Origin of the sequence: Thermotoga sp. RQ7 (assembly GCF_000832145.1) — a bacterium.
GTDB lineage: Bacteria > Thermotogota > Thermotogae > Thermotogales > Thermotogaceae > Thermotoga > Thermotoga neapolitana.
In genome coordinates, this window is sequence record NZ_CP007633.1 from 1,148,680 (window position 1) to 1,206,350 (window position 57,671).

General features: G+C 46.4%; 61 protein-coding genes (2 of these 61 only partly in view). 41 read left to right on the plus strand and 20 right to left on the minus strand.

Annotated features, from left to right (window positions below; translation table 11 throughout):
* The 3 genes in view from TRQ7_RS05740 to thiI are tightly spaced (at most 5 nt apart) and all read right to left on the minus strand, a layout consistent with a single transcriptional unit that may run on beyond the window.
* Window positions 1–63, minus strand: partial view of a cysteine desulfurase family protein gene (locus tag TRQ7_RS05740; RefSeq protein WP_038067258.1) — the start only. The gene continues 1,092 nt to the left of window position 1, outside the view; the window shows 63 of its 1,155 coding nt (coding positions 1–63); the start codon lies at window positions 61–63; its stop codon lies beyond the left edge, outside the window.
* A 5-nt stretch (window positions 64–68) separates the two neighbouring features.
* Window positions 69–803: a lysophospholipid acyltransferase family protein gene (locus TRQ7_RS05745; protein ID WP_015919373.1), complete on the minus strand. Its 735-nt coding sequence runs from the start codon at window positions 801–803 to the stop codon at window positions 69–71.
* A complete protein-coding gene (gene thiI, locus TRQ7_RS05750) occupies window positions 800–1,957 on the minus strand; it encodes a tRNA uracil 4-sulfurtransferase ThiI (RefSeq protein ID WP_038067261.1) in 1,158 nt (385 codons plus the stop codon). The genes TRQ7_RS05745 and thiI overlap by 4 nt, the downstream gene beginning before the upstream one ends.
* 107 nt (window positions 1,958–2,064) lie before the next feature.
* On the opposite strand from thiI, the gene TRQ7_RS05755 reads away from it, so the two are divergent.
* From TRQ7_RS05755 to TRQ7_RS05775, 5 genes are read left to right on the plus strand one after another with little or no spacing between them, the layout of a single operon-like run.
* A complete protein-coding gene (locus tag TRQ7_RS05755) occupies window positions 2,065–3,138 on the plus strand; it encodes a tetratricopeptide repeat protein (protein ID WP_038067262.1) in 1,074 nt (357 codons plus the stop codon).
* A complete protein-coding gene (locus tag TRQ7_RS05760; protein WP_015919376.1) occupies window positions 3,123–3,845 on the plus strand; it encodes an A24 family peptidase in 723 nt (240 codons plus the stop codon). The genes TRQ7_RS05755 and TRQ7_RS05760 overlap by 16 nt, the downstream gene beginning before the upstream one ends.
* The gene (locus TRQ7_RS05765; protein ID WP_015919377.1) at window positions 3,846–5,015 is read left to right on the plus strand and encodes a class I SAM-dependent rRNA methyltransferase; all 1,170 of its coding nucleotides are present in this window, start codon (window positions 3,846–3,848) and stop codon (window positions 5,013–5,015) included.
* Window position 5,016: 1 nt separating this feature from the next.
* Entirely contained in the window at window positions 5,017–6,219 is a 1,203-nt protein-coding gene (locus TRQ7_RS05770) for a pyridoxal phosphate-dependent aminotransferase (protein ID WP_015919378.1), read from the plus strand.
* Complete coding sequence (locus TRQ7_RS05775) at window positions 6,177–8,099, plus strand: HD-GYP domain-containing protein (protein ID WP_236681684.1); 1,923 nt, start codon at window positions 6,177–6,179, stop codon at window positions 8,097–8,099. Before TRQ7_RS05770 ends, TRQ7_RS05775 begins: the two co-directional genes overlap by 43 nt.
* On the opposite strand, the gene TRQ7_RS05780 is transcribed toward TRQ7_RS05775, so the two are convergent.
* Window positions 8,086–8,688: an HAD family hydrolase gene (locus TRQ7_RS05780; RefSeq protein ID WP_015919380.1), complete on the minus strand. Its 603-nt coding sequence runs from the start codon at window positions 8,686–8,688 to the stop codon at window positions 8,086–8,088. The two genes, TRQ7_RS05775 and TRQ7_RS05780, sit on opposite strands and share 14 nt — an antisense overlap.
* A 147-nt stretch (window positions 8,689–8,835) precedes the next feature.
* Between TRQ7_RS05780 and TRQ7_RS05785 the strand changes: the two genes are divergently transcribed.
* Together TRQ7_RS05785 and TRQ7_RS05790 are read left to right on the plus strand one after the other, a co-directional pair.
* Window positions 8,836–10,125 carry an MATE family efflux transporter gene (locus TRQ7_RS05785; RefSeq protein ID WP_015919381.1) on the plus strand — a complete coding sequence of 430 codons (1,290 nt, stop codon included), beginning with the start codon at window positions 8,836–8,838 and terminating at the stop codon, window positions 10,123–10,125.
* Window positions 10,126–10,146: 21 nt separating this feature from the next.
* Entirely contained in the window at window positions 10,147–10,530 is a 384-nt protein-coding gene (locus tag TRQ7_RS05790) for a hypothetical protein (protein ID WP_015919382.1), read from the plus strand.
* A 2-nt stretch (window positions 10,531–10,532) separates the two neighbouring features.
* Here the strand turns inward: TRQ7_RS05790 and TRQ7_RS05795 are convergent, their stop codons facing one another.
* Genes TRQ7_RS05795 through murB form a run of 12 tightly spaced genes read right to left on the minus strand, consistent with a single transcriptional unit; the run spans window position 10,533 to window position 21,148 of the window.
* Entirely contained in the window at window positions 10,533–12,290 is a 1,758-nt protein-coding gene (locus TRQ7_RS05795; RefSeq protein ID WP_038067270.1) for an LTA synthase family protein, read from the minus strand.
* 3 nt (window positions 12,291–12,293) lie between these two features.
* On the minus strand, window positions 12,294–14,036 hold the full coding sequence (locus TRQ7_RS05800; RefSeq protein ID WP_015919385.1) for a peptidyl-prolyl cis-trans isomerase: 1,743 nt from the start codon (window positions 14,034–14,036) through the stop codon (window positions 12,294–12,296).
* Window positions 14,033–15,541: a lysine--tRNA ligase gene (gene lysS, locus TRQ7_RS05805; protein WP_015919386.1), complete on the minus strand. Its 1,509-nt coding sequence runs from the start codon at window positions 15,539–15,541 to the stop codon at window positions 14,033–14,035. Before lysS ends, TRQ7_RS05800 begins: the two co-directional genes overlap by 4 nt.
* 13 nt (window positions 15,542–15,554) lie before the next feature.
* Entirely contained in the window at window positions 15,555–16,025 is a 471-nt protein-coding gene (greA, locus tag TRQ7_RS05810) for a transcription elongation factor GreA (RefSeq protein ID WP_015919387.1), read from the minus strand.
* Window positions 16,022–16,492 (minus strand): transcriptional regulator NrdR, encoded by a 471-nt coding sequence (gene nrdR / locus TRQ7_RS05815; protein WP_015919388.1) that lies wholly within the window; start codon window positions 16,490–16,492, stop codon window positions 16,022–16,024. The genes greA and nrdR overlap by 4 nt, the downstream gene beginning before the upstream one ends.
* A complete protein-coding gene (whiA, locus tag TRQ7_RS05820) occupies window positions 16,489–17,376 on the minus strand; it encodes a DNA-binding protein WhiA (RefSeq protein WP_144399099.1) in 888 nt (295 codons plus the stop codon). Before whiA ends, nrdR begins: the two co-directional genes overlap by 4 nt.
* A complete protein-coding gene (locus tag TRQ7_RS05825; RefSeq protein ID WP_041437609.1) occupies window positions 17,370–18,314 on the minus strand; it encodes a YvcK family protein in 945 nt (314 codons plus the stop codon). The genes whiA and TRQ7_RS05825 overlap by 7 nt, the downstream gene beginning before the upstream one ends.
* 2 nt (window positions 18,315–18,316) lie before the next feature.
* The gene (gene rapZ / locus TRQ7_RS05830) at window positions 18,317–19,162 is read right to left on the minus strand and encodes an RNase adapter RapZ (RefSeq protein ID WP_015919391.1); all 846 of its coding nucleotides are present in this window, start codon (window positions 19,160–19,162) and stop codon (window positions 18,317–18,319) included.
* Window positions 19,159–19,425 carry a cell division protein ZapA gene (gene zapA / locus TRQ7_RS05835; protein WP_015919392.1) on the minus strand — a complete coding sequence of 89 codons (267 nt, stop codon included), beginning with the start codon at window positions 19,423–19,425 and terminating at the stop codon, window positions 19,159–19,161. The genes rapZ and zapA overlap by 4 nt, the downstream gene beginning before the upstream one ends.
* Window positions 19,403–19,669, minus strand: coding sequence for a hypothetical protein (locus TRQ7_RS05840; RefSeq protein WP_038067275.1), 267 nt, complete (start codon window positions 19,667–19,669; stop codon window positions 19,403–19,405). The genes zapA and TRQ7_RS05840 overlap by 23 nt, the downstream gene beginning before the upstream one ends.
* Window positions 19,670–19,688: 19 nt before the next feature.
* Entirely contained in the window at window positions 19,689–20,264 is a 576-nt protein-coding gene (locus TRQ7_RS05845; protein WP_015919394.1) for a YigZ family protein, read from the minus strand.
* Window positions 20,243–21,148 carry a UDP-N-acetylmuramate dehydrogenase gene (murB, locus tag TRQ7_RS05850; RefSeq protein ID WP_015919395.1) on the minus strand — a complete coding sequence of 302 codons (906 nt, stop codon included), beginning with the start codon at window positions 21,146–21,148 and terminating at the stop codon, window positions 20,243–20,245. Before murB ends, TRQ7_RS05845 begins: the two co-directional genes overlap by 22 nt.
* Window positions 21,149–21,195: 47 nt before the next feature.
* On the opposite strand from murB, the gene rlmN reads away from it, so the two are divergent.
* The 4 genes from rlmN to rpe are packed head-to-tail and all read left to right on the plus strand — an operon-like array spanning window position 21,196 to window position 24,384.
* Entirely contained in the window at window positions 21,196–22,227 is a 1,032-nt protein-coding gene (rlmN, locus tag TRQ7_RS05855) for a 23S rRNA (adenine(2503)-C(2))-methyltransferase RlmN (protein WP_015919396.1), read from the plus strand.
* Complete coding sequence (locus TRQ7_RS05860; RefSeq protein ID WP_041844210.1) at window positions 22,224–22,838, plus strand: PASTA domain-containing protein; 615 nt, start codon at window positions 22,224–22,226, stop codon at window positions 22,836–22,838. The genes rlmN and TRQ7_RS05860 overlap by 4 nt, the downstream gene beginning before the upstream one ends.
* Window positions 22,835–23,722 (plus strand): ribosome small subunit-dependent GTPase A, encoded by an 888-nt coding sequence (rsgA, locus tag TRQ7_RS05865; RefSeq protein ID WP_144399100.1) that lies wholly within the window; start codon window positions 22,835–22,837, stop codon window positions 23,720–23,722. The genes TRQ7_RS05860 and rsgA overlap by 4 nt, the downstream gene beginning before the upstream one ends.
* Complete coding sequence (rpe, locus tag TRQ7_RS05870) at window positions 23,722–24,384, plus strand: ribulose-phosphate 3-epimerase (RefSeq protein WP_041844212.1); 663 nt, start codon at window positions 23,722–23,724, stop codon at window positions 24,382–24,384. Before rsgA ends, rpe begins: the two co-directional genes overlap by 1 nt.
* Here the strand turns inward: rpe and mutS are convergent.
* Entirely contained in the window at window positions 24,353–26,737 is a 2,385-nt protein-coding gene (mutS, locus tag TRQ7_RS05875; protein ID WP_041844213.1) for a DNA mismatch repair protein MutS, read from the minus strand. The two genes, rpe and mutS, sit on opposite strands and share 32 nt — an antisense overlap.
* Entirely contained in the window at window positions 26,734–27,174 is a 441-nt protein-coding gene (locus TRQ7_RS05880; protein ID WP_144399101.1) for a GNAT family N-acetyltransferase, read from the minus strand. Before TRQ7_RS05880 ends, mutS begins: the two co-directional genes overlap by 4 nt.
* A gap of 58 nt (window positions 27,175–27,232) precedes the next feature.
* Between TRQ7_RS05880 and TRQ7_RS05885 the strand changes: the two genes are divergently transcribed.
* Genes TRQ7_RS05885 through TRQ7_RS05895 form a run of 3 tightly spaced genes read left to right on the plus strand, consistent with a single transcriptional unit; the run spans window position 27,233 to window position 30,413 of the window.
* Window positions 27,233–28,405 (plus strand): hypothetical protein, encoded by a 1,173-nt coding sequence (locus tag TRQ7_RS05885; RefSeq protein ID WP_041844215.1) that lies wholly within the window; start codon window positions 27,233–27,235, stop codon window positions 28,403–28,405.
* Window positions 28,406–28,408: 3 nt separating this feature from the next.
* Window positions 28,409–29,275 carry a DMT family transporter gene (locus tag TRQ7_RS05890; RefSeq protein ID WP_015919403.1) on the plus strand — a complete coding sequence of 289 codons (867 nt, stop codon included), beginning with the start codon at window positions 28,409–28,411 and terminating at the stop codon, window positions 29,273–29,275.
* A complete protein-coding gene (locus TRQ7_RS05895) occupies window positions 29,259–30,413 on the plus strand; it encodes an amidohydrolase (protein WP_041844216.1) in 1,155 nt (384 codons plus the stop codon). The genes TRQ7_RS05890 and TRQ7_RS05895 overlap by 17 nt, the downstream gene beginning before the upstream one ends.
* Before the next feature lie 6 nt (window positions 30,414–30,419).
* Here the strand turns inward: TRQ7_RS05895 and fabG are convergent, their stop codons facing one another.
* Window positions 30,420–31,160: a 3-oxoacyl-[acyl-carrier-protein] reductase gene (fabG, locus tag TRQ7_RS05900; protein ID WP_041844217.1), complete on the minus strand. Its 741-nt coding sequence runs from the start codon at window positions 31,158–31,160 to the stop codon at window positions 30,420–30,422.
* A gap of 139 nt (window positions 31,161–31,299) precedes the next feature.
* On the opposite strand from fabG, the gene TRQ7_RS05905 reads away from it, so the two are divergent.
* The 27 genes from TRQ7_RS05905 to TRQ7_RS06035 all read left to right on the plus strand — a co-directional run bounded on the left by TRQ7_RS05905 (window position 31,300) and on the right by TRQ7_RS06035 (window position 57,123).
* Window positions 31,300–32,367, plus strand: coding sequence for a metallophosphoesterase (locus tag TRQ7_RS05905; protein WP_015919406.1), 1,068 nt, complete (start codon window positions 31,300–31,302; stop codon window positions 32,365–32,367).
* A complete protein-coding gene (locus TRQ7_RS05910; protein ID WP_015919407.1) occupies window positions 32,368–32,691 on the plus strand; it encodes a hypothetical protein in 324 nt (107 codons plus the stop codon).
* A gap of 4 nt (window positions 32,692–32,695) precedes the next feature.
* Entirely contained in the window at window positions 32,696–33,739 is a 1,044-nt protein-coding gene (locus tag TRQ7_RS05915; protein WP_015919408.1) for a V-type ATPase subunit, read from the plus strand.
* A gap of 2 nt (window positions 33,740–33,741) precedes the next feature.
* The gene (locus tag TRQ7_RS05920; protein WP_038067297.1) at window positions 33,742–35,595 is read left to right on the plus strand and encodes a V-type ATPase 116kDa subunit family protein; all 1,854 of its coding nucleotides are present in this window, start codon (window positions 33,742–33,744) and stop codon (window positions 35,593–35,595) included.
* 14 nt (window positions 35,596–35,609) lie between these two features.
* A complete protein-coding gene (locus TRQ7_RS05925) occupies window positions 35,610–36,041 on the plus strand; it encodes an ATP synthase subunit C (protein ID WP_038067300.1) in 432 nt (143 codons plus the stop codon).
* Window positions 36,042–36,043: 2 nt separating this feature from the next.
* The gene (locus TRQ7_RS05930; protein WP_038067304.1) at window positions 36,044–36,358 is read left to right on the plus strand and encodes a V-type ATP synthase subunit F; all 315 of its coding nucleotides are present in this window, start codon (window positions 36,044–36,046) and stop codon (window positions 36,356–36,358) included.
* Entirely contained in the window at window positions 36,351–36,935 is a 585-nt protein-coding gene (locus tag TRQ7_RS05935; RefSeq protein ID WP_041844218.1) for a V-type ATP synthase subunit E, read from the plus strand. The genes TRQ7_RS05930 and TRQ7_RS05935 overlap by 8 nt, the downstream gene beginning before the upstream one ends.
* The gene (locus TRQ7_RS05940; protein ID WP_144399163.1) at window positions 36,935–38,695 is read left to right on the plus strand and encodes a V-type ATP synthase subunit A; all 1,761 of its coding nucleotides are present in this window, start codon (window positions 36,935–36,937) and stop codon (window positions 38,693–38,695) included. Before TRQ7_RS05935 ends, TRQ7_RS05940 begins: the two co-directional genes overlap by 1 nt.
* A 4-nt stretch (window positions 38,696–38,699) precedes the next feature.
* Window positions 38,700–40,082: a V-type ATP synthase subunit B gene (locus tag TRQ7_RS05945; RefSeq protein WP_015919414.1), complete on the plus strand. Its 1,383-nt coding sequence runs from the start codon at window positions 38,700–38,702 to the stop codon at window positions 40,080–40,082.
* Window positions 40,079–40,690 (plus strand): V-type ATP synthase subunit D, encoded by a 612-nt coding sequence (locus TRQ7_RS05950; protein ID WP_015919415.1) that lies wholly within the window; start codon window positions 40,079–40,081, stop codon window positions 40,688–40,690. Before TRQ7_RS05945 ends, TRQ7_RS05950 begins: the two co-directional genes overlap by 4 nt.
* A 13-nt stretch (window positions 40,691–40,703) precedes the next feature.
* The gene (locus tag TRQ7_RS05955) at window positions 40,704–41,816 is read left to right on the plus strand and encodes an alanyl-tRNA editing protein (RefSeq protein WP_041844219.1); all 1,113 of its coding nucleotides are present in this window, start codon (window positions 40,704–40,706) and stop codon (window positions 41,814–41,816) included.
* Complete coding sequence (locus TRQ7_RS05960; protein ID WP_041844220.1) at window positions 41,807–42,601, plus strand: DUF2520 domain-containing protein; 795 nt, start codon at window positions 41,807–41,809, stop codon at window positions 42,599–42,601. The genes TRQ7_RS05955 and TRQ7_RS05960 overlap by 10 nt, the downstream gene beginning before the upstream one ends.
* Window positions 42,567–43,379 carry a 3-methyl-2-oxobutanoate hydroxymethyltransferase gene (gene panB, locus TRQ7_RS05965; RefSeq protein ID WP_041844221.1) on the plus strand — a complete coding sequence of 271 codons (813 nt, stop codon included), beginning with the start codon at window positions 42,567–42,569 and terminating at the stop codon, window positions 43,377–43,379. The genes TRQ7_RS05960 and panB overlap by 35 nt, the downstream gene beginning before the upstream one ends.
* Window positions 43,376–44,587: an S-layer homology domain-containing protein gene (locus TRQ7_RS05970; RefSeq protein WP_041844222.1), complete on the plus strand. Its 1,212-nt coding sequence runs from the start codon at window positions 43,376–43,378 to the stop codon at window positions 44,585–44,587. The genes panB and TRQ7_RS05970 overlap by 4 nt, the downstream gene beginning before the upstream one ends.
* Before the next feature lie 111 nt (window positions 44,588–44,698).
* Window positions 44,699–45,703: a Holliday junction branch migration DNA helicase RuvB gene (ruvB, locus tag TRQ7_RS05975; RefSeq protein WP_038067307.1), complete on the plus strand. Its 1,005-nt coding sequence runs from the start codon at window positions 44,699–44,701 to the stop codon at window positions 45,701–45,703.
* A gap of 11 nt (window positions 45,704–45,714) precedes the next feature.
* Entirely contained in the window at window positions 45,715–46,404 is a 690-nt protein-coding gene (locus TRQ7_RS05980) for a YggS family pyridoxal phosphate-dependent enzyme (protein WP_041844223.1), read from the plus strand.
* Window positions 46,405–46,701 carry a YggT family protein gene (locus tag TRQ7_RS05985; RefSeq protein ID WP_041844224.1) on the plus strand — a complete coding sequence of 99 codons (297 nt, stop codon included), beginning with the start codon at window positions 46,405–46,407 and terminating at the stop codon, window positions 46,699–46,701.
* The gene (locus TRQ7_RS05990) at window positions 46,698–47,474 is read left to right on the plus strand and encodes an NAD(+) kinase (protein WP_015919424.1); all 777 of its coding nucleotides are present in this window, start codon (window positions 46,698–46,700) and stop codon (window positions 47,472–47,474) included. Before TRQ7_RS05985 ends, TRQ7_RS05990 begins: the two co-directional genes overlap by 4 nt.
* Window positions 47,471–48,178 carry a phosphate signaling complex protein PhoU gene (phoU, locus tag TRQ7_RS05995; RefSeq protein ID WP_041844225.1) on the plus strand — a complete coding sequence of 236 codons (708 nt, stop codon included), beginning with the start codon at window positions 47,471–47,473 and terminating at the stop codon, window positions 48,176–48,178. Before TRQ7_RS05990 ends, phoU begins: the two co-directional genes overlap by 4 nt.
* Entirely contained in the window at window positions 48,162–51,347 is a 3,186-nt protein-coding gene (locus tag TRQ7_RS06000; RefSeq protein ID WP_041844226.1) for an LptF/LptG family permease, read from the plus strand. Before phoU ends, TRQ7_RS06000 begins: the two co-directional genes overlap by 17 nt.
* Window positions 51,348–51,358: 11 nt before the next feature.
* Window positions 51,359–52,714: a replicative DNA helicase gene (gene dnaB, locus TRQ7_RS06005; protein ID WP_038067313.1), complete on the plus strand. Its 1,356-nt coding sequence runs from the start codon at window positions 51,359–51,361 to the stop codon at window positions 52,712–52,714.
* Window positions 52,698–53,588 (plus strand): purine-nucleoside phosphorylase, encoded by an 891-nt coding sequence (locus TRQ7_RS06010; protein WP_015919428.1) that lies wholly within the window; start codon window positions 52,698–52,700, stop codon window positions 53,586–53,588. The genes dnaB and TRQ7_RS06010 overlap by 17 nt, the downstream gene beginning before the upstream one ends.
* A 9-nt stretch (window positions 53,589–53,597) precedes the next feature.
* Complete coding sequence (locus tag TRQ7_RS06015) at window positions 53,598–54,335, plus strand: ZIP family metal transporter (protein ID WP_041844227.1); 738 nt, start codon at window positions 53,598–53,600, stop codon at window positions 54,333–54,335.
* Window positions 54,336–54,339: 4 nt separating this feature from the next.
* Window positions 54,340–55,248 (plus strand): DNA double-strand break repair nuclease NurA, encoded by a 909-nt coding sequence (locus TRQ7_RS06020; protein WP_041844228.1) that lies wholly within the window; start codon window positions 54,340–54,342, stop codon window positions 55,246–55,248.
* A 4-nt stretch (window positions 55,249–55,252) separates the two neighbouring features.
* Complete coding sequence (locus tag TRQ7_RS06025) at window positions 55,253–55,720, plus strand: ribonuclease III domain-containing protein (RefSeq protein ID WP_015919431.1); 468 nt, start codon at window positions 55,253–55,255, stop codon at window positions 55,718–55,720.
* A complete protein-coding gene (gene rlmB / locus TRQ7_RS06030) occupies window positions 55,626–56,354 on the plus strand; it encodes a 23S rRNA (guanosine(2251)-2'-O)-methyltransferase RlmB (protein WP_041844229.1) in 729 nt (242 codons plus the stop codon). The genes TRQ7_RS06025 and rlmB overlap by 95 nt, the downstream gene beginning before the upstream one ends.
* Window positions 56,344–57,123, plus strand: coding sequence for an HAD-IIA family hydrolase (locus TRQ7_RS06035; protein WP_041844230.1), 780 nt, complete (start codon window positions 56,344–56,346; stop codon window positions 57,121–57,123). Before rlmB ends, TRQ7_RS06035 begins: the two co-directional genes overlap by 11 nt.
* Here TRQ7_RS06035 and TRQ7_RS06040 read toward each other — a convergent pair.
* Window positions 57,103–57,671, minus strand: partial view of an aldo/keto reductase gene (locus TRQ7_RS06040; RefSeq protein ID WP_041844231.1) — the 3' portion only. Its footprint extends 256 nt past the window's final position; only the last 569 of its 825 coding nucleotides appear in the window; its start codon lies off the right edge, out of view; it ends in the stop codon at window positions 57,103–57,105. The two genes, TRQ7_RS06035 and TRQ7_RS06040, sit on opposite strands and share 21 nt — an antisense overlap.

Consider the following 57,671-nt stretch of genomic DNA (forward strand, 5'->3'; position numbering starts at 1 on the left):
CATCTCTTCCAGTGCGCGATCGTCCAGTCTCGTCGTCGCGTTGTTGTCGAAATAAACTCTCATAATGTTCACCTCTCTTTCAGTTCCTCTACACCTTTTCTGATGATGTTTTCTACGTACTCTCTCAATTCCTTTTCACTGGAAAATCTCTGAGGATCGACGGGACTGTGTATCTTGAGAAACACTCTGCCGGGTGTGAAGATCCAGTGGTTCTTCGGGATCAGGTGGTAAGTTCCCCAGATGGACACGGGAAGAACAGGTACACCTGTCTTCATGGCAATCATGAGACTGTCCTTTTTAAACGGAAGCATTTCGCCATCTGGAGACCTTGTGCCCTCCGGGAAAACGACGAAGGTGACTCCGTTTTTCAACTTCTCGATCGCTTCTCTCAGTGCCTTCACAGCCTTTCTTGGATTCTTTCTGTCGAGGAAGACACCGTTCAGATACTTTATGTACCAGTTCACGCCCGGTATCTTCTTCAGTTCTTTCTTGGCAATGAAAGCACCCGTTGCAACAAACCCGAGTATCAAGGGAATGTCCATGATGCTCTGGTGGTTTGCCACTACGATGAAATTCCTGTCCTTCGGTATGTTCTCTTTCCCCTCGACAACCACTTCAGAGAAGAGCCACTTGAACGCTCTCCTTCCGAACTTTTCTATCTCCCCTAGAACGTACTCTCTTGCCCTTTCTCTGTCCTTCATCAAAAAGGACCTGAGGAGCACGAACCCTCCGTAGAAGACGATGTAGACAACCGCTATGAAATAAAAGTACAGGGTCACCAGTAGGTTTTTGAACTTTTTCACTCTATCACCTCGATCTTTCTTGTTCTGAACGCCTCCTCTTCAAGTGCTGAAAGATCGGGTATGCTCCGTTCCAGCTCCTCCAGAGCAGAAGGGTGGGATCTTGTGGCGGGGTTTTTCGGTGCGAAGAAAACACAACTGTCCTGGTAAGGTTTGATGGATATTTCGTACGTTCCTATTTCCCTGGCTTTTTCCACGATCTCCGTCTTGTCGAACCCCGCAAGAGGCCTGATCACCGGCCTTGTTGTGACGCTTTCAATCGACCACAGGTTTTCCAGAGTCTGGCTTGCAACCTGTCCAACGTTCTCACCGGTGTAGAAGGCGATCGCGTTGACTTCCTCTGCTATTTTCTCTGCGATTCTGAACATGGACCTTCTGTACATGAGCAGGGAATATTTATCTGGAACGCTCTTTTTTATCCTGAGCTGAACCTGCGTGAGATTCACCACATGCAATCTCAGCGGATGTCCTCCACTGAATTCTCTGAGCACCCTGAGGATGTCTTTTACCTTCTCAACAGCGCCTTCCGATGTGAACGGAGGTGACACGAAGGTGACGGACTCTATCAAAACACCCCTCTTCAGGGCGTACCATCCGGCAACCGGGCTATCTATTCCACCGGAGAGAAGTAGTATCGCCCTTCCGCCTGTGCCAACAGGAAGTCCACCGTAGCACTCCACCTTGTCTGTGAACACAAGGATTCCCTCCGGTCTCACCTCAACTCCCAGAACAAAGTCCGGATTGTGCACGTCCACACTGAGTTCTTTGAAGTTTTTGAGAACGAGAGCACCGAGTTCGCTGTTCATTTCGTAGACGCCCTTTTTGTACTCCTTGTATGCCTTCTTCGCCTGAACTTTGAAGGTCTTGAACTCTCCCTGCTCCAGTTTCTCCTTCACCGCAACAAGGACTGTTTTTTTCACTTCCTCGAAGTCGTGGCTCACAAGAAATCCTTTGCTGAAATTCTGGATTCCAAAAATCTTCTTCAATTTGTCATCGAGATCGATACCTTCATCAACCGGTATGAGGAACCTTCCCCATTGTTTTTTTACCTTCATGCCCGTTACCCTTTCGATGTTCCTCTTCAGAGCGTCCTCGAAGTTTTTTCTGTTTTTTCCCTTGAGACCTATCTCGGCGTACCTTATTATGTAAACTCTCAATCCGTTCACCTCCGGATAGAATTTTAGCAGATGAAGGAAAAAGGTTGCCTGTCTCAGGTGTATAATGTAAAATAAAGATGAACCGAAAGTTTCAGGAGGGATGCTACATGGCAGAGTATATAATAACACTCGTTTTATCCGACGGCAAGGTGGATATCACCACCTCCACTCCGTTCGTTGTGGCTCTCAGAGATCTCCTCTACGAGGGCGACTGGGAAACATTGAAAGAGGATATGAAGACGAAGGAAAACATAATGAAAGAGGTTCAAACGTGTGAAAAACTCGAAAAGGTCGTTCATCTGGACGAGACCATCTACGAACCTCTCATCTTCCCGGAGTTTCAGGAGTGGCTCGAGGAAGAAGATATCAGTGTGAAGGACTTCAAAAACGTTTCGCTGAAAGGTCTCTACGATCTTGCCCTCGAATACGCCGATCGAAACCTTTACGATGTGGCACACGACATAATCAAGTTCATGCTCGATATCGACAGCAACTACGCTCCTGCGTACGAACTGAAAGGATCTCTCCTTGTTGAGCAGGGAAAGATAGAGGAAGGCATCAAATATCTTGACAAAGCGGTGGAGATAGATCCGTGGCTTGTACAGGCCTACGCTTCTCTGGGAGAGGCTTACTACAACCTCGGTGACTACGAAAAAGCGGTTCATTACTGGGAAAGAGAGCTGGAATATGCTCCCGATGATAAACTCACCTATTTTGTTCTGGCTGAAGCGTATCAGGAGATGAACAGAAAAGATCTTGCCGCAAGAACACTGGAAAGGTTACTGGAAAGAGATCCAAGCAACATTCCTGCTCTGTATCAGCTCTCAGAACTTTACAGGGCACTCGGCAAAGAAGAGAAAGCAAAAGAGATGGAAGAGCGCATCATGAAGATCAGGCCGGCGTATCCCACCGAGATAGAACCGTGGGCGAAAGTGATGCTCAAACATGGAAAGTACAGGGAAGTGGCGGAGGAACTGGAAAGGATAGTTGAAACGTCTCCTCTGAACACGCTTGCAAAACTCCTTCTTGTGGTTCCTTACGTGAAGATGGGAAAGATCGACAAAGCGAAAGAATTGCTTGAGGATCTCGAACAGACGAACATCTGGTATTATTATGGAAAGAAAGAGATTTTCGACGAACTTCTCACAGAGGAGGAAAAGGCAGCTTGTGGCATATCCTGATGTTCGGTCTTGGGCTGATAATCGGAAGTTTCCTCAATGTGGTGATCTACAGATCAACGAAGGAGGGTCTCAAACTGTGGGATCCTCCTTATTCATTTTGCCCTAATTGCAAAAAAAGGATACGATGGTACGACAACGTACCCCTTTTGAGTTATGTTCTGTTGAAGGGAAGATGCAGATACTGTGGCTGGAAAATTCCTCTGAGATATCCGATCGTGGAATTTCTGACAGGGCTAGTGTTTCTTTTGAATTCTCTTTTCATGAAAAACGGGCTGGACCTTCTTTTGGCGAGCGTGATATCTTCGTCCTTGATCGCCATTTCTTTCATAGATCTTGAGACCTTTTTGATACCGGATTATCTGAACTTTACGGTCGTTTCCGTCTCTTTCATAATGGCGCTGAGAGGACACTTCCTGGATCACCTGCTGGCCTTTTTCCTTGTGACGGCCATGTTTCTGATGCTGAAGTTTCTCTACAGGGAAGGTCTGGGGACAGGAGATGTGATCCTTGCAATGGGAATAGGCATTCTTCTTACTCCCTTTTCAGCCATAATCGCTGTTCTTGCCGCTTCGGTTGCTGGCATTCTGTTTGCACTGATAAAGGGAAAGGGTAAAATGGATACAAAAATGCGTATTCCGTTCGGGCCCTTCCTCGCTTTGGGAGGATACACACTGTTTCTCATATCGTACACGATGGGGTGGTTGTAGTTGGCCAGAGTATTCCTTGGAAAACTCAGCAGAAGACTATTGGGTGGTCATCTCTGGGTTTACGAAAACGAGATTTCGAGGGTAGAGGGCGACTACGAAAACGGAGAAGTTGTGGATCTTTTCCGCCCCGACGGCTCTTTCTTTGGAAAGGGGTACATAAACGACAACTCGAAAATCAGGGTGAGAATTCTCTCTCGAAAAAACGAAAGAATAGACGGTGAATTCATAAAGAGAAGAATAGAAGATGCCCTCAGAAAGAGAAAAACTCTCAAAGACACGAATGCCTTCAGAGTGGTGCACGGTGAGGGAGATTTTCTGCCTGGGCTCATCGTGGACCTTTTCGGTGATTATGCTGTCGTTCAGATCACAACGCTGGGAATGGAAAGGATGAAGAGCTGGGTTCTTGATGCTTTGATAGAACTTTTACAACCGAAGGGAATATACGAAAAGTCGTCCGGAACATTCCGCGAGAAAGAGGGACTAGAAGATCGGGAAGGGTGGATCTACGGCGCGGGCCCTGAGTTAATCGAGTTTGAGATGAACGGGCTGAGGTTTCTCGCTGACACGAAAGGACAGAAGACCGGATTCTTCCTTGATCAGAGGGAAAACGCGAAGATGGTGCTCGATTTTGCGAAAGACAAAGTTTGCCTTGATGTCTTCTCCTATACGGGAAACTTTGCGGCACATCTCCTGAAAGGCAGTGCCAGACATGTCACCCTTGTTGATTATTCCGAAAGGTCTCTGGAGATCGCAAGGGAAATACTGAAGATGAACGGTTTTGAAAACTTCGACACGATCACCGGTAACGCCTTCGACATTCTGAAGGACTTCGACAAAAGCGGAAAAAAGTACGATCTTGTGGTGCTGGATCCTCCATCCTTTGCGAAAAGTTCCAGAAGTCTTGAGAGTGCAAAAAGAGGGTACAAGGAAATAAACCTGAGAGCGATGAGGATTTTGAGAAAACCGGGAATCCTTGTGACGTCTTCCTGCACCCAGATTGTTTCTGAAGAGACGTTCAGAGAGATCCTCATGGACGCTTCCTTCGACACCGGGACGTACTTGACTGTGTTGAAAAGGGGCGGCCAGCCCTCCGATCATCCTGTCCTTCTGAACGTTCCGGAAACGCAGTACCTGAAGTTCTACATTTTCCAGGTCGAGAAGAGGTGGTAACGTGTTTTCAAAACGGGTGTTGAACTTCGAAGAAAGCCCTATAAGAAAACTCGTCCCGTACGCCGAGGCAGCGAAAAAGCGCGGCATAAAGATCTACCATCTCAACATCGGACAGCCCGATCTGAAAACCCCCGAAGTGTTCTTTGAAAGTATACGAAAAAGAACACCGGATGTTGTCTACTACTCCCACTCTGCTGGTATACCAGAGCTTCGAGAAGCGTTTGCTTCTTACTATCAGAGAAGGCAAAACGCCCATGTGAAACCTGAGAACGTTCTGATCACAAACGGAGGAAGCGAAGCGATCCTTTTCTCCTTCACTGTCGTGGCAGATCCCGGTGATGAGATACTCGTTCTGGAGCCTTTTTATGCAAATTACAAGGCTTTTGCGAAAATAGCCGGTGTGAAGCTCGTGCCTGTGGTCAGGCAGATGGAGGATGATTTTTCGATTCCTGACAACCTGGACAGATTTGTGAACGATAGAACGAGAGCGATCGTGCTGTCCAACCCCTGCAATCCAACGGGGGTGGTTTACGGCGAAAGGGATCTACGTTATCTTTTGGATTTCGTTGAAAGAAACGACCTTTTCATGATAGTCGATGAGGTCTACAGTGAGATAGTCTTTCGTGGAAACTTCGTGAGCGCAATGACATTTGAAAGCGACAGGGTGATAGTGGTCGACAGTGTTTCCAAGAAGTTCAGTGCGTGCGGTGCGAGGGTAGGATGTCTCATCACGAAAAACGAGCAAGTGCTGAACCATGCCATGAAACTGGCTCAGGGAAGGCTAGCACCACCTCTTCTTGAGCAGATAGGCTCTGTTGCCCTTTTGAACCTCGATGAAGATTTCTTCAGAACTGTCAGAGAAACTTACAGAGAACGCGTTGAGATCGTCATAAAAAAACTCGAAGAGTACGGGCTGAAGAGATTCACCAGACCTTCGGGAGCCTTTTATGTCACCGTGGAACTTCCTGTGAACGACTCGGAAGAGTTCGCCAGATGGATGCTCACAGATTTCGATCTCGACGGTGAAACGACGATGGTCGCACCACTGAAGGGGTTCTACATCACACCAGAACGTGGGAAAAGGGAGATCAGAATTGCGTGTGTACTTGACAAAGAGGTTCTCTCAAGGGCCATGGATGTTCTCATGGAGGGATTGAGAACGTGGTTGAAAAAGTTCTCTTCGGTTCAGCAATATCTTTCCTAGCCGCTCTCTATTTTTCTATCCCGAAAGTTTTCAGTTTGAAGAAGCTCCTGAAAGCTGCTCTTTTCTCCCTGCCGTTCGGTTTTGTGGATTGGAAAATCCTTCTTGTAGCTTTTCCAGTCGCTTATGCTCTGGAGGTTCTTGGGTCGAGCAGTCTTCTGGTCCTTCTAACGCTTCCTGTTTCTTTGTTCAACGTTTTGCTCTTTCACGTATCCATCATGGTGCTTGGCTTTGTTGTGTTCTTGAGGAAAAACCCTCTTGAGAAAAACCTTTCTTTTCTGGAAGTTCTCTTTATCTTCCTTCTTGCCTTCTTTTCCATACTGGGTATCATCAGAAAAGAGTATACCTTCCTGTTTTTCACAGGTTTTGCTTTTCTAATTTTCCTACTTGAGAAGAGGTGGCGGGCAAAGAGTGAAAGAAGTCTTCAGGAGAAAACAGAGGAACTTTCCGCTGTTAACCAGGAACTCACCGCACTGAACCAGCAACTTACTGCTGTGAACCAGGAACTGGAAGCATCCTACGAGAGCCTTCAGGTGTTGTCCAATCAGCTGAATAGAACTATGGAGATCCTTGGAGAAATAGACCTTGAAACCGATCCGTTTCCTGTTCTGGAGAAGATTTATTTCGACTCAAAAAACCTGCTGGAGCCTTTCTTGGGGCTTGAAGTGAAAAATTCAAAACAAAAGTTCATGGTTGGAGAAAAAACTGAGGAGTTCCTTTACAAACAATCGAAAGATTCGAGTGTGAAACTGTTCGTGTCGAGAGATCTGGAGAAAGACGAGGAAGCGTTTTTAAAATCCATAATGAACTTTTCACTTTTCCTTTTGAGAGCACACGACTCCTATTGTGAAGTGGTTGAAAATCGGAACGCACTGTCTCACATGCTCGCTTCCCTGGAAGGGGTTCTGACGGTTTCGAGCAGAACAGAGCTTCTGGAAAAGATGCTTCACTACCTGAGGAGCATGTTTCCGGGAGTGGTTGTTTCTTCTGTCACCATGTCAGAAGATGGTGAACTGTCCACCTTCTTCTTGAGAGACGGGAAAATGGAAAAGGTGAAACTGAATCGAGGAATCGTTGTGAAAGCCTTCAGAGAAAGAAAGGACATTCTTGTTGAAGATGTCAGAGACTTTCCGGAGTTCTTCGACGTGACAGGTGGAAAGGTAAGATCTGCCGCCGCTGTTTTCTTTGAGTACGAAGGTGTGCCTTTTGTGATAGAGATAGAGAAAGAATCGGCGTTTTCTGAATTTGAGTTTTCCACATTGAAGATAATGGCCCGTGTTCTGGGTATTTTCCTTTCAAGACTGGTTCTCTACAGAAAGTTGAGGAGAACGTTCTTTCAGACCATCGAGGCGTTTTCCTACGCGGTCGAGTTGAAAGATCCCTACACCAGTGGTCACAGTGTGAGGGTTTCAGAGTATGCCCAGGAGATCGCCAAAAGGATGGGACTATCAAAGCACAGAATTGAGAGGATAAGAATAGCAGCCCTTCTGCACGACATAGGAAAAATAGGGGTGAGAGGGGCTATCCTCAACAAGGCTTCAAAACTCACAAAAGAGGAATACGAAGAGGTGAAGAAACATCCAGAACTGGGAGAAAGACTGATCAGCAAGGTAGAAACCTTCTCCGACATCGCAAAGATCGTGAGACATCACCACGAGTGGTACGGTGGTGGAGGATATCCGGATGATCTTCGGGGAGAGGAGATCCCCCTGGAGTCCAGAATAATCGCAGTGGCGGATGCCTTCGATGCCATGACCAGTGACAGACCGTACAGAAAAGCCATGAACAAAAGCACAGCCCTCGAGATTCTTCGAAAGAATGAAGGACTTCAGTGGGATCCCTCTGTTTTGAGAGTTGCCCTGGAATATTTCAGCGAACTTTGATGAACTTCATACCCGTTTTTTCACACGCTCCGTCGTTCACTTCATCGTCACCGTACATGACACAATCCTCTGGCAGAACTCCGATTTTTTCGCATATTTCAAGGTAATACCTCGGATCGGGTTTGCAGAAGTGAAAACTCTCCATGTCCGTTATCAGATGGAAATCCTTTTCTGAGAGACCTATCCAGTTCAACCTTTTCGTTATGGCTATCCTTGGAAAAACAGGATTTGTTGCAAGAACGATCTTTCCTTCTTTCTTTTTCTCACTGAGAAGATCCAGCGTTTCTCTGAAAGGCCTAACTGTGTTCCTGAGAGTGTCAAAAAGATCACTTCTGTAGAAATCCATGAAAAGGTCTTTCCATTCTTCGGCCTTTCGCTTTGTTTTGCTTTCAAGGCATTTCATGTATCTTTCGAGATTTGTGGTGCCATCCGGTTTTTTTGTTATTTCCTCCACACAATCGAGAATCAGGTTTGGCGAGATCAAAACGTCCTTTTCTTTGAAAAACGAAGTCAGATGTTTGAAATATTCCTCCGCAAACCCATTATCTTTTGCCAGCGTTCCATCATAATCGAAAAGAAAGACCTTCATTTTCTTGACCCTCCTTTTTAACTATTCTAACACTAGTTCGGTGATAGAATTTTTAACGGGAGGTGGTGCGCTCTGGAAAGAGAAACAAGAGGAATCAGACTTCTGAGGGGAGATCCCAAAAAGGCGATTGTCAAACTCTCCGTTCCCATGATGCTTGCAATGCTCGTTCAGACGATCTACAATCTGGCGGATGGAATCTGGGTGGCAGGACTTGGACCTCAGGCTCTTGCGGCAATAGGATTGTTCTTTCCAATCTTCATGATCATCATCTCGCTTGCAGCAGGTATTGGTGTTGGTGCGAGTTCTGTTGTGTCTCAGAAGATAGGTGAAAGGGACAAAACGGGTGCTGATGTTGCCGCTTCTGTTTCAATGCTACTTTCGGTGATCATCGGTTTGATGGGGATCGCTGTTTTTCTGCCCGCTGTTCCATCCATTCTCGGTTTTGCCGGTGCGCGTGGAGAAACTCTAAATCTGACTTTGGAGTATTCTGTTGTTCTCATATATTCCATGCCTCTTCTCATGTTCAACAACGTGGCCAACGGTGTTCTCAGGGGAGAAGGAGATGCAAAAAGGGCGATGATCGCAATAGCTGCAGGTTCTCTTCTCAACATAGCCCTGGATCCTCTGTTCATATACGTTTTTGGATTTGGGATCAAAGGAGCCGCTTATGCCACGGTACTTTCGATCGCTGTTTCCTCTTTTCTGATCTCCTTTTGGCTTTTCTTCAAAAAGGATACGTACGTATCCTTCCATCTCGGATGGAATTGGGAGATATTGAAGAGAATTCTAAAGATAGGAATTCCAGCGTCTCTGGCGCAGGCCATGATGTCCATAGCGATCTACATCCTCAACGTTTTTGCAGTGAAGGCTGGGGGAGATTATGGAGTTGCTGTCTTCACGAGTGCGTGGCGTGTGGTGAACTTTGGAACGGTTCCGCTCATCGGAATGGCCATGGCGGTGACTTCTGTCACGGGGGCAGCGTTTGGCGAAAGAAACGCTGAAAAACTCGAAACGGCGCATCTTTATGCCGTGAAACTTGGTTTTTTCATCGGACTGGTGGTGATGCTGGCAATACTTGTCTTTGCACCCTTCATAGCAAAGGCGTTTACCTATTCTCAGGAAGGAGAGAGGATTTACAGCGAACTCGTGAGGGCTCTTAGAGTGTTGAGCCTTTTCCTTCCCGGTGTTCCCTTTGGAATGTTCACCTCTTCCATGTTTCAGGGTGTGGGTCAGGGTTTGAAAAGTCTTGCTGTGACCATAATGAGAACTGTGATCATGCAGGTGCTCTTTTCGTGGTTGTTCGTGTTCGTTCTGAAGGCAGGGCTGATGGGTGTCTGGTGGGGAATAGTCCTTGGAAATGCCACATCCGCATTCATCACCTTCACCTGGGGAAGGTTCACGGTGAATCGGTTGAAGAAGGAGTTTCAGGCATTATAATGTCATCGAGGAGGGAGATGCATGGTCAAGATAGAGGCCTCTTATTCCACCATTGAAAAGGTCGTTTTAAAAACTGCGGAGGGTATATCTCACTTTTCGATCTCGAAAGACGAGGAAAACCTTCTGGTGAAGATGAAGCACGGGTCTTTTCCCTTTGCCATATCGGTGAAGATTAAAGTACTGTCAACCCAGCGAACACCGGACGATCCCATCGTGCTGAAGGTGGGTGTTCCTTCCTTTCTGATGGAAATGCTAAAGAGCAGAATAGAACGGGAAGGGGTGGAACTTCACGGAAACGAAATACACCTTTACCCAAGAAAGATCTCCAGGGTGTTCGAGGATCTCATAATCTCAAATGTAGAACTCAATGAAGACAGAATCATACTCCATGTGGAGGAGGCATGAATTCACTTTTTTGCGAAGTCTGAAATGGCCTTGCAATTTCTGAGGATGAAATATCTGGAAGCCTCTATCTGCTGTATGGCTTTCACGTATCCGTCCAGAAATTCCACGTAGTTTCTGTCCTCACCATTTTCAATGGCAAGACTCTTGTCCAGCCTACCGTCCCAGGAAACTATGAAGGTTCGGTCGTCGTCTATGAACGAGCCGTCCGGAACGTGATATCTCAGTGCAACAAAACCGTGGGATGTGTTCAAAAGATCGCGTCCCATGAAAAAGCCCTCCCTGTACTCTATACCCATAACGTTGAGGATCGTCGGCAGAAAATCGATCTGTCCACCTGTTGTCTTCACGATGCGGTGCACGCCGCTTCCTGGTATATGAATTGCGAAGGGAACGTTGAGAGCCTTCTCGAAGGTGTACTCTTCTCCCAGGATCTTTGGCATGTTGACTCTGACTTCTCTGTTGAACGGATACAGACCCGCATGATCACCGTAGAGAACGATCACCGAGTTGTCGTAGAGTCCTGTGCGTTTGAGTTCCTCAAGGAAAACTCCAAAGGCCTCATCCGCATAATGTATGGCCTGAAGATAGTGCCCAACTATGGTATCACTTATCTCTTCCGGAAGGTTCAGTTTCCTGTGCTCTTCAGGAATGACGAAGGGAGTGTGGCTCGATATGGTGATCAGAAAAGCGTAGAATGGTTTTGGTGAACTCTTTAGTTTTTGAACGGCCTGTTTGAAGAAAGAAACGTCTGCAAGCCCCATTCCAAAGATTTCGTCCTGTTTGAAATCTTCAAGGCTCACAAACTCATCAAATCCTATGTGCTTGTAAACCTCTTCTCTGTTCCAGAACCAGGCAACGTTTCCATGGAACACGATCGTGTGGTAGCCGTTCGACTTCATTATTTTTGGAAGTGTTGGAAGACCGATCACAGGGTACTCTTCGTAGACCACGGCATCGCCCAGGGTGTGAAGAGAGGTGTTCACGACAAACTCGGCGTCCGCCGTGTTTCCACTTCCCACCTGTTGATAACACCTTGAAAAGTAGATCGTGTCTCTATCTTTCAGAAAGGCGTTTATGTTCGGCGTGATCTCCTGTCCGTTCACCGTGAGTCCAACAACGAAGTTCTGGAGTGACTCCATCTGAACAACTATCACGTTCTTTCCTTTTCCAATCCCGAAGAATTTCTTCTGCAAGTTGTTTTCTCTTTCCTCCACTACGGGAACTTTTTCGGCTTTGTTTTCTCTCTTTTCTTGAGGAGAAAAGAGGTCAATTATATCCTGAAGGTGATAGGAAAACATACCGTATCTGTTGAAAACAAACTTCGGTTCCAGACGCTGAGATGTATGAATGGCTGCTATGAAAGTGAAGGAAATCAGTATCAGGCTCAGCGTGAGGAAACTGCCAGATTTTTCTCTCTCCTTAAAGAGAAACCACACAAAAGGAAGATCCGCCACAAAGAAAAGGGAATAAACGTCGATGAAGTATTTTATGTCCCCTCCAAGATCGCCCACCTGGGGAATCAGGGTTATTTCCCTTATGGAAGGAAGGTTTCCAAAATTCTGGAAATACAGATAATCAACGAAAAGCAAAAGGGAGAGCACAATGTAGAGGAATCTGTGCCCTCCCCTGAAGATCAGAAACAGTATCAAAAGCCAGCCAGCCGTACTGAAAACAATCGAAACGCTGAAAGAGTTCAAAGTGACCGCATAGAACAGAACCAGTTTAACGGCAAAAAGAACCATCAAAAAGTAACTGTTCATCGTTTATTCACCCGTTGCTGTAGAGGGTGTTGATTCTTCCGTTTCCAGTTCCTTCAAAAGCGATTCCACCTGGTTGTAGGCAGACTCATAATCCATGAAGCTTGGATCCAGGTTCTTCATCTCATCGAGGTAGAACTTTGCGGATGTTGGGTCCTTCAGTGCAAGACTCATATCGTAGAGCATGTAGTAAGAGTCGAGTCTCATATCCGTAGAAGCGTCCGTAGCGTTGGCCACGGTATAGAGTCCGAGCATGGTTCTGAGAACCTGATTTGGATCGTAGCTTCCCATCGACAAATAGGGCTTGATTTGATTGTACAGGTTGGAATAGTAGTTATATCTTATGTTGATGTCGTCTGGATTCATCTGGTACGCGTACTCAAGAACGTACGTGGAGGACGGGTAGTTGGAATAGAGGTAGTTTACAACGGTTCTTTTTCGGCTCTCCACTGTATTTTTCTCGTTTTCTAGTTCCTGCTTCTTTTTGGCGACTTCCTCGAGCGAAAGTTCCCCGTACTTTTTCACAAGGTCCTCATCGGGCTCTTGAGCGTTCTTGAGGGCTTCTTCGTACTGCGTCATTTCGGCTATCTGTTGAGTGAGATCCTGTATCTTCGTGTCGGAGAGAAGAACAAAGAGTGATTTCAACTCATCGGATACTTCCTCAACCAGCCTGTCTTCCTGGAAGAGAAGATTCGATAGTTTTTCGTAAAGTCCCTCTTCGTTTTTCAGGTATCTCCACCAGTACTCGAGCACCTGGTCGTTGAACACGTAGGACAGATTCTCTTCTCTCATGAATTCTTCCAGCCACTTCTGGAATTTTTCCTGCTCCAGTTTCGTTTTCACTTCACTGTACGCATCGCTGTTTTCAAAGGCGTTGAAATCTGTGAGGACCGAAGAGGTTTGCACCCTGAATACGTACCACTGGTCGAGGAAATAAAACGGTCCTACGATCGAACCTGGCGTGGCACTGAACAGAGCCGTGTCTATTTCTTCCGGGAAGATTCCCCTTGTGGCGTTTGAGAATGGCTGCACCGTGAGTCCCATACTGGAGGCAGCCTCATCGAAACCCATCTCGCTGGCTTTTGCCAGGAACTCCTGAACTGTTGAGCTGCTGTCGAACGATATGGCCTCCAGATCCACCCTGTCGTACTGGTTTTGAAGTTCTTCTTTGTTTTCCTCAAAGTACTGTTTTATCTCATCCTCACTGACAGCACCCACTGCTTCCTGGACCTTCTTCACTGTGAGTTGGACACGTATCTGCGGTTCAAGATAATCCTTCTCGTAGACTGAAAGGCTTCCATATCTTCTCTTTATTTGATCAAGCTGATTCTGATCGTTCTTTATCGTGTTAATGATACTCTTCACTTCCTGTTCTACTTCTTTTTTGGAGGGTTTTATGTTGTTTTTCTCCGCATAATAGAGGATCACCTTTTGCTGGAGGAACACATCCGCTATCAATGCCTTAAGCCTGGGTTCTTCAAACAGGGGATCTAAAGAGTTGATCCTGTAGGAACTGAGCAGATTTGAATAATAATCGTTCACTTCCCATGGCATGAGCCAGTAAGTAGGATCGGTGAGGGCCGTTCCATCTTTTGTGATGTAAGCAAGACTCTGGTCCAGGGTATAGTTCACGTTCCTTGAGGTGCCTCTCAGGTTTATCGACACAGACCACCAGATCATACCCGCAACGAAAGCGATGGCAATCGCCCAGATGATGACTCCCTGCCATTTTTTCATCCATTTTCTCATTCCATGACCCCTCCTTCGAATTCCGCCTCTTCTTCCTCAAATTTCTTCGGTTTCACAAGCGGGAAGGGAATGATATCCCTTATTGTGGGAGAATCTGTGATGAACATGAAGAGCCTGTCAAGACCGATACCAAGGCCACCGGTGGGAGGCATGCCGTACTCGAGGGCCCTTACAAAATCCAGGTCCATCATGTGGGCTTCCTCGTCGCCTTCTTCTCTCATCTTCATCTGCTCTAAAAATCTCTGATACTGATCGATGGGATCGTTCAATTCGCTGAAAGCGTTCGCAATCTCCCTTCCAAATATGATGAGTTCGAACCTTTCAGTGAGACGAGGATCCTCCCGATGTCTTTTCGCAAGCGGAGAGATGTCAACGGGATGATCGATGATGAACGTGGGGTTCACTAGTTCTTCCTCGACGATGTCTCTGAGTTTGTCTATGAGGTGTGCTCTGTTCTTTATTTCCACCTCAACACCGTGTTCTTCCAGTTTTTTCAGAAGAACTTCATCGCTGTCTTCGAGGATGTCAACTCCGAGTTTTTCTTTGAGAAAGTCCCTCATTCTCACCCTTCTCCAGGGAGGAGTGAAGTCTATTTCCTTACCCTGGTATGTGATCTTCAGAGTTCCACAAGTTCTTTTCACCACTTCCACTATCAGTTCTTCGGTGAGATTCATCATATCGTTGTAGTCTGCATACGCCTGGTATATTTCGATGCTTGTGAACTCAGGACTGTGCTTGTACGAAATTCCTTCGTTCCTGAAGTTTTTGCCTATTTCGTATATTTTTTCAAAACCACCGACGATCAGCCTCTTCAGATAGAGCTCCGGGGCTATTCTCAGGTACATGTCGACGTCGAAGACGTTCAGGTGCGTGACGAACGGTCTTGCCTCTGCACCACCGGTGACATAATGCAATATCGGTGTTTCAACCTCCACGAATCCTCTGCTGTTCAGGAACTCCCTGATTACTCTCATTGCTTCGAACCTTTTCTTGAACCTCTCAATTGCTTCATCGCTCATGATCAGTTCCAGATACCTCTGTCTGTAGATGATCTCTTTGTCTTTGATACCGTGCCACTTCTCTGGAAGAGGTCTCAAGGCTTTGCTCAGGAGTGTGAAATCTTCCACGTAGATCGTGAGTTCTCCCGTTTTACTCTTGAACGGAAAACCTCTTACTCCGACGAAGTCTCCTATCTTCACGTGTTTTTTGAAAAGCCCCATCCTGTCCTTCCCAACGGCATCTGCTCTTATGTAGGCCTGTATCCTTCCCGTGTCGTCCTTCAGATGGAAGAAGGCCGTTTTTCCATGATGACGTATGGACATCACCCTGCCGGCAAAACTCAGTTTTTCGCTCTCCTGCACCTCTCCAGCTTGAAGGTGGTCGTATTTTTCTTTTATCTCTGAAGCCGACATTTCTTTCTCAAAACGATAGGGATAGGGTTCTATGTTCATGGAACGAAGTTCTTGAATTTCTCTGATGCGTTGTTCTTTGAACTCTTTGAGCACAAAACCACCTCCATTACCTGTTCGTTACCTCTACCACCTGATACCTCTGAACTCCACCCGGAGCCTTTACCTTAACGATGTCTCCCACTTTTCTTCCAAGAAGACTCTTTCCAAGCGGAGAATCTGCGCTCAGCTTCTGGGCAAAGAAATCAGCCTCCTGTGGGGTGACGATCCTGAACTTGTGCTCTTCTCCCGTATCGAGGTTTCTTATGGTAACCCACTTTCCGAGGGTCACCTCATCTCCTTCCTCCGAGTCTTCTATGATCTCAGCGTTGCTCAGGATTTGTTCGATTTCCATAATTCTGCTTCCCACGCGGCCCTGCTCGTTTTTCGCCGCTTCGTACTCGGAGTTTTCAGAAAGGTCTCCCAGTTCTCTGGCTTCCTTTATTCTTTCGGAGATCTCGTACATGAATTTTCTTTTCAATTCCTCCAGTTCCTGTTTCAGTTTTTCGTACCCCTCACGTGTGAGACGCACCTTTTTCATTTCCCTTCGCCCTCCTTTTCCCTTTTGAGTTCCTTCACGATCTCCAGAAATTGATCAACTTCCCGGAAATCACGGTAAACGGATGCAAACCTCACGTACGCAACCTGGTCGAGTTTTTTCAACTCTTCCATGACGAGTTCTCCTATTTTTTTCGTCTCCACTTCGAAGAGGCCTTCTTCCCGAAGTTTCAGACAGATTCTGTTCACTGCTTCCTCTATCTGGTCGTAGGTGACAGGTCTTTTCTCACAGGCTTTTATCATACCATTTTTTATCTTGTTCCTATCGAATTTTTCTCTTCTGCCGTCCTTTTTTATGACGAGAACGGGGGCTTCCTCGTACCTTTCGTAGGTGGTGAATCTTCTGCCACATGAGATGCACTCTCTTCTTCTCCTGATGGCGGCACCATCTAGAGTCGGCCGTGAGTCCAGAACCCTCGTATCCATGGAACCACAAAACGGGCACCTCATTTTACATCACCGAACCTTTCGGCTATTTTAATGATCCTTTTCAACTTGGAGTACAGTTGAGACTTTGTAAGGTTCAACCTCTTTCCAAGTTCTCTCAAAGACAATTCTTTGTTCATCAAACGGGCAAAGGCCACTTTTCTCAGATCTTCCGGCAATTTATCCAGTCCCATCCTCCTCTGTATGAGTTCTATCGCCTTCACCTGTCTTGCCGTGCTCTCAGCAGTTCTGACAGCGTTTGCTTCTATGAAATTCACCGTTCTGTTCACATCGCTTATCACCCTTCGTTCCGTCACTATCCGTTCTATCTCTCTCAGTTTCTCCTGAACACCAATGGCCTCGAGAAAGGTCATTATGTCTCTTATAGATTTTATATAAAGCTTTCTCGTGTTTGGGAGCTCCACCACACCGGAGTTTACGTTAAAAAAGAATTTCAAGGCTTTTTTTGTGGATAAAAGAACGTCTTCTTCGAACAGGTTGATTTCCAGATGATAATGATGTTTTGGATCCGTCATGGAACCTCCTCCAAGGAACAGGCCCCTCAGAAATGACACAAATAGAGCAACATCAGAAAAAGGATCGATCTGCATGAAACTTTCCGAATATTCGGTCATGATTTTTATGAATCTCTTCCTTATGTTGTGGGATTTCTCCACGACTATCTCCACAACGGGAACGGATATGTACTTCATTAAGTTCAAAAGCCGCCTCGAGGCGGCAAAGGAATGGAGTGAAAAGACGAGTTGCCTCTTTTTGACGTCGAAATCTCCCCTCGCCTTTATAAAGCCAAGAAGTTCTGATCTGGCCTCATCGCGACTTCCAAAAGGTATTTTAACGAGTTCTTCCTTTATCTCTTCTGAAAAAGTGCGCCTCAGAAGGATCACCACCTCGAGATCCTCTCTATAACACCGGCAAGTCTCAGAAAATCATGACGTACCTTTTTCTTTCCGTCCAGTGGATCTACGATCTCTGTCAGAAGGGGTTCTGCGATGATCGTGTTCTGCGTGTTCTCCACATCTATCTCTACAAAATCACTCCCTTCTTTTCTGTACCTTTCGAGAACTTCTGGAGATGGTCTTTTTGTGTTCACCACCACAAAATCCACTTTCTCTTCGAGATATCTTTCGAGTTCTCTTACGTGATCGGAAACCCTGTAGCCTGTTGTCTCACCGGGTTGTGTCATGAGATTGCATATATAAACCTTCCTGGCTTTTGATCTCTTTATCGCTTCTTTCACACCCTTTACCAGTACGTTGGTTATGATGCTCGTGTAGAGGCTTCCTGGTCCGAACACGATCATCTCCGCCTCAGATATCGCTTCCGTCACTCCAGGCAGAGCCTCTATAGATCTGTCGAGCCATACTTTCACTATCTTTCCATTCTTTTTGACTATGTTTGTTTCGCCCACCACTTCTTCTCCGTCTTCGAACCTTGCCACAAGTCTTGCGTGATCTTCACTCACGGGAAGCACCCTTCCTTTTATGGCCAGCACCTTCTCCAGGGTTCTTATGGCTTCAGAGAAGCTTCCTTCGATCTTGGTGAGTGCTGCTATGATGAGGTTTCCAAGACTGTGCCCTTTCAAAGATCCTTCCATGAAACGGTAGTTCATGAGTTTTGCCAGAAGGTCCTCATCTTCAGCGAGTGCAACGATGTTGTTTCTGACGTCACCCGGTGGAGGCACGTTCAGTTCTTTCCTGAGTTTTCCCGAGCTTCCCCCCTCATCCGTTACGGAAACGACAGCGGTTATCTCGAAGGATGAAAGGTGTTTTAAGCCCTTCAGCAGGGTGGAAAGTCCCGTACCTCCCCCTATCGTGACCACCTTCATCTTCACACCTTCTCCAGATCTCTGTGTTTTTCAACAACCGAAAACCCTTCTTTTTTCAGCATTTCAGCGATTTTGTGGGCGATGTAGACGGATCTATGCCTCCCACCGGTACATCCGATACCCACCGTCACGATTCTTCTACCGGATCTTTGATATTCCTTCACCGCTACGTTTACCACCTCGAAAATCTTATACACGAATTCGTCTACAAGAGAGTATTTTTTGAAATACTCCTCCACTTCCCTGTCAAGGCCTGTCTTATGGGAAAGCTCAGGCACATAGTGAGGATTGGGAAGAAATCGCGCATCGAATATGAAATCCGCGTCCATTGGTATTCCATGTTTGAATCCAAAACTCAATATTCTGACGGAGATCCCACCGGACTGGTTCATGAGTGATTGTCCCAGGATTTCCCTCAACTGGTGAGAAGTCATCTTTGTTGTGTCTATTACAAAGTCGGCCATTTCTTTAATTGGCAGCAGAATCTGTCTCTCTTTTTCAATGGCCTCTTCGAGTCCAACATCGTTTCTCTGAAGAGGGTGTCTTCTTCGGGTCAGTGCGTATCTTCTCAAAAGCTCTTCTTTTGAAGCCTCAAGGAAAACGATCAAAGCGTTTGTTTTTTTCTTTATCTTCTCTATCGCTTCAACGGGATCACTGAAATGTTCGCTTCGCACGTCCACTGCTATCGCCATCTTTTCAAGGTCTGAACTCATGAAGAGTTTCAGGAGTTCCTCCAGTATGCTTCCAGGCACGTTGTCCACACAGAAATATCCGAGATCTTCAAGAAAACCCATAGCGGTCGTTTTTCCTGCACCGGATAGACCCGTTACCACAACTACCCGCTTCAAGGTACATCTTCACCGTCCTTTAAGACGTAAGAGATCTTCTTTTTGAGTTCCCTGATCTTTTCTGCCATCTTCATGTTCTCCAGAACGGCGTTTGCCAGCATGACAAAGAGGATGTGATCTATCCCCACCTCGTCCACATATTCTTCGTATCGTTTGAAATCCTTCTCTATCCTTTCTATGGTTCTTCTCACTATCTCCGTGTCTTCGTCTGTGATCAGGTTGTACACTCGCTTTCCAAGTCTAACGCTCACTTTCTTCTTCATCCTGTATCATCTCCTGATTGGCCGTGAAGGAGAGGAATCTTTGAATCTTTTCCACCAGAGTGTTCAGAGAACGCTTGTGGTTTTCCAGTGTCTTTTCCAGTTGTTCCTTTTCTTTTTCAAGAACGAGAATTTTCTCGTTGAGTTGTTTTACTTTGCTCCACAGTTCTCTGTTCTCTTCCTTGAGTTTTCTGTAGTTTTCTATCATTGTGTCGAGCATCTTTTCCAGATCCTCGATCTCTTTCATCACATTCCCCCCTTCGTGACTATATTAACACATCCCGAACCGTTTTTGGGTTCAGTTCTTCAGGCACTTCGACGCCTCGGAGCAGAAACCTTGCACCCGTTTCCGTGTAGTTCATCTCCACAAGATCCAGTTTTTTCGTCTCGATGATCCTGAATACACCGTTCAGTTCGGAGAAAGTGGCTTCAACCTCAAACTCTTTCATGAGGCTGAGTGGCCGCAATTTTGCCCCATTCACCGCAAGTTCTGCTGCTGTTGAATATGCCTCTATGAGCCCTCTGACACCCAGTTTCACTCCTCCAAAGTACCTTGTGACCACGATGGCAGTGTTCATCAGATTGTGCTTTTTCAGAACACCAAGGATCGGCCTTCCAGCCGTTCCACCGGGCTCTCCATCGTCTGAGTAGTGCTCGAGTATTCCCTCTGTTGAAAAAATCCTGTACGCCCAGCAGTTGTGTGTGGCATCTCTTTTCGAAATTTCCTTCAGTTTTTTGCGGAAATCCTTCTCATCTTTCACAGGAAACACTGTTGCGTAGAACTCCGATCTTTTCACGTTGATCCTTTCGCTGTGTGGACTCACAACCGTTTTCCACTCCACCAGATCTCTACCTCCGTTTCCAGATCAACTCCATATCTTTCCTTCACCTTTTTCTTCACAAAATCTATGAGATGGATCACATCCCTGAAGGTTGCGTTTCCGATGTTCACAATGAAACCTGCGTGTTTCTTCGATATCTGTGCTCCTCCGATCGTGTACCCTTTCAATCCCAGGGACTCTATTGCTTTTCCCACGTAAAAATCGTTTCTGGGACGTTTGAAGACACTGCCAGCACTCGGCAAATCGATTGGCTGCTTTTCCAGACGTTTCTCCAGAAAGTCATCCATTCTCCTTTTTATGAGGTCTTTTTTTCCCCTTCTAAAGCGCATTTCAACGCGTGTTATGATCATCTTTTCTCTCCTGAAAACACTGTCTCTGTACCCAAAGAACAGATCGCTTTTCGAAAGCCAGTATCTTTTCCCTTCCCTCAAAACTTCGACTGCCTCAACGAACTCTCCGATCTCTTTCCCATACGCCCCTGCATTCATGTACACGGCTCCACCGACACTTCCGGGAATTCCGTACGCAAACTCGAGCCCTTCGAGTTCTGTCTCCATCAGTACCAGACAGAGTCTCTTCAACGGCGTTCCACTTTCAACGACAACTTTCTCTCCTTTGATCTCCACATGATTGAGCCGTTCCGTCTTCAAAACAGCAATTTCAAGGTCTTCATCCTGAACCAGAAGATTCGTTCCAAGTCCCATAATCTGAAACGGAATGTTTCTACCCAAAAGTTCAACCGCTTTTTCCAGGGATACAACATCGTTTGGAAGAACTAAATACCTGACCTTTCCACCTATTTTCATACTGGTATGACAGGATAGTCTTTCGAACATCCTGACATCGCACCCTACTTTGTAGAGATCAGAGAACAATTTGTCCAATTTACATTCCCTCCTTATAGTATAATTTCAAACTGGGAGGTGTTGACTTGAAAAACTTACTCGATCTTTCCTACGATGAACTGGTCAGCGAGATCACCAGTCTTGGTCTGGAGCGCTACAGAGCGGATCAAATTCTGGACTGGGTGTTCGACAAAAAAGTGAATAACTTCGACGAAATGACGAACCTTTCAAAACAGCATCGTGCTCTGTTGAAAGAGCACTTCACCATTCCTTTCCTGAAACTTCTGGAAAAGAGGGTTTCCAAGATAGATGGTACCACCAAATTCCTGTGGGAACTCGAAGATGGTAACACGATAGAGTCTGTGATGATCTTCCATCCAGGCAGAATAACAGCGTGTATCTCCACACAGGTTGGTTGCCCTGTCGGGTGCACGTTCTGTGCCACAGGAATGAGCGGATTTGTGCGAAATCTCACCACAGGAGAGATCGTTTCACAGATCCTGTCCATGGAGAAAGAAGAGGGAAAGAAGATAGGAAACGTTGTTTACATGGGAATGGGAGAGCCATTGCTCAACTACGAGAACACGATAAAGAGCATAAGAATCCTCAACCACAAAAAGATGGGAAACATAGGAATCAGAAGGATCACGATCTCGACTGTGGGAATACCAGAGAAGATCATCCAGCTGGCCGACGAAGGACTCGATGTGAAACTTGCGCTTTCTCTTCACGCTCCGACAAACTTCAAGAGAGATCAGCTTGTCCCGCTGAACAGGAAGTATTCTGTGGAGGAGATTTTGAACGCCATCAAGGTGTACCAGATGAAGACGGGAAAGCGAGTGACAATAGAGTACGTTCTGATAAGAGGTGTGAACGACGAGATAAGTGATGCAAAAAAACTCGCTGAAATCCTCAAAGGACTGAAGGTGTTCGTCAACCTGATCCCTGTGAACCCGACTGTGGCTGGCCTTTCGAAACCTTCCAGACAGCGTATACTGGCTTTCAAAAGAATACTGCTCGAAAACGGTATAGAAGCAGAAATCAGACAGGAAAAGGGTAGTGACATCGAGGCTGCATGCGGCCAGCTGAGATTGAAGAGAAAAGTCTCATCGCCATGAAAGTTTTCCTTGGAATATTGACGGGTGTTGTCACAGGAGGGTTGCTTTTTCTCCTCACGATCAAGTTGTACCAGAACCAGTTTGTGATAGTTCCTGATGTTACGGGACTTTCAGGAACGAGAGCCTGTGAAAAATTGAAAGAATCCGGACTGCTATGTGATAGAGCATCCACGGAGACGGTGGTCGATACGTATCCTCAAAGTGTTTCGAAGGTCAAGAAGGGAAGAATCATAAACCTGTACTACGAAAATCCTTTGAAGGACGTTATACCTCGTTTTGTGGGTGTGAAGCTTTCGGTGGTAGAGGAGATTTTGAACAAACTGGGGTGGAACTACGAAGTCGTTCGATTTCCCTTCGGTGAAGAAAAAGATAAAGTGCTTGCCACCTATCCTGAAGCAGGAAAACTCTACAACGGAAAATTGACTCTTCTTGTGGACACAGGAGAAAAGGAAGAGTATTTCGTTGTGGAAAATTATGTAGGGAAGAGTCCATCCGATGTAGAAAAAGAAGACAACGTAATTTTCGTTGGAAGCGGTAGCAGGGTGGTGTCTCAGTATCCACCAGCCGGATCCATCGCAACGGAAGTCATATTGATCCTCGGGGAGGAATGATCTTGAGAAGAAGAGGTATCGTGCTGAGTTTTCACTCGAACATGGTTACGGTCGAGGACGAAGAAACTGGGGAAAGGCTTCTCTGTAAGTTGAGAGGGAAGTTTCGTTTGCAGAATCTGAAGATATACGTTGGAGACAGAGTGGAGTACACACCGGACGGCACGGGATCCGGTGTGATAGAGAACGTTCTTCACAGGAAGAACTTGCTCGTAAAGCCACATGTTGCGAACGTGGATCAGGCCATTCTTGTTGTCACCGTTAAGATGCCAGAAACCTCGACCTACATCATCGACAAGTTCTTGGTCCTCACCGAGAAAAACGAACTGGAAACCGTTCTTGTCATAAACAAGATGGATATATACGACGAAGAAGATCTCAAAAAGGTAAAAGAATTGGAACGTATCTACTCAAAGCTTTACCCGATCGTGAAAACGAGTGCGAAAACGGGAATGGGCATCGAAGAGCTCAAGGAATATCTGAAAGGGAAAATCAGTACCATGGCAGGGTTGTCTGGTGTCGGAAAGAGCAGTCTTCTCAACGCGATAAATCCCGGCTTGAAACTTCGAGTAAGTGAAGTCTCTCAAAAACTCCAGCGAGGAAGACACACCACCACCTCCACCCAGCTTCTGAGATTTGATTTTGGAGGCTATGTGGTTGACACTCCGGGCTTTGCAAACCTTGAGATAGGTGACATAGAACCAGAAGAGTTGAAATATTACTTTAAAGAATTCAATGAAAAGCAGTGTTTCTTCTCCGACTGTAATCACATAGACGAGCCAGAATGTGGTGTGAAGGAAGCCGTGGAAAATGGTGAAATCGCTGAAAGCCGCTACGAAAACTACGTGAAGATGTTTCACGAACTTCTGGGAAGGGGGAAAAGTTGATGGTAAAGATCGCCGCTTCAATCCTTGCGTGTGATCTTGCAAGACTCGCCGATGAGGTAAAAAGAGTGGAAGAACACATAGACATGGTTCACTTCGATGTCATGGACGGACACTTCGTTCCGAACATCTCGTTCGGATTGCCCGTTCTCAAAGCCCTGAGAAAAGAAACCAGCCTTCCTATAAGTGTTCATCTGATGATCACAAATCCAGAGGACTATGTGGACCGCTTCGTGGAAGAGGGAGCGGACATGGTGGCGGTCCACTACGAGACAACGCCGCATCTTCACAGGATAGTACACAGGATAAAGGATCTCGGGGCGAAGGCGTTCGTCGCCCTCAACCCACACACACCGGTTTTTCTACTGTCTGAGATCATAACGGATGTGGATGGCGTACTCGTGATGAGTGTGAACCCGGGCTTTTCTGGTCAGAGATTCATCGCGAGGAGTCTGGAAAAGATAAGGAGTCTGAAGAAGATGATAAGGGATCTGGGGCTCGAAACGGAGATCATGGTCGATGGTGGTGTCAACGAAGAAAACGCTTCAATCCTGATAAAGAACGGTGCGACGATCCTCGTGATGGGGTACGGTATCTTCAGAAACGAAAACTACGTGGAACTGGTGAAATCTATCAAGCGGGAAAGAGAGGAATCTGCTGACTGAATTTCTTCACTTTTTCATTTCTCTGACTCTTTGTTTTGAGGCCCTTTTCCATTATCTCAAAGGCCCTCCTTATGACGTTCTCTGGAATACCTGCGATCCTTGCCACCTCTATACCGTAACTCCTGTCCGCCACTCCATCCACGACCCTGTGGGTGAACACCACGTTGCTTCCCTCTTCCTTTACAAGGATCGTTTTGTTCTGAACCTGAGGGAAGGAGTTTTCCAGATTCGTCAGCTCGATGAAGTGTGTGGCAAAGAGGACCTTGCATCCTCTGGAGATGAGTTCTTCGGAAATTGCCCATGCGATGCTGATGCCATCCTGTGTGCCAGTTCCCCTTCCCACTTCGTCCAGTAGAACCAGACTCTTTTTTGTGGCCTTTAAAAGAATGAGCGCCATTTCATTCATTTCAACAAGGAACGTGCTCCGGCCACCAGCAAGATCGTCCCTTGCTCCCATCCTCGTGAATATCCTGTCGAACACGGGAAGAACTGCCTTTTTCGCCGGAACAAAGGAGCCGATCTGTGCCATGAGAGAGATGAGTCCCACCTGTCTTATGAAAGTGGATTTCCCGCTCATGTTTGGGCCGGTTATCACCGTGAACCTCTTTTCATCGTCCATGTAGAGATCGTTTTCCACAAAATCACGTGTGAATCTTTCAACGACCGGATGTCTTCCGCCGATTATCTCCATCCTATCCTCGGAAAAGGTGGGCCTCGTGTAGTTGTAGAGAATCGCATCGTAGGCCAGGGTGGCGAGCACGTCTATCCTGGCGAGTTCTTCTGAAATCTCAAGGAGAGTCTCCTTGTGTTTTTTCACTTCTTCGCACACATTCCTGAAGAGTTCCTTTTCGAGTTCTTCTATCCTTTCCTTTGCGGCCATTATCTTTGTTTCGAATTCTTTCAATTCCGGTGTGGTGAATCTCTCGGAGTTCACAAGGGTCTGTTTCCTTTCGTAATCTTCGGGTACCTTGTCCAGGTTTGCCTTCGTCACCTCAATGTAGTAACCAAAGACCTGGTTGTATCCAACTTTGAGTTTCTGTATTCCCGTTTTTTCTCTTTCCCTTTCCTCGAACTCTTTCAATTTCTCTTCGGAGTGCTCGAGAAGATCCCTGTACTCGTCCAGTTCCGGGGAAAACCCTCTTTTTATCACCTTTCCTTCTCCCGGACTGCCCGCAGGGTCGTCTTCGATGGCTTTACAGAGAAGATCGAAGAGAGAGTCTGGAAAGTTGAGTTTTTCGAAGAAGTCGAAATTTGATAGCTCCTCGTTCAGTTCCGGCACGACACTCAAGGTCTCCCTCAGTGCCACAAGATCTCTCGGAATAGCCCGGTTGTACTCCACCCTTGAGACGATCCTTTCAACGTCTCGCACCCTGGAAAGAAGATTTCTGATCTGTTCCAGTTTCAGCCTGTCCTCCTTCAATTTCTCAACGGCGTTGAGTCTGTCCTCTATCTGCTGTCTATCGGTCAGTGGATGAAGGATCCACTTCTTCAGAAGCCTTGCACCCATGGGTGTTTCTGTGTGGTTCAGAACATCGAAGAGGTTCTTTCCCTTCTCACCAGGAATGAGGGAGAGATTCTCCACCGTGGCAGAGTCGAGTATCATGAAGTTCTTTCTGGAAATGGTGACTGGTGGTTTCAGGTTCAATTTTTCAGAGATCATCGTGTATTTGATGTACTTTATCAAAGCCGAAAGTGATTTCATGGCAAGCGAAGAGAGTTCGAAGTGGTGTATGTCCTCTATTCCATAGATCCTTTTCACTTCCTCTTCGGGCTCGGAGAAGTACCATTCATCGATAACTTCGATGTATACGCCGGGAAGCTTTTCTCTCACCTCCGATTCGAGACCTTCCGGACAGACGATTTCAGATACAGAGTAGGCCTTCATCAGGTCCAGGACTTCCTGTTCATCGATGCTTTCATGAATCAACACCTCTCCGGTAGAAACATCGCAGAACACGGCACAGTATTTCTCTTTTTCCCTGACAAGGACAACCATGTAGTTGTTCGTTTCACTGAGGAACTCGTCTTCCACTATAGCTCCAGGAGTTACAACACGTGTGACCTCCCTCCTGATGAGTTTTTTCGATTTTGAAGGCTCTTCCATCTGATCACAGATGGCGACCTTGTAGCCTGCCTCAACCAGTTTTTTCAGGTAGGTGTTCAGAGCATGGTACGGTATCCCCGCCATGGGAGCATCCTGTCTTTTTGTGAGAACGATGTTCAAAACCTTCGACACGGTCTTGGCGTCTTCGAAGAACGCCTCGTAAAAATCTCCCAGACGAAACAGAAGGATGGAATCCTTATACTGTTCTTTTATCTTCAGGTACTGTTCCATGAGAGGTGTCATCTTCATCGTTCCACCACCTTTTCCATTCTCACGTGCGGAATGTTCGCTTCGTAGAATATCTCCCCTTTTACCTCGTATCCAAGCCTTTCGTAAAATCCTTTCACTTGGATTTGAGCGTTCAGAACGAGTTTTTTCGCTCCTTTCGATACGAGTTCTCTTTCCACCTCTTTCATGAGAAATCTGCCATAACCCTTTCCGCGTTCTTCCTTTAAAATTGCAACGCGCTCTATCTTGAAAATCCCTTTGCCGATTCTTCTTATCCTGGAGACACCCACGTACTTTCCGTTCACTTCCAGAAGAGCATGCAGACTTTCTGGATCTTTTCCATCCAGTTCGTCTTCCTCTGATACCTTCTGCTCTTCTATGAACACCTTTCTTCTGATCTCAAACGCCTTTTCCATGAGATCACTGCCACCTTCGAAAAAGATCACACGCACCCTCATCACCTCTCAGGATATTTTAACTCCAGGTGGTAGAATTTCCAGGAAGGGGGTGAAGGACATGAGGTCCTTGATAATTTTATCCATCCTGTCGATGACGGTCATGGCATCACCCGTGCTTCTACTTTTCGAAGACAGTGCGATACTCATGGAAGACGTTTCTGTGGACAAAACGATGAACATCACGATACCGGAAAACTGGGATGTTATGGACGTGCTTGGGGCAGAGAGCTGGTATGTTCTACCGCAGGAAAAACTCTCCTGGGAAGATGTTATGAAGGGGAAAGTCGTCGAAATAGTGGAGAATCCTCCTGAGAGATCTGAACTTGTGAGTCTGTCGCCTCTTGTTTTCAGGAAAGGAAAAAAGTACTTCTTATACAGCACCACTCTGGAGAAATGGCTGGCGTTCGACTACGAAGAATCAAAAAGTGAGCGAACACTCGTTTTGAACGGTCAGGGAGAGGTAACGATACTGCTTCGCTCCAGCGCAGGCTGGAATGTCCAGTACTATCTTTTTGAAAATCTCCTGATCGGGAACGTTTTCCTTTCTGTCTCTGGCGTGAATCGTGCAGAAGTTTTTCTTGTTTCAAGGCGCCTGAGAGAAACATCGACGAAAGAAGTCTTTGCCATAAGCAGGGCTCCATCTGGGGAAACCTTCGAAGAATATGAAGCCGAAGAGGTGAAAATCTACCGCCTTGGAGAAGTAGAAAATCTGAACAGATCCCCCGTTGTGGAGTTTTTGCGAACGAACCTGTCGGATCTGGAGGAATTCTACGAATACGAATTCAGCGTGAGTGATCGAAGTTTCGATTTTCGGAAGACCACGTTTACAAAGAAGTTCAAAACCACCGTTGACCTTCCAAAGGGTACGGTGAACATCTTCTCGAGGGTGGTCGGAATGAACCTGATTGTCGGAAAAACAGATATAGTGGATACCCCAAAGAATACCCCACTGGAGATTCCAGTGACATCCTCGTGGGACGTGCGTGTGAAGGGGGATCTTCTGGAAGAAAAAGAATACAAAGATTTCCATGAGAGACACTGGAAAGTGACGATCCAGAATCTTGGAGAAAAAGAATCCAGGGTGAGAATCACCGTATATGGAAGCGAGATGACATTGCAGAAGACCGCCGTTGAGCCGTCGAAAGTGACTTCTGACACGATCGTTTTTGATCTACCCGTCTCCGGCAGTTCAGAAAAAGAGATCGAGTTCACTGTGAGGAGCAGGTGGTGAGGTTTGTTAAAAGCACTGCTCAGTCTGCTTTTCGTCACGTTCATCTGGGGTTCCACGTTTCCTCTTCAGAAAATAGCGCTGGTGGGGGCCTCTCCCACCTTTTATATCGCTGTCAGGTTCACTGTAGCAGCTGTTCTTTCTTATCTTTTGTTTGGAAAGGGAAACTTCAGGTACGGAGCGATCCTGGGTGTTGTTCTCGGTGTAGCGTACACCGCACAGACGTGGGGGCTCACACTCACCACTTCCACAAAGAGTGGTTTCATAACGTCGCTTTACATAGTGTTTGTTCCGATCTTCGCCTACTTCATAGAGAAAGAAGTTCCCACACCTTTTCAGATCGTTTCGTTTCTTGTGGGATCGCTGGGACTCTATATGATCTCTGGAAGAATCGAAGGACTCAACCTGGGGGACCTTCTGACGGTTTTCTGTGCGGTGGGCTTTGCTCTTCATGTGGTGCTGATAACACGATTTTCAAAACGGGTTGACGAAAAAGACCTTCTCTTTCCCCAGTTTCTCGTGGTCACCGTATTCAACCTGATTCTGAGTCTGTTCTTCAAAGACTGGAGATTCAACTTCCTTGCGTTTGGAAGTGCACTCTTCACAGCCGTGTTCGCTACGATACTCGCCATTTATCTTCAGGCGAAGTATCAGAAGGTGCTTGGAAACAACATATCGGCTCTTGTTTTTCTTGGAGAACCTGTTTTCGCGGCAAGCCTTTCCTATCTTGTTCTGGGGGAAACTCTCTCTTCAGAACAGATGATCGGATCGTTTCTTCTTCTGGCCTCCATTTTACTTTCCAGTCTCGAACGTGCTAAAATAGTTCGCAGTACGAACCAAAAGGGGAGGGATGAACATGAAGGTGCTCTTTAAAAACGCGATGGTATTTCCCATCTCTTCAAAACCCTTTAAAGGAGACGTTCTGGTCTCGAACGGAAAGATAGAGAAGGTGGGGGAAAACCTTGAAGATCCAGACGCCGAAATCGTTGATCTGACCGGAAAGTTCCTTTTTCCTGGCTTCATAGATGCTCACTCGCACATCGGCCTTTTCGAAGAGGGGGTAGGCTACTATTACAGCGATGGAAACGAAGCAACGGATCCTGTCACTCCCCATGTGAAGGCACTGGACGGCTTCAACCCGCAGGACCCGGCGATCGAAAGGGCTCTTGCCGGTGGAGTCACAACGGTGATGATCGTTCCTGGAAGCGCCAATCCGATAGGCGGGCAGGGAAGCGTTGTGAAATTCAAGTCCATCGTTGTGGAAGAGTGTGTGGTGAAAGACCCTGCAGGCCTGAAGATGGCGTTCGGTGAAAACCCAAAAAGAGTTTACGGTGAAAGAAAACAGACCCCCTCAACGAGGATGGGAACGGCCGGTGTGATCAGAGATTACTTCATAAAAGTGAAAAACTACATGAAGAAAAAGGAACTCGCAGAGAAAGAGGGAAAAGAGTTCACCGAAACGGATCTGAAGATGGAAATCGGAGGGATGGTTTTGAGAAAGAAGATCCCCGCACGAATGCACGCCCATCGGGCAGACGACATCCTCACAGCCATCAGGATAGCCGAGGAGTTCGGTTTCAACCTTGTGATAGAGCACGGAACGGAAGCCTACAAGATCTCCAGGATCCTTGCAGAAAAGAACGTACCTGTCGTTGTAGGGCCACTTCTCACTTTCAGAACGAAACTGGAACTGAAGGATCTCACAATGGAGGCCATCGCAAAACTCATGAAAGATGGAGTGCTCATTGCATTGATGTGTGATCATCCGGTGATTCCACTCGAATTTGCAACAGTCCAGGCAGCAACCGCCCTGAGATACGGTGCAAAAGAGGAAGAACTCCTGAAGATCTTGACGGTGAATCCTGCGAAGATCCTTGGGATGGAAGACAGGTTGGGTACCATAGAGCCTGGAAAGGATGCTGATCTTGTGGTGTGGAGTGGTCATCCGTTCGACATGAAATCCAGGGTAGAGAGGGTTTTCATAGAAGGAACTGAAGTCTTCAGAAGATGAGGGGCCTCAGATCACGAGGCCCCCATCCACTCCTATCACCTGTCCTGTGATGTAACTCGACTCGTCGGATGCAAGAAACAGGTAAACCTGTGCCACCTCTTCGGGTTTTCCAAACCGGCCGAGAGGTATTCTGGAGAGCGCCGCTTCGCGTGCTTTATCCGGGAGTTTCTCTGTCATCGGTGTCTCTATGAAACCGGGGGCCACGGCGTTCACCCTGATGTTTCTCCCGGCGAGTTCCTTTGCCCACGTTTTTGTCATTCCAATGACACCTGCCTTGGAAGCAGCGTAGTTGGTCTGACCGGGATTTCCATAGACACCCACCACGGAGGATACGTTTATGATCGATCCGCTTCTTTGTTTGATCATGTGCGGAACCACCGCCTGTGTTACGTTGAAAACTCCCTTCAGGTTCACGTTTATCACCGCATCCCAGTCCTCTTCCTTCATTCTCACAAGAAGAGCATCCCTTGTTATTCCTGCGTTGTTCACCAGAACGTCGATGCGGCCGTATTTTTGAACAATGCTTTCCACAACCTCTTTTACCTGCTCTCTGTTCGTCACATCGAGTACGTAGGGTTCCACCTTTCCTGGAAGATCCTTCGCTTCTTCAACGAGGCTGTTGAGACTGGACTCGGACACATCACACGCGGCCACGATCGCACCCTCTTGAGCAAAAAGAAGAGAAGCGGCCTTTCCTATTCCACTCGCAGCTCCTGTGATCATGCACACCTTTCCTTCAAGCCTCATGGATACACCTCCTTCAGGTCTTTTTAAAATTGTACCATGCACATTGACTTAAAGGAGTGTTAACAACTGAAAGTCTCAATTGAAACACCGTAGGTCATGCAAAGGAGTATAATCTATTCACATGTAAGGAGGGTGAAAGATGCGATTGTTTCTCATAGGCATCGCGTTCACGCTGATTGGTCTTTCGGTTTTGAAGATTCTAGACACTTACATGTTTGTCATCCCTGAAAGGGATCTCATATACAAAAACATCCGGCGCATAGAAAAAGAGAAACTAACAGACAATTTTACCTTCGTTGTGTTTGGTGATAACAAAAACTCCATCTCCACCTTCTCCAAATTGATAAGTGCGGTGAACGAAGACCCTGTTGTTTCCTTTGCAATCAACACGGGTGATATGGTTTTTGATGGTTCTGTGTTCAAATGGGGATTGTATTTGAAGCAACTCAAGAGATTCAAAGTACCCGTGCTCCACGTTCCAGGAAACCATGATCTAGCGGACGATCCAGGAAATTATCTGAAAATCTTTGGACCCCTCTACTATTCCTTCCATGTGGGAAATTCCTACTTCATAGTGTTGAACAATGCGAACGAAAAATGTGTTGATTCATATCAATTGGCATGGCTGGAAGGGGAACTTGAAAAATCCAGATCTTACAAGTACAGGTTTGTCTTCATGCACGTTCCGATATACGACCCCAGGGTAAAAAAGCAACCGGGACACTCCATGAAAGACTTGAAAAATGCTCTCACTCTCTTGAACATTCTAAAGAAGTACGATATTACTATGGTCTTTGCCGGGCACATCCACGGTTACTTCAGAGGAGAATGGAACGGTGTGCCGTATATCATCACAGGGGGAGCGGGTGCAGAGCTCTTCGGCACTAATCCTGAGCACTATTTTTATCACTTCATAAAGGTTCATGTCTCACCAAAGGGTGTAAACTATGAGGTAATAAAACTTCCAACCCCCGATTTCAACATCGTTGACAGGATATTTCACACTTTCTGGATTTATACGTACTCCTTCGTGCTTCAAAACTATTGGATAGTACTCTTTGGTACAGGCTTTTTCATGCTGAGTGCTGTCGTTATCTCTAGCAAAGAACAGGAGATAGCAAACTTTCTGATGAGAAGAAGAATTATCAGATTCGTGGTGAAGATCTGGAAATCTCTCGGAAAAATGAGCGGAAGGGGGAAGATATGAGTGGAGCGCAGCGTGGAAGAGATCGTGAAAACTCTGGTGGAAAGAGAAAAGCGCTTCAAGGAACAGTTACGGAAACTGGAGGAAGAGATGGAAAGTGAATACAAAATAGAACTGGAGAAATTGAAAGTGCTCGAGGAGCAGAGGAAAAAGACGATAAACATGCGGTATGGAGAAGTCATTGAAAACGCAAAGATGGAGATAAAAAGGTTGGAAGCAAAGATAGAAAGGGAGCGTGTGGAGATGAAAGAACGCATGGAGAAAATAAGAAATCAGATCGATGAACTCGTCACAGAAATATTGAACACACTGTTACCAGAGGAGTGATAGAGTGCGATTTGCCAGCCTTTCAGCCAAAGTGAAAGCAATGAAGTCGAAGATGTTAACAAGGGACGATTTTGAACAACTAATGAAAACTAAGAGCGTTGTTGAAATAGCCGATTATCTAAAACAGAACACACATTACAGGGAGATCTTGAAGGAAGTAGATGTATCCAAGCTTCACCGGAGAGACCTGGAGATTTTACTCAGGGGATCCATTGTACAGGACCTTTACAAGGTGTACTTCTATCTTCCAAACGATGCGAAAAGAATCTTTCTGTTGTTCGAAAAGAAATTCGAGATCGAGAACATAAAATTCGCCATCCGTGTGATACACTCGGGCCATCCTGAAAATCTCAGTGAATCCAAATTATATCCAGTCTACCACAAAAGTATTGATGAAGCTCGTCTTCTTTCGGTGAAGAACATGGAAGAACTGTGGAACGTTTTAAAAGAAAGCGAATACTACGCCGGGTTAGAAAGCGCTTACAGAAATTACCAAAATTCTGGGAAAGTTCACCATTTGCTAAATGCCCTGGATCTTTGGTATTTCCTCACAGTGAAAAGAAGACTGAGCAGTACTTCATTGTATGCACAAGGCTTTAAGCACCTCTTTTACACTCACATCGACCTCACGAACATTCAGTGGGTATACAGAGCGCGATTGTTGTTCAAACTACAAACACCAGAAGTGTTGAACTTACTTACACCTTTCCAGGGTTACCTGAAAAAGCAATTTTTCTCAGAACTTTCGACCGTTTCTTCTACAAACGAATTTTTGAAAAAACTCATGCAAACACCGTATGGTAGGTACTTCGAAGACATGGAAGAATCAAAATTGCCTTTCACCATAGAAAGGATATGCGATCGTGTTCTTCTGGACAGGGCTGAAAGGCTCTCAAACGATGTTCAGAATGGATGCAATGTCGCAGTTGGATACGTTTACATCAGGGAATACGAGTACAAAGATCTAGTAACCATAATTGAAACGAAGAGATACGGTTTGAGCTCGGAAGAGGCTAAATATTACCTTGTGATCTTTGGGGAGTGGTGAAGATGCAAGAAAAACTCGTTGCATTCAGTGCTATCACCATTAAAGATACCGCTGAAATGCTTGTGAAAAAGTTTTTGGACACGGAAAACGTGGAAGTAATCCCTTTGGAGCAGGTGATTGAGGAAGAAATACTTGAGTATCTGAAATCGCCCGAGAGTGTCTCTTACAATGATATTTATGAAAAACTGATGAAACTGTACGAAATAGCAGAGGAAAAACCTTCACCCAATCCAAAGGCTGTAGATATTTCTAGGAAAGTTTCTCTAATGGATATAAAAAAGTTCATGGAAGAAACGTTTCCTGCCATAGAAACCTTGCGTGAAAGATTGGAGATATTGAGGCAGGAGAGGGATAGGAAACTTAAGGATCTGGAGATAGTTCAGAAACTTCACTCAATTGATGTGAAACTGGAAGATATGAGAGAATCAGTCTTATTTAGATATCGATTCGGTACCATAGGAAACGACTATGTTCAGCGCTTAAAAGACAGTGTGAAGAATGAAGATGCCCTGATTCTTGAAATAGAAGTTGGTGAAGAGAACACTTGGCTCCTCATAGTACACAGATTAGATCTGAATATGGAAGGCGTGTTGTCGACAGCCGGTTTTGTAGAGTACACACTCTCTGAAAACTATTCAGGAACACCTCAGGAAATCTGTTCGTACCTTGAGGATGAGTTGAAGGTTCTGGAGATGGAAATAGCGATACTGCAATCTTCTGTAAAAAAGGAATTCTTCAAAAACAGACGTTTCATAGAGAAATATTTCGATTACATGTACGTTTTGAAGAATGTACAGGAACTCTTCCAGAAAGCGGGAACTACCGAAAACTTTTTCGTAATATCGGGTTGGACAACAAGATCAACTTTGGAGGAATTAGAAAAATTTGCCAGTTTTGATCTTGGTATCATTTTTCTTCGTTGTCAGCCGAAAGAAAAGCCGCCGACTCTGTTGAGAAACAAAGGGTTTTTCAAGCATTTCGAGTACATAACACGGATGTTTGGACTTCCTTCCAGTGATGAAATAGATCCCACCCCTCTGACTGCCATAATGTTTTTAATGTTTTTCGGAATGATGTTCGGTGACATCGGTCATGGTTTGGCCCTAGCACTGTTCGGTTTTGGGTTGTACAGGAGATTCAAGAACGATCTTCTCTACATAATTGGATCGGCGGGGATATCCTCCTCCGTATTCGGGATGTTTTACGGAAGCATATTCGGTTATGATGCTCTACCACCACTGTGGAAGCGTCCAATGGAAAACATAGATTACTTCCTCAGTTTTTCCATATACGTAGGAATCTTTGTAGTTACTCTTGCCATGGTTTTGAACATCATCAACAAATTGAAAAATCGGGAAAGATTCGAGATTTTCCTTGATTACAACGGAATACTGGGAATACTAATTTACTGGACAGCCGTAGTGTCAATCCTGATCTTCTTCAAAGAAGGAACCTTTCCAAAAGCAGGTTTTGTTTTGATAGGAGTCCTCGTTGGGATTCTGTACGTTCACAGTTTCCTCTCTACACAGGCGCCTTTATCAGAGAGATTGGTACAAGCATTCTTCGAAGTTTTCGAAGTTTTAATAAGTTATTTCAGCAACACACTATCTTTTGTGAGATTAGGCGCGTTCGCTCTGAATCACGCTGGATTGTTTCTGGCGTTTTACACCATGGCGCAGATGACAAAAAGTTCCATTGCAAAATTCACCGTGCTTCTCCTTGGAAATCTGATCATACTTGGCTTGGAGGGACTTGTGGTATTCATTCAGACGATGAGGCTAGAATTTTATGAATTCTTCACCAGATTTTTCAAGGACAGTGGAAAAGAGTTCAATCCAGAAAGATACAAACTCTGATGGGAGGTGTGAACATGTTTCTTCTGGTACTGGCAACTCTTCTGGTAGTGGTGACGCTAGCGAGTGGTATCTACTTCTCCAAAAAAGCCATTAAAAAGAAAACAGCACTGGGTATCTTTTTCGGTAACATGGTAGCCTTTGCCCTCCTTGTTTCTCTTGTTGTAGTGGGGCTTTCTTCAAGTGCATATGCACAGAATACACCATCAACACAACCACCAGCTCAACAGACTTCCTCGAACGGTCTTGGCCTTCTTGCGGTAGCCCTTTCCACAGGTTTGGCTGCGGTTGGTGCTGGTGTTGCAGTAGGCATGACGGGAGCAGCCTCTATTGGCGCAATAAGTGAAAAGCCCGAGATGCTTGGAAGAACTCTCATCTACGTAGGATTGGGTGAAGGAATAGTAATATACGGTCTCATTATAAGCATTATTATTCTCGGGAGGTTATGAAGGTGAGGTTCTATTTGATCAGTGACAACATAGATACTGCTATCGGCCTTCGGTTGGCTGGTGTCATGGGAACGGTTGTTCATGGCAGAGAGGAAACTCTTGAGGCCTTCAACGAAGCACTCCAAGATGAAACCGTGGGGATACTCCTTATTACTGAACTGGCGGCAGGGGAAATCCAAGAAGAAATAAATTCTCATAAGATCTCCGGAAAACTACCTTTGGTGTTCGTTATTCCAGACAGACATGGATGGCGTGGTGATAAAAACTTCATCACAAGATACGTGGAAGAGGTGGTGGGGGTGAAAATGAATGAGTGAGAACGATATTGAGACGAAACTTGAAACCTTTTTTGCCGTGTTCAGAAAACGTCTAGAAGAGAAAAAAGAAGAACTGAGGAAAAAATACGAACAACTGCTGAACGCTGAAAAAGAACGCATAGAAAAGGAAATCGTGGAGTTCGAGACCTCAACAATGAAGAAAGCAGAGATGGAAGCAAAACGGATGATCGACAAAGAAATCTCCAAGCTTACTGCCGAGTTGAGAAGGGAAAAGATCATCTACAAAAACAAATTGATCACGGAGATTCTCTCCCGATTGAAAGAAAAACTCATGAACTTACCTCCAGAGAGAAAAAAGCTACTCTACAAAAAGTTGTACGAGGAAGCCAGAAGGGTGGCACCGGATGAAAATTTTACTGTTTACTGTAATCCAAACGATCTTGGTATCGTTTCCGAAATTGTCGGAGGCGAGAAAATTGTTTCGGATCCGAATGTCAGGGAAGGAATTCTACTGAAAAAAGACAGAATGCTGGTTAGAAGTACCATCGACACATTTCTGGAGGATCGAAAAGAAGCCATATACGACATCATAGTGAAAAAGGTAGGTGAAATATGATGCGCATTTTGGAAATAAACGGCCCTGTCGTCAAAGTGGACAATACAGGAGACCTCTCCATGCACGAAATGGTGTACGTTGGAAAGTTAGGATTGATCGGAGAGATCATAGCACTTAGAGGGAAGATCGCCATTGTGCAAGTTTACGAAGAAACATCCATGCTAGAACCTGGTGAGCCTGTTGAAAGAACTGGAAAAATGTTGTCGGTTGTCCTGGGGCCAGGGCTTCTCGGGAACATTTACGACGGAATTCAAAGACCTTTGAGAACTCTTCTCGAAAAGGCAGGCCCGTTCATGAAAAGAGGTGTGAGAGCCTTCGGACTGGACACAGACAAATTCTGGTCAGTAAGTGTTCTAAAAAGAGAAGGAGAAAGAGTAAGGGGAGGAGACGTGATAGCGGAAGTCCAGGAAACAAACAGTATCAGGCACAGAATAATGGTGCCACCTCACATAAAAGAAGGTACTCTTGTGAACGTAAGGCAGAGTGGTGATTATAGAGTAACAGATACAATAGCGGTAGTGAAGACGGAAGACGGAATGGAAGAAATAAAACTTTATCAAGAGTGGCCCGTTCGAGTTCCAAGACCTGTGAAAAGATTTTTAGAACCCACCGTTCCACTGATTACAGGACAGAGAGTCATAGACATATTCTTCCCAATCAGTAAAGGTGGAACCGCTGCCATACCTGGTGGTTTCGGTACGGGAAAGACCATCACGCAGCACCAACTGGCAAAATGGGCCGATACAGATGTGGTTGTGTATATCGGATGCGGAGAACGAGGTAACGAGATGACGGAGGTTTTGGAAGAGTTTCCTCAACTCCAGGACCCACGGACAGGGAAACCTTTAATGGATAGAACTATTCTGATCGCCAACACATCGAACATGCCAGTCTCTGCAAGAGAAGCATCAATATACACCGGAATCACCATTGCTGAGTACTTCAGGGATATGGGCTACAACGTTGCCTTAATGGCAGATTCTACCTCCAGATGGGCAGAGGCATTGAGGGAACTCTCTGGTAGACTGGAAGAAATGCCCGTTGAAGAGGGGTATCCCTCGTACCTCGCTACCAGAATCGCTCAGTTCTATGAGAGAGCAGGGTTGTGTGAAAATCTCAATGGCACTGTAGGTTCTGTAACCATAATAGGTGCTGTCTCCCCTCCGGGTGGTGACTTTTCGGAACCTGTCACACAGCACACAAAGAGGTTCGTAAGGTGTTTCTGGGCTTTGGACAGGAATCTAGCCTACTCGAGGCATTATCCCTCTATAAATTGGATCACAAGTTATAGTGAATACGTTGAAACCCTGGAAGATTGGTTCAAAGATAACGTTGATCCTGAGTGGCCCAGGTATCGCGAGGATGCTCTAAGAATCCTGATAGAGGACGACAGGCTTCAGCAAATTATCAAGATTATGGGTGAAGATGTTCTTCCCGATGACCAGAAATTAACGGTGCTTGTAGCACGCATAATAAAAACAGGAATCCTCCAACAAAACGCCTTTAGTAAGGTAGATTCATTCTGCCCTCTTGAAAAACAATTCAAAATCTTGAAGTTGATAGTTGATACATATTATAACGCTCGAAAAATGCTCGAAAAGGCAATACCTGTTGGAAAGATCCTTCCTCCGGAGATCGTTTCGAAGCTTTCTACTTTGAAAGAAAGTGATCACTTTGATGAAGAACTGGCGGAGATAGAAAAAACTCTCACAGATCACTTTGAAGAATTAGAAAAACTCTATCCCAACAAGGCGAGGTGACACTGTGGCGGTAAAAGAATACACAGGTCTATCGGAAATTAGAGGACCCATCGTTGTGGTGGAAAATGTAAGTGGTGTTCGGTACGATGAGGTAGTTGAACTGATCCTGGAAAACGGGGAAAAGAGGACAGGAAGGGTGATCATAGCAGGGGAAAATGTTGCAATAATACAGGTGTTCGAAGGCACGGAGGAAATGGATATCGAGGGTACACGTGTTAGATTCCTCGGAAAACCCCTAGAGGTAAGTCTTTCCCCAGATTTACTTGGAAGAACACTCGATGGTCTGGGAAAGCCAAGAGACAACCTTGGCGAGATTGTTCCTGAGAAAACCGTGGATATCAATGGATCTCCAATAAATCCTTCTGCCAGAGAGTACCCGCGAAACTTCATTCAGACAGGTATTTCCAGCATAGATGTGTTGATGACGCTCATAAGAGGTCAGAAACTCCCCATATTTGCTGGAAACGGTCTACCATACAACAGACTCGCTGTTCAAATAGCACGTCAGGCGAAAGTTACCACTGAAGAGGAGTTTGCCGTGGTTTTTGCAGCAATAGGTCTGAGAAAAGATGATGCAAATTTTATTGTGAGAAGTCTGGAGGAAAGCGGAGCTATAAAAAACATGGTTGTAGTGCTGAATTTGGCAAGCGATTCCGTGGCTGAAAGGATAGCCACCCCAAGGGTGGCTTTAACAATTGCCGAGTACCTCGCCTTCGATTTGGGGATGCATGTACTGGTTATTCTCAACGATATGACAAATTACTGCGAAGCCTTGAGAGAACTTTCGAATTACAGAGGGGAAGTCCCTGGAAGAAAGGGATACCCTGGTTATCTCTATTCCGATCTTGCGTCGATATACGAGAGGGCCGGAATAATAAAGGGAAGAAGCGGGTCTATTACTCAGATACCAATTCTTACCATGCCAAACGACGACATCACACATCCAATACCGGATTTGACAGGATACATAACAGAAGGGCAAATTGTGATGTCCAGATCCCTGTTTGGAAAGGGTATATACCCTCCAATAGACATCCTTTCATCGCTATCACGTCTCATGAAAGACGGCATAGGTGAAGGATACACTAGAGAAGATCATCCAGATGTGGCTTCACAGCTTTTCAGTGCCTACTCTAGGGTGATGGAAGTGCGTTCTATCGCTTCCATAGTGGGTGAGGAAGACCTACCGGAAATTGATAAGCTCTATTTGAAGTTCGGCGAAGAATTCGAGCACCTTTTCATAAATCAAAGCTTCGACGAAGAGAGATCAATCGAACAGTCCTTGGATCTTGCCTGGAAAATTCTCTCTATTCTCCCCGAAACAGAGTTGACCAGGATCAATAGAGAGTATATCAAGAAATACTATAAAGCGAGTGATGAAACATGAGTGTAGCCCCAACACGTGGGAACCTCATAGCTTTGAAGCAGCAACTGAGACTTGCAATACAGGGGTACGATCTTCTGGAAAGAAAGCGAACTGTTATAATGAGAGAACTCGTAGGATTGATAGAGGAAGCAAAAAAACTTCAGGAGGAATTATTGAGTACCTTTGAAGAGGCGTACAGATCCCTCCAGAAAGCCAATCTGGATCTGGGGATAGAGAGCGTGGAAGAATACGCCAGTGGAATACCTGAATTCAAAGCGATGAAGATCATATTCAGTAGCGTGATGGGGGTTGAGGTACCGGAGATTCAAATTGAACGGTTTGAAACGGAGATCCCTTATGAGATATACAGTACGAACGCCGCTCTCGATCAGGCCTACTTGGTCTTTAGAAAAGCACTGGAATTGGTTGCAAGGGTCGCCGTAATTGAAAATAAAGTGTATCGGCTGGCCCACGAGGCAAAGAAAACAAAAAAGAGGGTGAACGCCCTGGAAAATTTAATAATACCTCACCTCAAAGAAACGATAAAATATATCCAGGACACACTCGAAGAACTGGAACGAGAAGAATTGTTCAGGCTTAAGCGTCTGAAAGAGAAAGTAGCGCGCTGAGGGAGGATCTTTTGTGAAAAACATTAAGGTAGAAGAAGTTGTAAAAAACGAAAACCAGGTGATAGCGATTGCAAGAGAGAGTCCCTTCTATCCAGATGGGAAGGGAGGCCAGCTAGGAGACAGAGGAAAGATCGGTCCTGCAAGAGTATTGAAAGTGAAAGAAAAAAACGGCTACATCCTCCACTATCTGGACACCGAACTTGAACCGGGTGAGTACGACTGCGAGATAGATCTTTCCAGACGGAAAGACATCGCCTGTCAACACACCGCCCAACACATACTCTCCGCTGCCTTTCTCAAGACGGCCGATCTTGAAACCGTGAGTTTTCACATGGGAGAGGAGATATCAACAATAGATCTGAGCGCTCCTTTCATCCTGGAAGATGTTCTGGAGGAAGTGGAAGATTTGGCAAACGAAGTGGTGAGAAGGTGTGAAAGAGTGGAAATATCGGAAGTGGATCTGAAAGAAGCAGAAACCTTGAACCTCAGAAAGATTCCCGAGGTGAAAGAAAAGATAAGGGTGGTGAAGATAGGTGACTTCGACATCACAGCGTGTGGAGGATTCCACGTGGAAAACACTGGAGAGATAGGACTTATAAAAATCGTCGACACGGAGAAGGTCAAAAAGATGTTCACAAGAGTGTACTTTGTTGCAGGAGAGCGTGCTCTGAAGGACTACGGAAGCAAAGACAGATTGATCAGGTCCCTGACCACTGTCCTCACCACATCTCCCCAGGAGCTGGAAAAAAGGGTGAAAAACCTTCTGGAAAGCGTAAAAGAAAAGAGCTCAAAACTCGAAAAACTCGCAGAACTCTGTGCTTCACTTCTGGCCAAAAGCATGGCTTCGAAGAGGGTTGGCCGCTTTGAGGTGTACGATTTTGATGGTCCGCAGGAGGTCGGAAAGTATCTTCCGAAATTCCTGGCAGACAGAGAAAACACGGTAATCTTGCTGAGGTATCCCGACCGGATTGAGATCGTCTCAAACTGGCTTGATTGCAGAAAGATTTTCGAAAAGCTGAAGGAAGAACTGAACATCGAAGGTGGGGCCGGTCAGAAAAGAGCGATAGTATCGACGAGTTCTTCAAAAGTCGTGGAGAAGATCGAGGAGATACTGGAATGGTTCTGAATTTTGTGGGAACGGGAAACCTCACAAGGTTCTTCCTTGAGTGTCTGAAGGGCCGGTATGAATTCGGATACATTATCTCCCGTAGCATAGAACGAGCCACCGGTGTCACCAGACTTTACGGAGGAAAACCTGCCACTCTGGAGGATCACCCTCCGTTGAATGGGGTTGTGTTCATCATCGTTCCAGATAGGCACATAGAAAGTGTGACAGAAATTCTGAGAGTTGAAGATGGTGTTCTCGTACACTGCTCTGGTTTTCTTCCTTCGGATATTCTAAAAAGAGAAAAAAGAGCGTCACTCCATCCCAACTTCTCCTTTTCCAACTTTGAGAAGGCTTTGAAGATGAAAGAGCAGATTGTGTTCGGTATCGAGGGAGATGAAGAAGGAATTCGAGTTGCCGTGGAAATCGCACAGGCGATATCTGGAAAATACATCGTGATCCCACCGCAGATGAAAAGGGCCTATCATCTTGCCGCCGTTATCGCCTCGAACTTTCCGGTGGCGCTCGCTTACCTTTCAAAGAGGATATACTCTTCCATGGGAGTGGAAGATCCAGATCGTCTCATCTCCACTTTGATGCAGGGAGTTGCGGAAAGCATCGGAAAGATGGGTGTGGAGAAAGCTCTGACAGGGCCGGTTAGACGGGGAGACTGGGAAGTGGTGAGGGCAGAACGGGAAGAGTTCAAAAAAATCTTTGGGAATGCTTCTTTTTATGATGAGATCGTGAATCTTTTGAAGGAGGTGGCAGGGAGTGAACGTGGAAAAACTGAAGAAGATGAAGGGTAAGGAAAAAATCGTGATGGTCACAGCATACGACGCTCCCAGCGCCAGAATAGCCCAGGATGCGGGGATAGATATCATACTCGTTGGAGATTCCCTGGGAAACAACGTTCTTGGGTACGAAAACACCATCCCTGTGACGATGGAGGAGATGCTCATACATGTGGCGGCGGTCAGAAGAGGAGCACCGAAAGCCTTTGTGGTCGCCGATATGCCTTTTCTTTCCTACCAACCGTCCCTGGAGAAGGCCATAGAGAACGCTGGAAGGTTCTTGAAGGTGGGAGCAAATGCGGTTAAGATAGAAGGTGGAGAGGAATTCGGTGATGTCGTCCAGAGGCTTGTTGAATCAGGAATTCCGGTGATGGGACACATCGGACTCACACCGCAGTTCGTGAACCGCTTTGGAGGTTACAGAGTCCAAGGAAAGACGGAAAAAAGCAGAGAGTACCTTCTGAGAAGTGCCAGAGAACTGGAAAAAAGGGGAGCGTTCGCCATAGTTCTGGAGATGGTCGTTGAAGAAGTGGCAAAGGAGATCACAGAGGGTATCTCCATTCCGACGATCGGTATTGGATCCGGCCGTTTCTGCGATGGCCAGGTTCTTGTGTGGCACGACCTTTTGGGACTGAACCCGGATTTTGCGCCACGCTTTTCCAAAAGGTACGCAAACCTGTACGAAACGATTCTGAAGGCTCTTCAGGAGTTCAAAAAGGAAGTAAAAGAAGGTATTTTCCCGTCCGAAGAACATGTGTTCACAGATAAATCCCAGGGAGGTGTATCTTCATGAGGAAGTTTCTGGCACTCGCTCTGATACTCGGAGCACTCATCGGTATCTCACAGCAGTTCAAGGACGTTCCCGTAAACCACTGGGCTTACGAGGCAGTAACGGAGATGGCAAAACTCGGTGTGATCACCGGAATGCCCGACGGCACGTTCCAAGGCAACTCTTACCTCACAAGGTATCAGGCTGCGGTTGCGTTCTACAGACTCTACAACATCCTCAAGCAACCATCCACCAATGTTTCTGGCCTTATCAACAAGGTTTCTACACTCGAGGATCTTGTGAGCACTGCCTTGATGAAGGTTCAGAACCTGTCTGATAACTTCGGGGGAATCACGTCCGATCTTGAAAGTCTCAAAAACGACGTGGCCAACCTGAAATCAACTCTCGTGGATCTCAAAAACCTCAGAATGGAAGTCATGAGTCAACTGCAGAGCCAGTCCGACACGATCCAGAAACTCGACTCCAGAGTAAACGACGCCCTCTCCAGGATCGCTGCCCTTGAATCGAAGGTCTCTGGAGATTTTGTGAGCAAAGATTACGTGGATACCAGAATATCTCAGACTGTCTCAAGATTGAGCGATCTTGAAAAGAAACTTTCGACACTTGAGACGAAAACAGCAAACCTTGAGGCTCTTGTGAAAAACACAGAGACTTCTTTGAAGGATTACGTGGAAAAAACTCTCAAGGCGTACGCCGAAACGTTCGATCAGAAACTCTCTGAAATCTCCGCAAATCTTGAAAGAAACAACACAGCACTCTCAGGAGAAATAGGAAACCTCAAGGTTCTCGTTTCCAAGCTCCAGAGCGACCTTGAAACACAGCAAAAGACAGCAAGGGCACTTGATGCACGCGTGAGCGTCCTTGAAGGGCAGGTCACAACGGTCAACAGCCGCGTGGAAAACCTCGAAAAGAGAGTCTCTCAGGTTGAATCCTCCGTCGGTAAGATCAGCACCCTTGAGAGAAATCTGGGAGCAGTCACCGCAAGGATCACCAAGGTTGAGGAAGAGATTCAAAGCCTCAGCCAGAGCAACACAGAACTCTCTCAGAAAGTTGACGAGATTGTCTCTTCCAAACCGTGGATGGAAGACGTGAACAGTGTGAGCGCCACCCTCAGCAAGAAGATCTCGGACGTTCAGACCATGGCCCTTGCAGGAGTTGCCATTGGAATCGTCGGAGTGATCATCGGATTTGTCATGGGTGGTAGCAAATAACGAAAACCGACACAGAATCAGAGGGGGCGTAAGCCCCCTTTGTTTGTCAAGTTCACCCCTTTCCGCTGTGCTAAAATGAAATTTGAACAGAAAAAGCAAAGAGGTGAAACAGTGAGTGATTTTCTCTCACCGGAGAGAACCGTTTACGACAGCGGTGTTCAGTTCTTAAGGCCCAAAAGTCTGGACGAGTTCATCGGACAGGAGAAGGTTAAAAGAAAACTTTCCCTCGCACTGAAAGCCGCAAAGATGAGAGGGGAAATACTCGACCACATACTCCTTGCAGGCCCTCCCGGGCTCGGAAAGACAACACTTGCTCACATAATCGCAAGCGAGATGCAAACGAACATACACATAACCAGTGGCCCCGTTCTGGCAAAGCAGGGAGACATGGCCGCAATTCTCACGAGTCTGGAAAGAGGGGACGTGCTGTTCATAGACGAAATTCACAGGCTGAACAAAGCCGTAGAAGAGGTGCTTTATTCTGCAATAGAGGACTTCCAGATAGACATAATGATCGGAAAGGGACCGAGTGCAAAGTCCATAAGGATAGACATCCAGCCATTCACCCTCGTTGGAGCCACAACAAGAAGTGGCCTTCTGAGCTCTCCCCTCAGGAGCAGGTTCGGTATGATCCTGGAACTTGACTTCTACACAACGGAGGAACTGAAGGAGATCGTAAAACGAGCAGCCAGACTGATGGATGTGGAGATAGAAGAAGAAGCAGCAGAGATGATAGCAAAGCGTTCCAGAGGAACACCCCGAATCGCAATAAGGCTCACAAAAAGAGTGAGAGACATGCTCACAGTTGAAGGTGCAGACAGAATAGACATCAGAATCGTTCAGAAGACCATGGAGATTCTCAACATAGACGAAGAAGGACTGGATGAGTTCGACAGGAAGATTCTGAAGACGATCATAGAGGTGTACAGGGGAGGCCCGGTGGGTCTGAACGCCCTCGCCGCCTCTCTCGGTGTTGAGGCAGACACCTTAAGCGAGGTGTACGAGCCTTACCTTCTCCAGTCTGGTTTCATCGCAAGGACCCCACGTGGAAGAATCGCAACAAAAAAGGCCTACGAACACCTCAAATACGAGTTCCCAGAGAACCGCCTCTTCTGAGGTGATTTCGTATGGGATTGAAGGAAAACCTGGAGAAAGTCATGGAGCGAATAGAAAACGCTGCCCTTCGTTCGGGTAGAGACCCTTCAGAAGTGAAACTCGTTGTCGCTTCGAAATACGCCAACGTTCAGGAGATGGAAGAACTTTTTCTCCTTGGGATTCGAGAGTTTGGTGAAAACAGAGCACAGGATCTCATCAAAAAGAGTGAGTATTTCAAAGGAAAACCCATCATCTGGCATTTCATCGGGAGAATTCAAACGAACAAGGTGAAATACATCGTGCCAAGGTGTGAACTCATACACTCCGTCTGGAGAGTGGAAGAACTCGAAGAGATTGAAAAGAGGGCAACAAAGATCAACAAAATTCAAAAGATACTGATCGAGGTGAACGTCTTCGGTGAGGAATCGAAGGCCGGCCTGTCCGTTGAAAGTGTCGAAGAGTTCCTGAAAACCTGCCAGAAGTTCGATCACGTAGAAGTGCTCGGGTTCATGACCATGGCACCGTACGTTGAAGATCCCGAAGAGGTGAGGTGGGGGTTCAGAGAACTCAGAAAACTGAGAGATGAACTGTCGCAGAGATTCAGCGGAAACATAAAACTGAAGGAGCTTTCCATGGGAATGAGTAACGATTTCGAGGTTGCAATAGAAGAAGGTGCAACCATGGTTAGAATAGGAAGTGCCATATTCGAGGGAGGGAAGTGAATGTTTGTGATAGGAAACCTGTTGAGAGCAATCGCTGTGACTCTGAGGAGTTTCATCTATATAGAGATCGTTTCAATCGTGATTTCGGTGATCTTCAGCTGGGTCATGCCGTACTATTACCATCCCGTGAGGAGGTTTTTCGATTCTCTCTCTTCTCTTGTTTTGAACCCCATAAGACGTTTTCTGCCTCCTATAGGATCGATCGACATCTCACCCATGATAGCCATATTCGTTCTTCTTTTTCTGGACGAGTTTCTCGTTGAAACTCTCTTCGATCTGGCGGTGAGACTCTCGTGAAGATAGCGATTCTGTACAGAGAGGAAAAAGAAAAGGAAGGAGTGTTGTTGAAAGAAAAGCTCTCAAGAGAGCACGAGGTGGTAAGCTTCCACGAGGCAAGTGCTTCAAATGTCGTTGATGCCGACCTGATAGTGGTGGTCGGTGGAGATGGCACGATGCTCAGGGCAGCAAGGAAAGCCGCCGACGGAACACCTCTGGTGGGATTCAAAGCAGGAAGATTGGGATTCCTCACATCTTACACCCTCGAAGAGGTGGATCAATTCCTGGAGGATCTGAGGAAGGGGAACTTTCGGGAGGAGTTGAGATGGTTCATACGTGTGGAGAGTGACATCGGTTCGCACCTGGCGCTGAACGACGCCACCCTGGAGAGAGACCTGAGTGGAAAGATGGTGGAAATAGAGGTCAATGTCGAGCATCATTCTTCCATGTGGTTCTTCGCCGACGGAGTGGTTGTCGCTTCTCCAACGGGCTCTACAGCGTACTCACTCTCCATCGGTGGACCAATAATATTCCCTGAATGTGAAGTTCTGGAGATCTCTCCCATTGCACCCCAGTTCTTTCTGACCAGAAGCGTGGTGATACCCTCCAGTTTCAAGGTCACAGTAGAATGTCAGAGAGAGATCAACCTGTTGATAGACGGAACGATGGTGGGCAAGACCAGGAGAGTGATCGTTCAGAAGGCTGAAAAGTACGTCAAAATTCTCAGACCGATCAAGTACGACTATGTGGCGGTTATAAGAGAGAAGCTGGGTTACGGGAGGCGCATCGAGTGAACAGGTTGTTGAGTGACAGGGTCGAGGAGTTCAAAAAGGGTGTCTTGAAGGCAGGATGGTTCATAGAGAAGATGTTCCGCAACTCGATATCTGCTCTCGTTGAAAGAAACGAATCACTGGCAAAAGAAGTGATCGCTGACGAAGAGGTCGTTGACCAGATGGAAGTGGAGATCCAGGAAAAAGCCATGGAAATCCTGGGGCTCTTTTCTCCCATCGGGAAACCCCTCCTGACCGTCACAGCCGGTATAAGAGTTGCAGAACTCATAGAAAACATCGCCGACAAGTGCCACGATATAGCCAAGAACGTCCTCGAACTCATGGAGGAGCCTCCACTGAAGCCGCTGGAGGATATACCCACCATGGCGAACCAGACCTCGGAGATGCTGAAGTTTTCATTGAGAATGTTCGCCGATGTGAATGTGGAAAAATCCTTTGAGGTCTGCAGGATGGATTCCAGGGTGGACGATCTGTACGAAAAGGTCAGAGAAGAACTTCTTCTCTACATGATGGAATCTCCAAAGTACGTGAAAAGAGCCCTCCTTTTGCTTGAGATAGCCGGTCATATAGAGATCATTGCGGACTACGCCACGAACATTGTGGAGGTCTCTGTCTACATGGTTCAGGGAGAACCGTACAAGTGCTACCACGATGAGCTCCTTCTCTTCAAGAAGGCCGGAGGGGTGCTGTTTGAAAATACTGACTAAGTACCTTCTGAAACTTTCTGCTGTACCTTTCCTGATAGGACTTGGCGGTTTCATCATCTTTGTCAGCATCGAGATCCTCTATCAGCTCTCGGATCTGATCGTTCGGCACAGGGTTGGTATCGGAAAACTTTTTCTACTTCTCTATTACTATCTGCCCTATTTCGTCGCAATGGGCGTTCCCGTGGGTGTGCTGCTTTCCATCTTCTGGACCTTCTCAAAGCTTTCTGAAGACAGAGAACTCATGGCCATCCAGGTTCACGGTATCTCTCAGAAAAACCTGATCGTTCCTTTTCTTTTTCTGAGCGTTCTTCTGTCGGTGATCGTGTTCTTTCTCAACGATCAGGTGGTTCCGGTGTACCAGTCCAAAGCAGAGGAAGCCATGTCGAGATACGTCCTTAAAAAGCCGGAAGTCTTCGTTGTGGAAAACGTGATCTCGAAAATCGGGGAGGACCAGTACTTCTACGTTGAAAAGTACGATGAAAAGACGAACACCCTATGGAACGTCGTGATCTTCAAGTATGGAAGCGAAGAGAAGATCGTTACCGCAAAAAGGGTGCAGAAAAGAGAGAACAGATGGTATCTCTTCGATGGAAGGTATTACACGGTGGATAAAGATGGTTTTTTGAAACTGGACGTTCATTTCTCTGAGATGGAACTCGACATAACCGAGGATATAGAAAACCTCCTTCGTGTGGGAAAGACACCGAGGGAAATGACTGGAAAAGAGCTCAAAGAGAAAATAGAGTTCTTCAGAAAGGTCGGCATAAAGCCCTCTCCATGGATAGTGGAACTTCAGAGCAGATACGCAAATTCTCTGACACCCATCGTGATAGTTCTCGTTGGAGTGCCACTCTCTTTGCTCTTTCAACTCAGAAGCAAATCCTGGGGTGTGATATTCACTTTTGTTCTTGTTGTTCTGTACCAGGGAAGCGGAGCCTGGCTCAGTGCTATGGGGAAAGAAAACCTTCTGGATCCTGGTTTTGCACCGTGGATCCCAAACATCGTGTTTTCCGTCGTGGGAGGATTCCTTTTTGTACTCCTGGACACCGCCTTCGCTTACAGGATTCGGGAGTTCCTCACCAGGATTTTTCTCCTCTTGATCTTCATCCTCGGCACTTCCCTTTTCTCCTCTCAGGTAAACATCGTGTCCGATCAAATGGAAAGACTCACAGACAAGATGCTTTTTCTGGGAAATGTGGAGATCACCTACAAAGACGCGACCATACAGGCCAGCAAGACTGTTGTTCATCTCAACAAAGAAGACAGAGTAGAATATCTCGAGGCCATTGGAGAAGTGGTCTACAGAAAGAAAGACACGATTCTGGAAAGCGACCGCTTGATCTTCTATCCAGAGGGTGAAAGGAACCTTCTTTTCCACGTGAGGGGAAGTACCATCGTTGAGATAGAAGGGGAGAAGAAAAAGATCTACCTGTCAGGGGAGGAAATCACCGTCGAGGGTTCAAAAACGACTGTGGACTTTGGCTACATCACCACCTGTTCGGAGATTCCCCCTCACTACAAACTGAAGGCCACGTACATGGAGATAAGGGAAAACGACTACCTTCTGGCCAAAAACGTGGTTTTTTATCTTCTAGAGATACCGATATTCTACCAGCCCGTGTTCTTCACCTCTCTCTCCGACAAACCGCAGCCCTTTTCTGTGGAAATTGGATACGGGCAGAATCCCTATTTGAAGACCTCGTACAACGTTTCCTACGCACAGGGTCTTGTGTTCTTTTCTGTAAAGAGCGTGCTTGGGGAGGGAAACTGGAAGGAGTTCGAATGGAACCACAAACTGGGAAACTGGACGGTCAACGTCAACTACGAAGAATCACCGGACTCTCGTGAGGCTCTGGTTAAACTTTTCGACGAGAAAAACGTGATTCTCTTTTCCCAGGATGAGGGTTACAAAAGAACGTATCGGTTCGAGCGGAAAGAAAAAGTGATGAACGGAAATCTGAACATCGTGCTGGAAAAATCATCGGATGGCACCTACATCATTCCACGCGTAACTCTGAAGAGGGCTTCCTTCAAATTGAGTCAGGGAACTCTATCTGTGAGCAGTTTCACCCATGAAACCCGTGTGGAAGGTGAAGGCAGCGAAACCTCCGGAACGGTGAACCTTTCATTCCGATCGGTCCCGTTTTTTCTTCTTCAGACTGTGAACGTCAACACCACCGGAAAGTATCTCTTCGAAAACAGGATCTTCGATGAAGAAGTGAGCTTTCTCAAAGTGGACTCCGTCTGGGATTTTCAGAACCTCTCCCTCGGGAAACTTATAACACTGGATGATAAAATATACGCTGGCATCTACAGATCCGAAGAGAACGGTTATCGCATCGGGAATTTCTTCACAACAACACTGAAAGTACCTCTTGACCCTTTTTCCTTTGAGAGTTACTACAAACTCTACGTGGTTCGCGGGGAAAACCTGAGAAAGTTCTCACAGAATGAATCCAGAAACGAAGTGGACCTGAAGGCGATCTTTTCTTACGGAGGTTTTCACTCCTCGCTTGAGACAACGTACGATTTCATCGAAGAAGAGTTTTCCGATCCATACCTGAAGACTTCTTTCTCCTTCAAAACGGGAAATCTGACTCATACAATCAACACCACCACCCGTTTCGTTCTGGACGATTTGAAAAAGAGTTACACCAGATGGGAATTTCAACAGAGGGCTGGATCGTTGCTGAACAAACTCTACTTCACTTACTTTTACGACAAGGCGAACATCGAATACATCGAAGACCAGATGAGGATATACGGAAGGGATTTTCTATTCATGGAGGATCCAAGGATAACGGCGTATTCTAAGGTGAAGGTCGATCCTTTTAAACTGGAAAGATTCTGGATACGTGGGAACTTCAAAAGGGAAGAGATCGTACATTCCATAAAACTGGATTTCGATGGCGAGGATCTGGATCTTTCTTACGGGATGAAAAATGGAGATCCCACTTTCGATCTGTCGATCTCTCTTGAAAACTGGAGCGTCAGGTCTTTCAGCGTGTCTGTTGAGAAGGCACTCCACTGTCTCGGGGCAAAGGTATCTGCCTCTTTCGGTAGGGACTTTTCTCTGGAAAACTTCTCGGTGTTCTTCTACATAAGGGACTTTCCAAACAGCGGAATCGGATTCGATTCGGAGGAAGGTCTGGGTGTGAACGTCTTTTGAGAGGTGATAGGATGCGAGTACCTCCGCACAACCTGGAAGCAGAGATTGCCGTTCTTGGAAGCATACTGATAGATCCATCCGTCATAAACGATGTACTGGAGATACTGAGTCACGAAGACTTCTATCTGAAGAAACACCAGTACATATTCAGGGCGATGGAAGAGCTCTACGACGAAGGAAAGCCGGTGGATGTTATTTCTGTGTGTGACAAACTTCAGAGCATGGGAAAACTTGAGGAAATCGGCGGGGACGAGGAAGTTGCCCGTCTGGCAGAGGCGGTTCCAAGTTCTGCTCACGCCGTTCATTACGCAGAAATCGTCAGAGAAAAGTCCATTCTGAGACAACTCATCGAGGTTTCAAGAAAAATCTCCGAAAGTGCCTACATGGAAGAAGACGTGGATGTTCTTCTTGACAACGCCGAAAAGATGATATTTGAAATCTCCGAAATGAAGACAACCAAGTCGTACGATCATTTGAGAGGAATCATGCATCGTGTCTTTGAAAACCTGGAAAACTTCAGAGAAAGGGCAAACGTCATAGAACCCGGTGTCCTCGTTACTGGTCTTCCAACGGGCTTCAAAAGTCTGGACAAGCAGACCACGGGTTTTCATAACTCCGACCTGGTGATCATCGCCGCAAGGCCATCCATGGGAAAGACATCCTTTGCGCTCTCCATAGCCAGGAACATGGCTGTCAGTTTCGAAATACCAGTTGGAATTTTCAGTCTTGAGATGTCCAAGGAACAGCTGGCTCAGCGACTCCTCAGTATGGAGTCCGGTGTGGATCTGTACAGTATAAGGACGGGACATCTCGATCAGGAACAATGGGAAAGACTCACGATAGCCGCCTCCAAACTGTACAAAGCTCCAATAATAGTCGACGATGAAACCCTTCTGGATCCGAGAACATTGAGAGCGAAGGCAAGAAGAATGAAAAAGGAGTACGATGTAAAGGTCATTTTCGTTGACTATCTTCAGCTCATGCATCTCAAGGGAAGAAAAGAAAGCAGACAGCAGGAAATATCGGAGATCTCCAGATCTTTGAAACTCCTTGCAAGAGAGCTGGATATCGTTGTAGTGGCTTTATCTCAGCTTTCCAGGGCGGTGGAGCAAAGAGAGGACAAGAGGCCAAGACTCAGTGACCTGAGGGAATCTGGAGCGATCGAACAGGATGCTGACACGGTCATCTTCATATACAGGGACGAGTATTATAAGAGCAAAAAAGACAAGGAAGGAAGCAAACTCCATGAGCCTCACGAAGCGGAGATCATCATAGGAAAGCAGAGAAACGGACCCGTTGGAACGATCACGCTCATCTTCGATCCGAGGACGGTGACGTTCCACGAAGTAGATGTGGTGCATTCGTGATAGAATTTTCTTGAAAAAGACCGGGGAGGTGTTCGAAGTGGACATAAAAGCCTACAAAGAAAGAGTGGAGAAGGCCGTTGAATATCTGAGAGGACAGATCGATGAATCACCTGAGATAGCCATAATACTGGGTTCTGGACTGTCGGTGATAGCGGACGAAGTGGAAAAGGAAGGTGCTTCGAAAAAGATCCCTTACAGTGAAATACCCGGTTTTCCCATCTCCACAGCACCGGGTCACAAGGGAGAGTTGATCTTCGGAAAACTCTCTGGAAAGAACGTCATGCTGATGAATGGCAGGTTCCACTACTACGAGGGATACTCGATGAAAGAAGTCACCTTCCCCATCAGGGTGATGCAACTTCTCGGGGTAGAGATTCTGATCGTTACCAACGCTGCCGGTGGTTTGAACCCAGACTTTGAAGTGGGAAGGCCGATGATAATAACCGATCACATAAACTTCATGGGAGACAATCCGTTGATAGGTCCCAACGTGGACGAGTGGGGACCCAGGTTTCCAGACATGTCAGAACCCTACGATAAAGAACTGATAAATCTTGCCTACAGCAGTGCAAAGGAGCTGGGAATACCGGTTTATCAGGGAGTTTACGTGGCGGTGACTGGTCCGTGCTTTGAAACTCCAGCGGAGCTCAGAATGCTCAGAAGGCTCGGTGCGGATGCCGTGGGGATGTCCACCGTGCCCGAAGTCATCGTCGCAAGGCACGGGCAGATCAGAGTGCTTGGAATCTCTGCCATCACGGACAGAGCAGTTCCCGAAGATCTCAAGCCCTTAACCGCCGAAGAGGTTCTTGAGGTTGCAGAGAAGACGGGAAGAAAGATCGCCCAGATCATATTCGAGGTTGTCAGAAAACTCTGAGGTGAAAAAATGATTCTGAAGGGAATACTCTACAGTTCTATAGCGGGAATGGCAACCTCTCTCGGTGCGTTGCCATTCCTTTTTTTGAAACCACACCACACGAGTGACAAGACGATCGACTCGTTTCTGGGTTTCGCTGCGGGTGTCATGATAGCAGCCAGCGCTTTCAGTCTGGTTGCTCCCGCTCTCGAGATGGGAGGAATCATCAGGTTCATAGTGGGCTTTGCTCTCGGGGGATTGTTCGTCAACCTCGCAGACAAACTCATTCCACACGAGCATCTTTTGAAGGGGCATGAAGGACCAGACGTGAAAAGACTGAAGGGCATCTGGCTCTTCGTGATCGCCATAACGATACACAACTTTCCCGAGGGAATGGCAGTTGGGGTCTCTGCCTTCACCCCGCAGGCTCTGTCCATAGCCATCGCAATCGGTGTGCAAAACATTCCGGAAGGAGCCGCAGTTATGGCATCTCTGATCCCCATGAAGTACAGAAAGGGCAAAGCCTTTCTCATCACCTTCCTTACGGGTCTTGTGGAGGCAGTCGGTGGACTCCTCGGAGCAGGTATCGTCTCGATTTCACAAAGGTTGCTTCCTTACATGATGGCCTTCGCTGCCGGAGCGATGATATACGTTGTGAGCGATGAGGTGATCCCGGAGACACATTCCAAAGGGAACGAACTTCTTTCCACCTGGTGGATCATGACAGGATTCATCGTCATGGCGTCCCTCGATGTGGCACTGGGGTGAGAGCGTGCGTATCGAAAGGGTGGAGAGTGTACAGAACGAGATCGAAGAGCACAGAAGGGATCAGAGTTTTTCGGAGAAATCGAACTTTCTTGAAGAAGACAGCCGAGAAACCGGAACGGTTCTGGAGCGCATGATCTTCGTGGATGGAAAACGAAGAAGTTTCGTATGGATAGAAACCGACGAAGGCTTCAGAGGAGTGTTCGCTGAGCTCTGTGTAGGTGCTGTTGTGTGGGAAAAAGATAGGGGAACGTTTCCCCTTTTCTCACCACAATCTCCGCCGGTTGTGGAAAAGGTGCTGGGGTTTTCCCAGAACTTTCCGGAAGAAGGATACGTTGAGGTGGAAGGGAGCATTTTCAAGATAGTAAAAGGTGGAAGAGAAGCAATGGAATCGGTGGACTCCCATCTCAGGGAACTGGAAATTCAGGAGGTCAGAAAACACCTTCAGAGTGGCACTCTCGTTGTAAAGGATGGACCCGCTGTTCCGGAATTGCCGTTCAGAGAAGGTGCAGGTCCTGTCGGTCTTGTGAAGAACGTGAACACAACGGATCTGAGAAGGGAGGATTTCAGAAAACTTCGCTCCCTCAGAAGGGGAGAGAGAAGCCAGATGTTCGTTGCAGGAATCGGTACCATGAAGAAGATAGGAGTATACGTGAAACTCGTTGATGGTGAAGGAACGAAAGGGTTGATCAGACTGGAAGCGTACGTTGAAGATGACGCACAGATTCCTTTCTTGAAAAAGACCTTCGATGACCTTGCAGCCACTCTTCCTCGTCTCACAGCAGATCTTCCCATTCCAAGACTTCCGGAGAACATTCTTCCGATCCAGTTTTTAGAAGAGAGTCTTTCCCGTTACCTCACAGACAAGCACTACATGAACACAAAACTGTTTGCGTATCTGAGGGCCGGGAGATGAAAGGGTGGAAGGTATATTCCGATTTGATACGAAGGCCGAACGTGTTCCATCTGCCGTTCTTGCCTACGTAGGAGATGCTGTGCTTGAGCTTGTGTTTCGTCTGAAATTCGCCGGCAACTACAAAATCTCCACTATACACGAGAGGGTGAAAGAGTGGACCTCAAAGCATGGGCAGGCACGGATGTTAGAATCTCTCTGGAACCTTTTGACCGAAGAAGAACGAGAAGTTGTGAAAAGGGCGATGAATTCAAAGGCCGCCAAAAGATATGGAAACGATCCACTTTACAGGAAAAGCACGGGGTTCGAAGCGCTCGTTGGTTATCTTTTCCTGAAGAGAGATTTTCAAAGAATTCAACAACTTCTGGCGGTGATGAACGTTGAGGGTGTACGGAAGGAAGATACTGGAGGAAGCGCTCAGAAACAACGTTCCGATAAAGAAAGTTTTCTTTCAGAAGATGAAAAATCCAGGTAGTTACTTTCTTTCTCTGGTAAAACAGGTCGAAGACAGGGGCATAAGATACTCCTTTGAATCGGAGGAGAATTTAAGGAGACTTTCGGGGACAAAGAAACATCAGGGAGTGGTCTTCGACATACAGGAGTACAGATACTCCTCTGTGGAGGAGATTCTGGAATCGAAAACGCCTCCCCTGATAGTGATACTCGATCAGGTTCAGGATCCACACAATCTGGGAGCCATCGTCAGGACCTCCGTTGGTGCTGGTGCAAGCGGTATCATCATTCCGAAAGACAAATCCGTGAAGGTGACAGAGACGGTGGTTAAAGTTTCTGCGGGAACAGTCTTCAGAGCAAAGATAGCGATTGTGACGAACCTTGCAAGGACAATAGAGGAACTCAAAGAAAGGGGAGTCTGGGTCTACGCCTCTGACGTGAACGGCACACCCATTTACGAAGAGGACTTCACACTTCCAACTGCTTTTGTCTTTGGAAACGAAGGAGAGGGCATCAGAAGACTCGTGAAAGAAAAGTGTGACAGAGTGCTGACCATACCCATGGAGAGTGATATAGATTCTCTGAACGTTTCGGTGAGTGTGGGAATCGTCCTTTTCGAAGCGGTGAGACAGAGGAGGATGAAGCGTGCTGAGTGAAATAGATCTTTTCATTCTGGATATGGATGGAACGTTCTATCTCGATGATTCTCTCCTTCCCGGTGCAGTAGAGTTCTTAGAAACACTTAAAGCAAAAGGGAAAAAAGCGGTGTTTTTCACCAACAACTCCTCCCTTGGGCCTTCCGATTATGTAGAAAAACTGAGGAGGATGGGTGTTGACGTATCGGATGACTCTGTGATCACCTCGGGTGAAGTGACGGCGGAGTACATGTTGAGAAAGTACGGACCAAGCAGAATCTTTCTTCTGGGAACTCCCCAATTGCAAAGGGTTTTCGAGAAATATGGACACCTTTTGGTAGAGGAAGATCCTGACTTTGTGGTCCTCGGTTTCGACAAGACCCTCACATACGAAAAACTCAAGAAAGCCTGTATATTGCTGAGATCGGGAAAAAAATACATAGCCACCCATCCGGATGTGAACTGTCCATCGAAGGAAGGTCCCATTCCGGATGCCGGTAGCATCATGGCAGCCATAGAAGCCTCGACCGGTAGAAGACCAGACATCATAGTGGGAAAGCCGAACCCACTGGTGGTTGAGGTGATTTCGAGAAAGTTCAACGTTTCAAAAGAAAAGATGGCAATGGTTGGAGACAGACTCTACACCGATATAAGACTTGGCAAAAACGCTGGAATCGTCTCCATACTCGTTCTCACGGGAGAGACCACCCTGGAAGATCTGGAATCTTCCGGTATAAAGCCTGACTTTGTGTTCAAGAGTCTGAAGGAACTATGCGAGGCTATCCAGTAGTTTCACCTCTTCCTCTGTCAGGTTTATCTTCGTTGCCTCCAGGTTCTCCCTGAGATGTTCCACTCTGCCCGCCTTTGGTATGGCCACAACACCCGGCTTCGCAAGAAGCCACGCCAGCATGATCTGAAACACGGTAGCGTTGTGGTTCTTTGCTATATTCTCAAGGGCAGTTTTCACCTTCTCTGAAAGGAGGGTTCTTCTCAGGGGTGAGTAGGCAACCAGCGTTATGCCGTTTTTCTGACAGAACTCCAGAAGGCCGTCTTTTTCGGGTTCCCTGTCCTCGATGTTGTACTTGACCTGATCGCAGACGATGGGTTCTTCTGACTTGCTGATCGCCTCTTCCAGGAGTTTTCTGTCGAAGTTAGAAACACCGATGTATCTGATGAGGCCCTGTCTCACTCCTTCCGCCATTGCAGACAGAGTTTCCTCGAGTGGAACTTCAGGATTTGGCCAGTGGATGAGGTAAAGATCCACGTAATCTGTATCGAGGCGTTTCAGGGTGTTCTCCAGGGATCTCAAAAGGTCGTCTCTTCTCAGATGAGTTGGCC

Coding starts and splice junctions, on each gene's coding strand:
- TRQ7_RS05755 (WP_038067262.1), top strand. CDS start 2,065: ATGGCAGAGTATATAATAACACTCGTTTTATCCGACGGCAAGGTGGAT.
- TRQ7_RS05780 (WP_015919380.1), bottom strand. CDS start 8,688: ATGAAGGTCTTTCTTTTCGATTATGATGGAACGCTGGCAAAAGATAAT.
- TRQ7_RS05785 (WP_015919381.1), top strand. CDS start 8,836: ATGATGCTTGCAATGCTCGTTCAGACGATCTACAATCTGGCGGATGGA.
- TRQ7_RS05790 (WP_015919382.1), top strand. CDS start 10,147: ATGGTCAAGATAGAGGCCTCTTATTCCACCATTGAAAAGGTCGTTTTA.
- TRQ7_RS05795 (WP_038067270.1), bottom strand. CDS start 12,290: ATGAACAGTTACTTTTTGATGGTTCTTTTTGCCGTTAAACTGGTTCTG.
- TRQ7_RS05800 (WP_015919385.1), bottom strand. CDS start 14,036: ATGAGAAAATGGATGAAAAAATGGCAGGGAGTCATCATCTGGGCGATT.
- greA (WP_015919387.1), bottom strand. CDS start 16,025: ATGAAAAAGGTGCGTCTCACACGTGAGGGGTACGAAAAACTGAAACAG.
- nrdR (WP_015919388.1), bottom strand. CDS start 16,492: ATGAGGTGCCCGTTTTGTGGTTCCATGGATACGAGGGTTCTGGACTCA.
- TRQ7_RS05825 (WP_041437609.1), bottom strand. CDS start 18,314: ATGAAGGTGGTCACGATAGGGGGAGGTACGGGACTTTCCACCCTGCTG.
- zapA (WP_015919392.1), bottom strand. CDS start 19,425: ATGAAGAAGAAAGTGAGCGTTAGACTTGGAAAGCGAGTGTACAACCTG.
- TRQ7_RS05840 (WP_038067275.1), bottom strand. CDS start 19,669: ATGAAAGAGATCGAGGATCTGGAAAAGATGCTCGACACAATGATAGAA.
- TRQ7_RS05860 (WP_041844210.1), top strand. CDS start 22,224: ATGAAAGTTTTCCTTGGAATATTGACGGGTGTTGTCACAGGAGGGTTG.
- rsgA (WP_144399100.1), top strand. CDS start 22,835: ATGATCTTGAGAAGAAGAGGTATCGTGCTGAGTTTTCACTCGAACATG.
- rpe (WP_041844212.1), top strand. CDS start 23,722: ATGGTAAAGATCGCCGCTTCAATCCTTGCGTGTGATCTTGCAAGACTC.
- mutS (WP_041844213.1), bottom strand. CDS start 26,737: ATGAAGATGACACCTCTCATGGAACAGTACCTGAAGATAAAAGAACAG.
- TRQ7_RS05880 (WP_144399101.1), bottom strand. CDS start 27,174: ATGAGGGTGCGTGTGATCTTTTTCGAAGGTGGCAGTGATCTCATGGAA.
- TRQ7_RS05885 (WP_041844215.1), top strand. CDS start 27,233: ATGAGGTCCTTGATAATTTTATCCATCCTGTCGATGACGGTCATGGCA.
- TRQ7_RS05895 (WP_041844216.1), top strand. CDS start 29,259: ATGAAGGTGCTCTTTAAAAACGCGATGGTATTTCCCATCTCTTCAAAA.
- fabG (WP_041844217.1), bottom strand. CDS start 31,160: ATGAGGCTTGAAGGAAAGGTGTGCATGATCACAGGAGCTGCGAGTGGA.
- TRQ7_RS05905 (WP_015919406.1), top strand. CDS start 31,300: ATGCGATTGTTTCTCATAGGCATCGCGTTCACGCTGATTGGTCTTTCG.
- TRQ7_RS05920 (WP_038067297.1), top strand. CDS start 33,742: ATGCAAGAAAAACTCGTTGCATTCAGTGCTATCACCATTAAAGATACC.
- TRQ7_RS05925 (WP_038067300.1), top strand. CDS start 35,610: ATGTTTCTTCTGGTACTGGCAACTCTTCTGGTAGTGGTGACGCTAGCG.
- TRQ7_RS05935 (WP_041844218.1), top strand. CDS start 36,351: ATGAGTGAGAACGATATTGAGACGAAACTTGAAACCTTTTTTGCCGTG.
- TRQ7_RS05940 (WP_144399163.1), top strand. CDS start 36,935: ATGCGCATTTTGGAAATAAACGGCCCTGTCGTCAAAGTGGACAATACA.
- TRQ7_RS05950 (WP_015919415.1), top strand. CDS start 40,079: ATGAGTGTAGCCCCAACACGTGGGAACCTCATAGCTTTGAAGCAGCAA.
- TRQ7_RS05960 (WP_041844220.1), top strand. CDS start 41,807: ATGGTTCTGAATTTTGTGGGAACGGGAAACCTCACAAGGTTCTTCCTT.
- TRQ7_RS05970 (WP_041844222.1), top strand. CDS start 43,376: ATGAGGAAGTTTCTGGCACTCGCTCTGATACTCGGAGCACTCATCGGT.
- TRQ7_RS05980 (WP_041844223.1), top strand. CDS start 45,715: ATGGGATTGAAGGAAAACCTGGAGAAAGTCATGGAGCGAATAGAAAAC.
- TRQ7_RS05985 (WP_041844224.1), top strand. CDS start 46,405: ATGTTTGTGATAGGAAACCTGTTGAGAGCAATCGCTGTGACTCTGAGG.
- dnaB (WP_038067313.1), top strand. CDS start 51,359: ATGCGAGTACCTCCGCACAACCTGGAAGCAGAGATTGCCGTTCTTGGA.
- TRQ7_RS06010 (WP_015919428.1), top strand. CDS start 52,698: ATGTGGTGCATTCGTGATAGAATTTTCTTGAAAAAGACCGGGGAGGTG.
- TRQ7_RS06015 (WP_041844227.1), top strand. CDS start 53,598: ATGATTCTGAAGGGAATACTCTACAGTTCTATAGCGGGAATGGCAACC.